The 57671-nt window shown below is 43.7% G+C and carries 44 protein-coding genes and 1 pseudogene (2 of these 45 running past the window's edge); 35 read left to right on the forward strand and 10 right to left on the reverse strand.

The annotated features are described in order from the left end of the window. On the forward strand, positions 1-206 hold the 3' portion of the coding sequence (locus BXY41_RS05460; RefSeq protein WP_104435517.1) for a hypothetical protein. The gene continues 148 nt to the left of window position 1, outside the view; 206 of the gene's 354 nt are visible here — the last part of the coding sequence; its start codon lies beyond the left edge, outside the window; the stop codon is at positions 204-206. 73 nt (positions 207-279) lie between these two features. Here the strand turns inward: BXY41_RS05460 and BXY41_RS05465 are convergent, their stop codons facing one another. Next, positions 280-1641, reverse strand: coding sequence for an MATE family efflux transporter (locus tag BXY41_RS05465; protein ID WP_104435519.1), 1362 nt, complete (start codon positions 1639-1641; stop codon positions 280-282). Between the two features lie 1148 nt (positions 1642-2789). On the opposite strand from BXY41_RS05465, the gene BXY41_RS05470 reads away from it, so the two are divergent. The 10 genes from BXY41_RS05470 to BXY41_RS05515 all read left to right on the forward strand — a co-directional run bounded on the left by BXY41_RS05470 (position 2790) and on the right by BXY41_RS05515 (position 15406). Then, positions 2790-4613, forward strand: coding sequence for a cache domain-containing sensor histidine kinase (locus tag BXY41_RS05470; protein ID WP_104435521.1), 1824 nt, complete (start codon positions 2790-2792; stop codon positions 4611-4613). Next, complete coding sequence (locus BXY41_RS05475) at positions 4588-6225, forward strand: response regulator transcription factor (RefSeq protein ID WP_104435523.1); 1638 nt, start codon at positions 4588-4590, stop codon at positions 6223-6225. The genes BXY41_RS05470 and BXY41_RS05475 overlap by 26 nt, the downstream gene beginning before the upstream one ends. Before the next feature lie 206 nt (positions 6226-6431). After that, on the forward strand, positions 6432-7829 hold the full coding sequence (locus BXY41_RS05480) for an ABC transporter substrate-binding protein (protein ID WP_104435525.1): 1398 nt from the start codon (positions 6432-6434) through the stop codon (positions 7827-7829). 79 nt (positions 7830-7908) lie between these two features. Continuing rightward, complete coding sequence (locus BXY41_RS05485; RefSeq protein ID WP_104435527.1) at positions 7909-8805, forward strand: carbohydrate ABC transporter permease; 897 nt, start codon at positions 7909-7911, stop codon at positions 8803-8805. Between the two features lie 231 nt (positions 8806-9036). Continuing rightward, a complete protein-coding gene (locus tag BXY41_RS05490) occupies positions 9037-9888 on the forward strand; it encodes a carbohydrate ABC transporter permease (protein ID WP_104435529.1) in 852 nt (283 codons plus the stop codon). A 10-nt stretch (positions 9889-9898) separates the two neighbouring features. Beyond that, positions 9899-11182, forward strand: a complete 1284-nt coding sequence (locus tag BXY41_RS05495; protein ID WP_104435531.1) for an FAD-dependent oxidoreductase — start codon at positions 9899-9901, stop codon at positions 11180-11182. Continuing rightward, entirely contained in the window at positions 11179-12930 is a 1752-nt protein-coding gene (locus BXY41_RS05500) for an FAD-dependent oxidoreductase (RefSeq protein ID WP_104435533.1), read from the forward strand. The genes BXY41_RS05495 and BXY41_RS05500 overlap by 4 nt, the downstream gene beginning before the upstream one ends. A 187-nt stretch (positions 12931-13117) precedes the next feature. Beyond that, complete coding sequence (locus BXY41_RS05505) at positions 13118-13597, forward strand: MarR family winged helix-turn-helix transcriptional regulator (protein WP_104435535.1); 480 nt, start codon at positions 13118-13120, stop codon at positions 13595-13597. Beyond that, positions 13572-14588 (forward strand): pirin family protein, encoded by a 1017-nt coding sequence (locus BXY41_RS05510; RefSeq protein WP_104435537.1) that lies wholly within the window; start codon positions 13572-13574, stop codon positions 14586-14588. The genes BXY41_RS05505 and BXY41_RS05510 overlap by 26 nt, the downstream gene beginning before the upstream one ends. 200 nt (positions 14589-14788) lie before the next feature. Next, on the forward strand, positions 14789-15406 hold the full coding sequence (locus BXY41_RS05515) for a helix-turn-helix domain-containing protein (protein WP_104435539.1): 618 nt from the start codon (positions 14789-14791) through the stop codon (positions 15404-15406). A gap of 65 nt (positions 15407-15471) precedes the next feature. Here BXY41_RS05515 and BXY41_RS05520 read toward each other — a convergent pair whose 3' ends face one another. Then, on the reverse strand, positions 15472-16269 hold the full coding sequence (locus BXY41_RS05520; RefSeq protein WP_104435541.1) for an ABC transporter permease: 798 nt from the start codon (positions 16267-16269) through the stop codon (positions 15472-15474). Next, complete coding sequence (locus BXY41_RS05525; RefSeq protein ID WP_104435543.1) at positions 16262-17029, reverse strand: ABC transporter ATP-binding protein; 768 nt, start codon at positions 17027-17029, stop codon at positions 16262-16264. The genes BXY41_RS05520 and BXY41_RS05525 overlap by 8 nt, the downstream gene beginning before the upstream one ends. Positions 17030-17296: 267 nt before the next feature. On the opposite strand from BXY41_RS05525, the gene rimP reads away from it, so the two are divergent. The 10 genes and pseudogenes from rimP (at position 17297) to BXY41_RS05575 (ending at position 27163) form a co-directional block, all read left to right on the forward strand. Further along, positions 17297-17764 (forward strand): ribosome maturation factor RimP, encoded by a 468-nt coding sequence (rimP, locus tag BXY41_RS05530; RefSeq protein ID WP_104435545.1) that lies wholly within the window; start codon positions 17297-17299, stop codon positions 17762-17764. 29 nt (positions 17765-17793) lie between these two features. Continuing rightward, positions 17794-18954, forward strand: a complete 1161-nt coding sequence (gene nusA / locus BXY41_RS05535; RefSeq protein WP_104435547.1) for a transcription termination factor NusA — start codon at positions 17794-17796, stop codon at positions 18952-18954. A gap of 21 nt (positions 18955-18975) precedes the next feature. After that, complete coding sequence (gene rnpM, locus BXY41_RS05540; protein WP_104435550.1) at positions 18976-19245, forward strand: RNase P modulator RnpM; 270 nt, start codon at positions 18976-18978, stop codon at positions 19243-19245. Further along, positions 19238-19570 (forward strand): annotated as a pseudogene (locus tag BXY41_RS05545) (L7Ae/L30e/S12e/Gadd45 family ribosomal protein); the annotation flags it as partial. The gene rnpM and the pseudogene BXY41_RS05545, both read left to right, overlap by 8 nt. 52 nt (positions 19571-19622) lie before the next feature. Then, on the forward strand, positions 19623-22775 hold the full coding sequence (gene infB, locus BXY41_RS05550) for a translation initiation factor IF-2 (RefSeq protein WP_104435555.1): 3153 nt from the start codon (positions 19623-19625) through the stop codon (positions 22773-22775). A gap of 86 nt (positions 22776-22861) precedes the next feature. Next, complete coding sequence (gene rbfA / locus BXY41_RS05555) at positions 22862-23224, forward strand: 30S ribosome-binding factor RbfA (protein WP_104435676.1); 363 nt, start codon at positions 22862-22864, stop codon at positions 23222-23224. A gap of 12 nt (positions 23225-23236) precedes the next feature. Then, complete coding sequence (locus BXY41_RS05560) at positions 23237-24187, forward strand: DHH family phosphoesterase (RefSeq protein ID WP_104435557.1); 951 nt, start codon at positions 23237-23239, stop codon at positions 24185-24187. 12 nt (positions 24188-24199) lie between these two features. After that, positions 24200-25105, forward strand: coding sequence for a tRNA pseudouridine(55) synthase TruB (gene truB / locus BXY41_RS05565; RefSeq protein WP_104435559.1), 906 nt, complete (start codon positions 24200-24202; stop codon positions 25103-25105). Then, positions 25105-26061, forward strand: coding sequence for a riboflavin biosynthesis protein RibF (ribF, locus tag BXY41_RS05570; protein ID WP_185140342.1), 957 nt, complete (start codon positions 25105-25107; stop codon positions 26059-26061). Before truB ends, ribF begins: the two co-directional genes overlap by 1 nt. Before the next feature lie 58 nt (positions 26062-26119). Further along, positions 26120-27163, forward strand: coding sequence for a C40 family peptidase (locus BXY41_RS05575; RefSeq protein ID WP_104435563.1), 1044 nt, complete (start codon positions 26120-26122; stop codon positions 27161-27163). 57 nt (positions 27164-27220) lie between these two features. On the opposite strand, the gene BXY41_RS05580 is transcribed toward BXY41_RS05575, so the two are convergent. The 6 genes from BXY41_RS05580 to pyrG form a co-directional block, all read right to left on the reverse strand. Beyond that, positions 27221-27931 carry an ABC transporter ATP-binding protein gene (locus BXY41_RS05580; protein WP_104435565.1) on the reverse strand — a complete coding sequence of 237 codons (711 nt, stop codon included), beginning with the start codon at positions 27929-27931 and terminating at the stop codon, positions 27221-27223. Beyond that, entirely contained in the window at positions 27918-28784 is an 867-nt protein-coding gene (locus tag BXY41_RS05585; protein ID WP_104435567.1) for an ABC transporter ATP-binding protein, read from the reverse strand. Before BXY41_RS05585 ends, BXY41_RS05580 begins: the two co-directional genes overlap by 14 nt. Next, a complete protein-coding gene (locus tag BXY41_RS05590; RefSeq protein ID WP_104435569.1) occupies positions 28784-29887 on the reverse strand; it encodes a branched-chain amino acid ABC transporter permease in 1104 nt (367 codons plus the stop codon). The genes BXY41_RS05585 and BXY41_RS05590 overlap by 1 nt, the downstream gene beginning before the upstream one ends. Positions 29888-29897: 10 nt before the next feature. Then, positions 29898-30779, reverse strand: a complete 882-nt coding sequence (locus tag BXY41_RS05595) for a branched-chain amino acid ABC transporter permease (RefSeq protein WP_104435571.1) — start codon at positions 30777-30779, stop codon at positions 29898-29900. Positions 30780-30905: 126 nt separating this feature from the next. After that, positions 30906-32084 (reverse strand): ABC transporter substrate-binding protein, encoded by a 1179-nt coding sequence (locus tag BXY41_RS05600; protein WP_104435573.1) that lies wholly within the window; start codon positions 32082-32084, stop codon positions 30906-30908. Between the two features lie 313 nt (positions 32085-32397). Then, on the reverse strand, positions 32398-33999 hold the full coding sequence (pyrG, locus tag BXY41_RS05605; RefSeq protein ID WP_104435575.1) for a CTP synthase: 1602 nt from the start codon (positions 33997-33999) through the stop codon (positions 32398-32400). A gap of 344 nt (positions 34000-34343) precedes the next feature. Here pyrG and BXY41_RS05610 point away from each other — a divergent pair, with 344 nt between their 5' ends. The 8 genes from BXY41_RS05610 (at position 34344) to BXY41_RS05645 (ending at position 47045) form a co-directional block, all read left to right on the forward strand. Then, positions 34344-35621, forward strand: a complete 1278-nt coding sequence (locus tag BXY41_RS05610; RefSeq protein ID WP_104435577.1) for a BMP family ABC transporter substrate-binding protein — start codon at positions 34344-34346, stop codon at positions 35619-35621. A gap of 107 nt (positions 35622-35728) precedes the next feature. Beyond that, positions 35729-37258: an ABC transporter ATP-binding protein gene (locus BXY41_RS05615; protein WP_104435579.1), complete on the forward strand. Its 1530-nt coding sequence runs from the start codon at positions 35729-35731 to the stop codon at positions 37256-37258. Next, entirely contained in the window at positions 37255-38358 is a 1104-nt protein-coding gene (locus BXY41_RS05620) for an ABC transporter permease (protein ID WP_104435581.1), read from the forward strand. The genes BXY41_RS05615 and BXY41_RS05620 overlap by 4 nt, the downstream gene beginning before the upstream one ends. A 15-nt stretch (positions 38359-38373) precedes the next feature. Next, positions 38374-39354, forward strand: coding sequence for an ABC transporter permease (locus tag BXY41_RS05625; protein WP_104435583.1), 981 nt, complete (start codon positions 38374-38376; stop codon positions 39352-39354). Positions 39355-39496: 142 nt separating this feature from the next. Further along, a complete protein-coding gene (gene ftsH, locus BXY41_RS05630) occupies positions 39497-41482 on the forward strand; it encodes an ATP-dependent zinc metalloprotease FtsH (RefSeq protein WP_146088554.1) in 1986 nt (661 codons plus the stop codon). Between the two features lie 184 nt (positions 41483-41666). Continuing rightward, positions 41667-43028: a Wadjet anti-phage system protein JetA family protein gene (locus BXY41_RS05635; protein WP_104435585.1), complete on the forward strand. Its 1362-nt coding sequence runs from the start codon at positions 41667-41669 to the stop codon at positions 43026-43028. Further along, the gene (locus BXY41_RS05640) at positions 43025-43675 is read left to right on the forward strand and encodes a DUF4194 domain-containing protein (protein ID WP_104435587.1); all 651 of its coding nucleotides are present in this window, start codon (positions 43025-43027) and stop codon (positions 43673-43675) included. The genes BXY41_RS05635 and BXY41_RS05640 overlap by 4 nt, the downstream gene beginning before the upstream one ends. Next, the gene (locus BXY41_RS05645) at positions 43656-47045 is read left to right on the forward strand and encodes an ATP-binding protein (RefSeq protein ID WP_104435589.1); all 3390 of its coding nucleotides are present in this window, start codon (positions 43656-43658) and stop codon (positions 47043-47045) included. The genes BXY41_RS05640 and BXY41_RS05645 overlap by 20 nt, the downstream gene beginning before the upstream one ends. A gap of 69 nt (positions 47046-47114) precedes the next feature. Here the strand turns inward: BXY41_RS05645 and BXY41_RS05650 are convergent, their stop codons facing one another. Continuing rightward, positions 47115-49088 carry a YARHG domain-containing protein gene (locus BXY41_RS05650; RefSeq protein WP_242980043.1) on the reverse strand — a complete coding sequence of 658 codons (1974 nt, stop codon included), beginning with the start codon at positions 49086-49088 and terminating at the stop codon, positions 47115-47117. Between the two features lie 282 nt (positions 49089-49370). On the opposite strand from BXY41_RS05650, the gene uvrA reads away from it, so the two are divergent. From uvrA to BXY41_RS05680, 6 genes are all read left to right on the forward strand, one after another. Further along, positions 49371-52199 (forward strand): excinuclease ABC subunit UvrA, encoded by a 2829-nt coding sequence (uvrA, locus tag BXY41_RS05655; protein ID WP_104435591.1) that lies wholly within the window; start codon positions 49371-49373, stop codon positions 52197-52199. A 287-nt stretch (positions 52200-52486) separates the two neighbouring features. After that, on the forward strand, positions 52487-54028 hold the full coding sequence (gene guaA / locus BXY41_RS05660; protein WP_104435593.1) for a glutamine-hydrolyzing GMP synthase: 1542 nt from the start codon (positions 52487-52489) through the stop codon (positions 54026-54028). Between the two features lie 308 nt (positions 54029-54336). Further along, positions 54337-55335 (forward strand): DNA cytosine methyltransferase, encoded by a 999-nt coding sequence (locus BXY41_RS05665; RefSeq protein ID WP_104435595.1) that lies wholly within the window; start codon positions 54337-54339, stop codon positions 55333-55335. Continuing rightward, complete coding sequence (locus tag BXY41_RS05670; protein WP_104435597.1) at positions 55278-56333, forward strand: HaeIII family restriction endonuclease; 1056 nt, start codon at positions 55278-55280, stop codon at positions 56331-56333. Before BXY41_RS05665 ends, BXY41_RS05670 begins: the two co-directional genes overlap by 58 nt. A 789-nt stretch (positions 56334-57122) precedes the next feature. Continuing rightward, the gene (locus tag BXY41_RS05675) at positions 57123-57566 is read left to right on the forward strand and encodes a hypothetical protein (protein WP_104435599.1); all 444 of its coding nucleotides are present in this window, start codon (positions 57123-57125) and stop codon (positions 57564-57566) included. 49 nt (positions 57567-57615) lie between these two features. Continuing rightward, on the forward strand, positions 57616-57671 hold the 5' portion of the coding sequence (locus BXY41_RS05680) for a TOTE conflict system archaeo-eukaryotic primase domain-containing protein (RefSeq protein WP_104435601.1). It continues 2950 nt past the right edge of the window; the window shows 56 of its 3006 coding nt (coding positions 1-56); it begins with the start codon at positions 57616-57618; its stop codon lies beyond the right edge, outside the window.

Here is a 57671-nt window from a genome sequence, read left to right on the forward strand (position 1 = left end):
CAATTTTGTTTGCTGCCGGAAGCATTGGACTCATTATGGGGGCAGTGTCAATTTTAAGAAAAGACCGGGAAAATGAAAAAGACTGGTTGGAGTGGAAAAAGAGATTTAAAATATTTTCTTACAGGGTAGCAATCAGCATTATGAGTATAATTATTTTGTTATATGGTTGCATAATAGATGAGCTATTGTTTATGTTAAATCATTAAATAATGGGATTAATAAGGCGCTTGCGGTATTTTATAAATGCTGCAAAGCGCCTTTTGTCAATTTATTAAATTATCAGTAGTTTATGTCAGATACCCATTTTACCCTTAATATGAGGATTGTGGTAATAAGTGCAGCCATATAATTGGAGAACAGGTTCCCCCAGAATACCGAATAAAAGCCCAGAACATGTTCGGTTGCCAATATAAATATGTAACGCAGAAGCCATACCCGCAGCAGGCTGATAAAGAGCGTGATCCGGGTTTTCCCCAGACCGATAAAAGCGCCCTGCTGAACCATACAGATACCAAAGCCAATTACGGAGTAGGTATAAATATGAAGTGCCTGATTTGCTACAGCCAGAACAGAGGCATCTCTGGTAAACAGTACCGTAAGTTTCGATGACAATGGGACCACCAGAGCGATTAAAAGTGCAGCAGTAATGGCACTTATGATACACCCATCAAAACAGGCTTTTTTCGCCTTCTCCGGCTGCTTGGCTCCGATATTCATGCTGACCATGGTAGTGACTGCAGAACCGAAAGAGGAGGGCAGTATGAAACATATGGAGGTTATGTTATTAGCAATTCCCTGCCCGTTTAATACAACAGCCCCGTATTTTTCCACTTCATTGTTGATCAGGAAGAAGCCCAGGTTGAGCATCAGACTGGAAAGCATGGCGGGAAAACCGATTCGCAGCAAGGTGTGAATGATAGACCAGTCAAACCGGAAGCCGGACAGGACAAAACGTTCTCCATTTTTTTTGATAAACAATTCAAAATACATCCATCCTGTAATTAAAAAGTTGGATGCCAGGGAAGCCATGACGGAACCTACAAGACCCCAGCGGAAAACTGCAATAAAGAGGGCGTTGAAAATAATTTTTAAAATCAGCATGATCACCATCCGGACAAATGTATCCTCCGGCTTGCCATTGGCATTTTTTATGGAGTTATAGATTGATTCCATAAAGGAAAACGGTGTCACACAGGCGTTCAATGCAAGATAAAGAAAGACATTGCGGGAAATTTCTTTATTTACATGGGCAGATATGGGAAATGCTAAGGCAACTAATATTGGTGCGAGGAAAAAGCCCAGTAAAAAAGTAAATACAATGATCTGAGTGGAAATCTTCCGGCTGTTTTTAAAGTCTCCGTTTCCATTGGACTGGCCGATAATGGCCATTCCAGCCACGCTCACTCCCTGGGCCAGGGCAGAGACCATGTTTACAATCGGGGTGCAGTAGGTGACGGCACTTGCCGCATTGGTTCCTACCAGATTGTTAAGAAACAAGCCATCGATAACTGGTATTGCGGATTGAATAAGACCCATCATCAGGGTGGGAATGGAAAGAAATAAAATGGTTCCAAAGACGGAGCCGTTGAGAATGAGATCCCGCCGCTGCTCGGTGCTTTGCTTTAAAAAGTTTGAATTCATGTCGGTTCACCTGATTTAGTAGATTTGCGGTAGAGTTTTCAGTCAGTACCGTACAAAATTAAAATATACTCTTGGGGGATAGGAAAGTCAAACAAAAACGAATACTTTTTTCTAAATGATAATTGAAAGTTGCCCCCAATCCGGGTTACATTTGCTCTTTTATCCATTTATGGCATCTAGTGAGGCATTCATAGTTCATTTTCAACCATATGCCTCATTTCTTAGATTTTTAAATCTTCTCTAACACGATTCGGGGTATTTTTAGCAACATATATTTATTTACTCCCTGTCGCATTCAAATTGCGTGGCGTAGATAAAATCTTTTTAATCCCTCTGCCCCGTTCCTTTGATTTTATAATCCTTTCTATATCATTTGAGGCATAGCATTAGATAGGTATCTGCCTATGCCCTCAATAAATATAACATAACTTAAGCTACATTTATAACATCTTTTTTCGAGTCAGCCTTTATTACAATGAAGATATTCCCTGATAAAACATATAATACAAGTTGATATGAAATCATAAAGATTTCACATCATTTTGCAACACTCCCCTTTTGTCAATTTATTAATTATCAGTAGTTTATGTCAGATACCCATACACATTTTACATTCCACCAGAATACCGAATGAAAGCCCATACATGTTCGGTTGCAATATAAATATGTAACGCAGAAGCCATACCCGCGGCAGGCTGATAAAGAGCGTGAGTCACGTTTTTCCCAGACCGATAAATGCTCCCTGCTGAACCATACAGATACCAAAGTCGATTACGGAGTAGGTATAAATATGAAGTGCCTGGTTCGTGACAGCCAGAACATGCCATCGATAACTGGTATTGCGGATTGGATATATACTCTTGGAAGATATAAGTCAAACGAAAACTTTTTTAAAGGGGCGTTTATGTGAGGTGGTTGTTCCTGGTAATTATATTGAATTTGTATTAAATGCACATATAATTATAAAACAATTGAAAAATTAATTACAATAATCACAATAAAATAAATAAAAGAAATTTGTACATATAAAAAATGCCTGTCTTTTCAGGGAAAGAAATCTTTGATATAATAAAAAATGCCATATATCCGGAAATACCACACCGGCTTCATGGTAATGCTTATTATAAAAACTGGAAAGAGGATAAGGGATGAAAAAATCTTCGAAATTATCAGTTCGTATGTTTCTTCTCCTTCTGCTGTGCGTAGTCATGCCTCTGGCAGGGCTTTGCTTTTATGTGCGTGCCAGTATGGAACATTTTATTCAGGAAAAACTGAGTGAAAAAGTCATTCAGAATATTTCCAGAGGAGAGCGAAATATCTGTGATAATTTACAGGATATAGCTGCGTTAACCAATGTCTTTGTATATGACGAGGAGCTGCAAAGGCGCATAACTGATTCAAATACCTCCGAATACGACAATACGAAGTACTTTGACCAGATGGTACATAAGCTGAGCATAGCCAGTGGATTTGATTTTGTTCAGGATATGAAGATTCTTTTGTTTGACAATTATGGCAGAGTCTACTCCAATTGGAGCATGAATTATCAGGATTACCAGTTTCTCCTGGATCAGGATTGGGTAAAAAAGAGCAGGGAGAACGATGGGCATATTGAATGGGCAATGTTTAATCCTGCCTATATCGTTGGTGAACAGAAAAACCAGACCTATATTTCTCTGGCCAAATCCCTTCTTAAGGACTATACCACGGGAAGTGTGATAGGAACTCTTATCATCAGCATTGACCAGAAAAAATTCAGTGACCTTTTGATGGAATACGCTTATGCGGGTGATATTGCCTATGTCTGCGTGGGAGAAGGAACCATTCTTTTGCAAAATGACATCAGCGGAGTTGTTCGTGATGAGGATTTAAGGAATCTATATCAGGAGACGGCGGAGAAAAAAAGCGGGAGTCTACGGTATCATACTGGTGGAGGAAATTTCCTGATTAGTTATTATACCATACCGAAGCCATGGGTGTTTAATGATCAGCAGATGAAGGTCTTTCATTTCACCAACTACCAGGAAGTGACCAATCAAATGCAAATGATTCAGTTTCGAATGAACATGATACTCCTGATTGTCTTATGTGCGCTGGTGCTCATCCTGTACATATCTATCAGGATGATGGTGAAACCCATTGTCAAGCTTAGCGGTCAGATGGAAAATTATACACTGAATATGGATTTGGAGGATATTGATATGGAGCGGTCCGATGAGATCGGCCGGTTAAACCGTTCCTTTCGGCAAATGTCTGTCAACATCAGCGGTTTGTTTGAACAGCTTAAAAATGAGCACGAGGTAAAGGAAAAGTACCGGTATGAATTCCTCCGTGCACAGCTGAATCCTCATTTTTTATTTAATACATTATCAACCATTCGTTGGATGGCAATTATAAGGGGCGCAGATAATATTGTGGACGGTATTGATGCTCTGGCTCATATCTTAAAATACAGCATGAGCAGGGAAAACTGTCTGGTAACAGTGTCAGAAGAGGTAGAAAATATCAAAAATTATCTTTATATCCAGAACTGCCGCTATGGAAACCACTGCAGGCTGGAAATAGATCTGGAGGATGATATTCTGAATTTAAAAACAGCTAAATTTATCCTTCAGCCTATTGTGGAGAATGCTATTATCCATGGATATGACAAGGATAGAGAAGAAATTCTGATACGTATTTACGGTTTTACAGAGGAGGGCAGCCTTAACATCTATGTGGAGGATGACGGAGTGGGTATTTCCCCCAATGTTATCAGGCAGTTTGAGGCATCCAGAAAGGATCGGATAAAGGAGAGCAAGCTTACAGGAATCGGGATTAAAAATGTAGATGAGTATATCCGGATTACATTTGGTAATCAGTATGGACTGACCATAGAAAACCTTAAAACCCGGGGGACGGTGGTATTGTTCACTCTTCCGGTAATCAGAGAGGAGGAAACAGGGCATGAAGAGAGTAATGATTGTGGATGATGAAGTTTTAGTGCGCCTGGGAATCCAGTCATTGATCCGATGGGAAAACTACGGATACCAGATTGTTTGTGATGCATCCGATGGGGAAGAAGCGCTTCAGAAGATCAGGCAGTATCAGCCGGATATCGTTCTCACAGATTTAAAGATGAGCCCAATGGATGGTTTTGAACTGATCTCAGAGTGCAGGGAAAAATATCCCAATATCCAGTTTATTGTCTTAAGCAGCTATAATGATTTTGACAATGTGAGAACTGCCATGAAAATAGGGGCATTTGATTATGTTTTTAAATTGACAGTAAAGCCGGAGGAACTGTTGAAAATTATGAACGAGGCCACCTCTCACGGGAAGGGAGCGGAGACGGCACAGGAGGTCTCTACCCTGTCGGAAAGGAATTTAGAAGTTATAAAAAGGGGACTGTTTAAAAGAATTATAAACTCAGAAACTTTTTTAAATAAAAACCTGGAAGAAATGATAAAACTACCCCTGACTATAAGTTTTGACCAACCCTTCTACGTTCTCTCTGTTACCATCGATGATTTTGATGTGGTAAGAAAAAAAGGAGATTTCATGGATTTGGAGCTTTTGATATTTACCATGGATAATATTCTTGGAGAGTTGTTCGGACGTCATCACCGGTATGAGGTGTTTCAATATGGAGAATACGATTTTGCTGTAGCTGTAAACCGGGAAGAAAAACAGAATTATGAGACCTTTTTTACGGAAATGGAAAAGGAGTTTGGTATCTTTGTCAACTGCTCCAGGCAGTATTACGGTCTTGAGGTGAGTGGTGCGTTAAGCAGAGAATGTCAGGGGATCCAGGAACTGAAAACTGCTATTACCCAGAACCGTGAAACGCTGAAGATGCGCTTTTTCTCAGAATCAGGAAAGCTCCACTTATATGAAGCGTGTAGCAGGGAAACAGTCGTTTTGCCTTCTGAGTATGATAACTCCGCCTTGGAAAGTTTGACAGCAGAACACGACTTTTATGGAATCAGAAAATTTATGGAGGGACTTTTTGGCTTTTTAAAAGAAAAAAATCGTTGGGAGCCGGAAGAAATTCGCTATCTGCTGAGAAAATCCTATGGAACCCTGTCTGCAGCCTTTGCCCGACGCAGAGTTGATATTGATATGTTTTTGGATAAAAATGGATTGAATATGGAAGCTTCTATCAGTGATTATACGTACCTGGAAAAAATCAGGCAATCTGTATTAGAACTTGTGGAACTTTATAAAAAAGAGTATGAATCAAATAGCGGCAGGATTTTGAGAAAAGAGGTTGCCGAAGCGAAGAGCTTTGTAAGAAAACATATGAAGGAAGAGTTGCAGGTGGCAGATATTGCGGCCCTGGTGAATATGAGTGGGAGTTATTTTTCTCATATATTTAAAAAGGAGGAAGGTATTAGTTTTTTGGAATATGTTTACCGGGTGCGAATGGAACATGCCAGATACTTACTGGAAAGCAGCGATTTAAAGGTGAACGAGATCGCGGACGAAGTTGGTATCGTTAATCCCAATTATTTTAGCACTCAGTTTAAAAAGAGTGTGGGACAATCCCCTCTGGAATACCGCCAGGCTCAATTAAATAAAACAGAAGAAAATAGCAGGATCTGAAAGAAAAACAGCAGGATTTTAGAGCATTGACAAAAATGAAAGATTAAGGAGCGGAAAATCGAAAGAATTGGGAGAAAGACAGCAGGCGGGGGGATATCTCTTACCTGCTGTTTTTGTTATAGTATAGACAGCTGTTACAGTTTGGTCGTGTCATTATTATTCAGTAATGGGGTCGAACTGCAATCAAATTATTGGAGGAAGGTATAATGAGAAAATGGAAGAAATTAGGGGCTTTGGGTATGGCATCTCTCATGGCAGTGTCAGTGATGACAGGTTGCCAGGGTAGTCAGAAAACGCAGCAGGCAGCCACATCTGCAGATACTGTAAAAACGGAGGGAGCGAAGACGGAGGGGGAAAAGACAGATAACCCGGCCCCCGTGGTTTTGCGGATGTGGGGAGGTGTTCCGGCAGAAGCTGGCCCTCAGGCAGTTTGTGATAACTTCAACCAGCTTTATAAGGACAAGGGGATACAGGTTGAGTATGAACGATTTGTAAATGATGATACAGGAAATTTAAAGCTGGAGACAAATCTTCTCTCAGGAGATGGAGTAGATCTTTATATGACCTACAGTACCGATGCTCTCACAAAGCGGGCGGAAGGAAACATGGCACTAGATCTTTCAAAGCTGATCGCCCGGGATAATTTCCAACTGACAAACTATTTTGGAACTTTGGCTGAGGCATATTACATTAATGGGAAACCCTATTCCATTCCAACAAAGCTTGATCAGTATGGAATTGTATTAAACCAGGACATGTTTGAAGCAGCGGGAATTGAAATTCCTACGGAATGGACGTTTGATGAATTCAGAGAGATTGCCAAAAAGCTTACTCATGGAGACGGACAGGATAAGGTATACGGAATGTTCTGGAATTCCCAACAGGATTTGACTTACCTTTTTACCTATCTGGCAGCCCAGACCAATGGCGGGGATCCTATGTATAAAAATGATAAGGAAACCAGCTTTGACGACCCAGTGGTAATTAAATCCGTTGAACTGATTAATAACATGATGAATGTAGATAAAACATCCCCTACACATACGGACTCTGTGACCCAGAAATTATCACAGGAAAGCATGTTTTTAACAGGAAAATCTGCCATGACGGTGGGCCCGTGGATTGTAAGAAGCATAAAAGACCAGGCCAGTTATCCTCATGAATTTAAGACAGCTTTTGCTCCATATCCGGTGGTAGAGAAAGGGCAGAGAAAGTACACACAAGGAGGTTATGGAGATCATTTATGCATTAATCCCAAGTCACAAAATATTGATGCAGCATGGGAGTTTGCTAAGTGGTATGCGACAAAAGGAATGCTTCCTGTGGTAGAAGGAGGACGGGTACCTGCTTCAAATACCTATAATGCTCTTGAAGTAACAGAGGCATTTGTTATGGGTGCTGAGAATTATCTGGATGCAGAAACCACACAGAAGATCCTTATAACACCAGCCGATAATTACGCAGTTCCTTCTATCACGAATCATATTGCCGAGGTAAAGAAAATAGCAGTCGAAGAATTGGAAGGGATCTTTATCGGAAAGCAGACGGTTGAAGATGGCATGAAAAAGGCCAAAGCAAGGGCAGATGAGCTTTTGCAAAAATAATCAGAGATAAGATTCCCGGAGCTGCCGAAAATGAGACGGCAGCTCCGGGAAAATAAAAAGAGAGGAGGGAATCATTGACATGAAAAAAATCAGGCTTAGCAAACAGTTAAAAATAGATTTGACAGGCTATGCTTTCATACTGCCCAATATTATCGGTGTATGTCTTTTTACCTTGTTTCCTATGATCTTTTCCCTGATTATCAGTTTTACGGACTGGGATTATACGAAAGGAATTGGAAACTGGAACTTTATTGGTCTTACGAATTTTGCTGAAATGTGGCAGGATGAATGGTTTACCAGTTCTCTGATTAACACCATAATTTTTGCGGTGGGAGTGGTGCCAGTGACGGTATTTCTGGCACTGATACTGGCGGTCATCATTGATAAATACTGTGTTGCCAGACTTCCCATGAGGCTGGCGCTTTTTATGCCTTATATTTCTAATATTGTGGCAGTAGCCATAGTATGGGTGATGATGTATTCTCCCTGGGGACCATTTACTCAGCTGGTAAAGCTCTTCGGCATGGAGAATCCTCCCCAGTGGCTGGGAGATACAACATGGGCCCTTCCGGCTCTGATGCTAATGACCGTATGGTCCGGAGTGGGTTATTCAAATATGATCTATACGTCGGCACTTCAAGGGCTTCCGCAGGATGTTTATGAGGCTGCGGACATTGACGGAGCGAATGAAATCCAAAAGTTTTTCAGACTTACGATTCCGTTTCTGTCACCAACCACCTTTTTCTTAATTATTACTACATTTATCACTTCCTTCCAGGTGTTTGCTCCGATCCAGATTATGACAAGGGGCGGCCCAGGAACGGCTACCAATGTGTTGGTGTACTATATTTACACCTCAGCCTTTACCTTCTATAAAATGGGATATGCCTCCGCCATGTCATGGATCTTATTTTTAATTCTTTTTGGCATAACAATGTTTCAATGGGCAGGGCAGAAAAAATGGGTCAGTTATTAAAGGCAGGAAATACCCTGCGGGTATCCCTGTATGCCCAAAGGGCGTGGGCAATAAAGAGGAAACACCCTGCGGGTATCCCTGTATGCCCAAAAAGCGTGGGCAATTAAGAGGAAACACCCTGCGGGTATCCCTTTATGCCCAAAAAGCGTGGGCAATTAAGAGGAAACACCCTGCGGGTATCCCTTTATGCCCAAAAAGCGTGGGCAATTAAGAGGAAAGTAGGCGGATGAAATGAAGAATTATAAACGGATTATCTTAAAGGTTCTGTTTACCGCAGTCATAGGGGTTCTGGCTTTCTCCATGATAACACCGTTTTTGTGGATGATTTCGGCATCAATGAAGCTTCCTATGGATGTAATGAAGCTGCCGATCGAATGGATACCAAAGTATTTTTACCCGGATAACTATAAGAAAGTGTGGAATGTAGGTGGGCTGGCAGCAAGGGATTATCATTTCGGTCTTGCATACTGGAATTCCATAAAGATCGCAGCGATTAATTTAACGGGATCTGTGCTTACCAGTACACTGGCAGGGTATGCTTTTGCCAAAATAAAGTTCAGAGGGCGAAATGCTCTGTTTCTGATTTACCTTGCTACCATGATGATCCCCAGCCAGGTAACGCTAATCCCCAAGTTTGTTATGTTTAACAAAATGGGGCTGACCGGAACCCACTTAACCCTGATTTTGCCGGGACTGATTACTATAACAGGCACATTTCTTATGCGTCAGTATTTTATGCAGATTCCGGATGAACTGAGGGAGTCTGCAAGGGTGGATGGTGCCCATGAATTTCTCATCTGGCTAAAGATTATGGTGCCAATTGCCAAGCCTAACATGGCATCTCTGGCTATGGTGGTGTTCCTTTGGAACTGGAACAGTTATTTAGAACCGCTGGTGTTTTTAAGCGACTGGAGGTTGTATACAATTCCCATTGCCCTGACAAATTTTATTGAAGAAAGCGTGACGGAATATAATTTGGTCATGGCAGCAGCAGCCTCTGCCCTGGTTCCGGCTTTCCTCGTATTTTTACTTGGGCAGAAATTTCTTGTCAAGGGTCTGGTGGCCGGCGCGGTGAAAGGTTAAGGTTGATAATATGAAATACATAATAGAAAACGAGAGAAAAATACCAGTAGTACGTGAAGTGGATGTGTTGGTACTGGGCGGTGGTCCGGCCGGAATTGGCGCGGCGGTTGCAGCAGCAAGGGAAGGCGCGGTAACTATGGTGGCAGAACAGACGGGAGATGTAGGAGGAATTGCGACAACGGGTCTTATGAGTCATTGGACGGGAAAAACAGAAGGGGGACTTTATGAAGAAATTCTAAGTCGTTCCGCAGAATTAACAGGAGAAGGACGGCAGATCATTAATCCGGAGCGTTTAAAAACAATTTTCCTGCGCATGCTTACGGAGGCAGGAGTTTACCTCCGGCTGTACTCCTTTGCCAGCGATGTCATTATGAATGATCATGTGATTCAGGGAGTCGTTCTGGAAAGCAAATCCGGCAGGGAGGCTGTACTTGCAAAGATTGTCATTGATGCTACTGGTGATGGAGATATTGCTGCCAAGGCAGGCGCACCTTATTTTAAAGGCAGAGAAAGCGACGGGCTTATGCAGCCGGCTACGATTATGTTTAAGGTGGCTGGCGTAGATGAGGAAAGAGCCGTTTTTCCAGGTGGGTTTGAAGAAAGCTTTTCCCTCCCTGACGGGGATTTACAGGAGCTTGGGAAAAAACATCTGCCAGGTCCTGCGGGACATGTGCTTTTATACAGAACAACGCTCCCAGGAATTGTGACCTGTAATATGACCAACTGCACCGGGGTCGACGGAACAAATGTGGAGGATCTTACGAAAGCAACTCTGGTCTGCAGAGAGCAGATGGATGATATTGTTGTTTTTCTAAAAAGATATGTCCCTGGTTTTGAAAATTGCTATATTATCAGTTCAGCTTCTCTGATGGGAATTCGGGAAACCAGGCATTTTAAGGGGGAGGAGACTATAACAGAGCAGGATATTTTAGAGGCCAGGGTATTTGATAACTGGGTGGTAACAAAGGCAAACTTTAATTTTGATGTACATAATTTAACTGGAAATGGACTTGATGAAACCGGCTGTCAAAAGCATTTTCCACAGATAAACGGATATACCATTCCTTACGGTTGCTTTGTGCCTTTGATAATTGACAATCTATATCTGGCGGGAAGAAATATTTCAGGAACCCATATGGCTCATTCCAATTATCGCGTTATGCCCATTTGCGTCAACATGGGGCAGGCGGTAGGCATTGCCGCATCCATGTGTGCTGCCTCCAAAGTGGTTCCCAGATTTCTTGAAGTAAAAAAAGTACAAAACCGTCTAATGGAACTGGGGGTGAGTCCGTGATAGTCTGCCAATATGATTTTGTAGTAGTGGGAGGCGGCATGTCTGGTGTCTGTGCAGCCATAGCCGCCGCCAGAAGAGGCGTGAAAACGGCTTTGGTTCATAACAGGCCAGTGTTAGGGGGAAATGCCAGTTCTGAAATACGGATGCATATCTGTGGGGCAGATCATCATATGTCGGCTCCTAATGCAAGAGAAACCGGAATTCTGGAAGAAATACTTTTAGAAAACAAGCTCAGAAACCCGGAAATGGTATACCCTATTTTTGATTCGGTTCTATGGGAAAAGGTTCATTATCAAAAAAATCTCACTCTTTATTTAAATACCCATATGACTGAGGTTCTATGTGATGGTGACAGGATTGAAGCAATATGCGCTTTGCAAATGACAACGGAAAAATCCTTCTGCATTCATGGCAGCTTGTTTTTAGATGCAACTGGAGATGGCGTTCTGGGAGCCAAAGCCGGAGCGGAATATCGGATCGGCAGAGAGAGCTGTTCTCAATATGGAGAGTCCCTGGCACCGGAAAAAGAAGATCCTTATACCATGGGAAATTCTCTCATGTTCAAAGCCAGAGACATGGGGCATGAGGTGCCCTTTATAAAGCCCTTCTGGGCTAATACCTATACAGAAGAGCAGCTTAGGCTTCGGGACCACAGTGACATTACTTCCGGTTATTGGTGGATTGAGTTGGGAGGCGGAGAGCATGATGTGATTTCCCAAGGGGAAGAACTTCGTGATGAACTGCTTAAAGCCGTGTTTGGTGTGTGGGATCATATTAAAAACGGCGGGGAACACGGAGCGGAAAAAATGGAATTAGAATGGGTGGGATTTCTGCCTGGAAAAAGGGAAAGCCGACGGCTTATGGGCGATTATGTTCTGACAGAAAAAGATTGTCTGGAAAGCACCCGGTTTGATGATGCCGTAGCCTATGGAGGGTGGCCCATGGATATCCATACGGTGGAAGGCTTTTTGAATGAGAGCGACGTACCTACAGTATGGAACCAGGTTAACGGCATGTATTCCATTCCTTACCGGTGCCTGTATTCAAGAAATATCCGGAATCTGTTTTTGGGAGGCAGGGCTATCAGTTGTTCCCATGTGGCATTTTCCTCTACAAGGGTGATGGGAACCTGTGCGGTAGTAGGCCAGGCGGTTGGTACAGCTGCTTCCATGGCAGTAACAAGAAATCTGGAGCCAGGAAAGCTCCTGGATTATGTGGAAGAACTACAGCAGGAACTTCTAAAAGATGACTGCTATATTCCCTGTGTTATTAACAAAGATCCTGCTGACTATGCCAGACAGGCGGTGGTGACAGCAGACAGCCACATTCCGGGATGCGATCCGGAAAAAGTGATAAACGGAGTGGCAAGAACGGTGGAGGAAGAGACAAACTGCTGGCGTGCACCCATAGAGAGCCGTCCATCTATTCTTCTTTCTCTTCCTGAGAAAATGCCCATCCGGGAGATTCGTCTGACTCTGGATTCTAATTTAAGCAAAGAAATCACTCCGTCCATAAATCAGAGTGTTCTGTCCAGGCAGAAGTCCGGGCCGCCACAGGAACTGTTAAAGGAATACGAAGTGAATATTCTTCTAAATGGAAAGGTTGTGAAGCATATGGCAGCCCAGTCTTATGGACAGAGGCTCCAATGTCTTTTCCCTGGCAGTATAGACGGAGATGCTGTACAAATCAACGCGATTTCCACATACGGCAGCAGAGACGCAACAATTTTTGAAGTGAGAATTTATTAATTAAAAAAAGCTGTGCCTTCTTCAGGGAAAAAGATTCCAGGAGAAGGCTTTTTTTTGTACGGTAGTAGAAATATCCCCCTGCTATTTATGCCGTTTTACAGCCTTGAGGACTCCGTTCTGGATAATAACAAAAATAAGTATAAGAAACACCATTGACAATATCACTAATTAGTGATATATTAAAACTATGAAAAAGAACACAATATCTTATGGAAAAGAAAACGATACCAATTTAAAAGCATTTATTGGACTCAGCAGAACAACCCAGGCACTTCACAGAAGAGCGGGTGCCATTTTTAGCCAGGGAGGCCTTACATCAGCGCAGTTTGCTGTGCTTGAGGCATTGTACCACAAAGGCGATTTGACAATTAACGAGATTATCGACAGTATACTTTCTACCTCCGGTAATATGACGGTGGTAATTAACAACTTAGAAAAAGATGCCATGATAGAAAGACATCCCAATCCAAATGATAAAAGGTCCTGTATTATTGCAATCACGCAAAAGGGGATAGAAAAAATTGAAGAGATCTTCCCCAGGCATGTGGAAGATTTAGCAGAGAGTTTTACAGGACTGAATGAAGAGGAAAAGGAAATGTTAGTGCATCTGTTAAAAAAAATAAACACAAGGAGTGAATCAAATGAGCAAAAAAATAAAGGCAATTGAAAAAATAGGATTTCAATGGGGAATGGACAGTCCGTTTCTGGCATGTATGCATCACAAGGATCAGTTCCCGGCAGGGAATGAAGTGCAGGGACCTGCGGTTTCGTTAGCAGGAAGAAATATGGGCAATGATTTTTCCGGAAAAGACGGCTTTAGTATGTATCATGGAGAAAAGGTTCCGGGATTTCCAGTTCACCCTCACCGTGGTTTTGAGACTGTTACCGTCGTACTGGAAGGAATTGTTGACCACTTTGATTCCAAGGGGGCAGAAGGACGTTATGGTAACGGAGACGTTCAGTGGCTGACTACCGGAGCAGGATGCCAGCATGTGGAGATGTTCCCGCTGATTCATCAGGATCAGGAAAATCCCCTGGAGCTGTTTCAGATCTGGCTGAATTTACCGGCGAAGAGTAAATTTGCAGACCCGGACTATAAGATGCTCTGGGCAGAAGAGATTCCAGTGATCAGGCATACCAGTGAAAAGGGAAAGACAGCAACCATCCGTTTAATTGCTGGTAAATACGAAGACAAAAAGAGCCTGGAGCCGACGAAAAATTCATGGGCGGCAAAGGAAGAAAATCATGTGGGAATCCAGCTTGTCATACTGGAGCCTGAGGCAGAGTTTCAAATCGCTGCAGGTTCTAAGACCTTAAACCGTAACCTGTATTTTTATAAGGGGAGCAGTTCCATCACCATTGACGGCAGGGATATTGATCCTTCTACCCGCATCAAGCTTTCAGGAGAAGATGAAATTACTGTGGTGAATGGAGATACAACCAGTTACCTTTTACTCCTGGAAGGGGAACCAATTAATGAACCAGTCGCACAATTTGGACCCTTTGTTATGAATTCCGAACAGGAAATACGAAAGGCATATGAGGATTATCAGAGAACACAGTTCGGAGGCTGGCCATGGCATGATGATGAGCCGGTTCATGAAAGGGAGATGGGAAGATTTGCCCGTTATCCAGACGGTAGTGTGGTTAAAAAGTAATGATTATCAGATAGATAGAAGGAGCGTTTACGGTATATGATTCATATACTGCGGACGCTCCTTTAATCAGATTTAAAAGTTAAAATCTAATTTTTTGTAACGATTGGTTGCGTAAAAGAACTTGCCAGTTAATGGCTATTCTATATTATATCTGCTAAAATGAAACTATCAAATTAATTGCGTAGTAAAAAGGAGATATCATGAAATTATCTGAGAAAATCCAGTATTTACGAAAAGAGAATAGCTTTACACAAGAACAATTAGCGGAGCAATGTAATGTGAGCCGGCAGGCAATTACTAAGTGGGAATCAGATATTTCCATACCGGAAACGGAAAAAATAGTTCTTTTAAGCAGATTATTTAAGGTTTCCATTGATGCTTTGCTGAGAGATGAGATTGATATTGATGGGGTAAAAGAAGTTTCTTACTGTGGAAAGAGTCTGGAAATAGAACTTAATAGTGGATTATACGAAGGCGCTTTAATTAAGGAAAGTATTACTGACGAAAACATTCTTGACCTGATGGAAATAAAAAAAGTAGAGTTATGGAAGACTGGAGGAAAAACAAAATACTGGACTGTATTGTTTTTTTCTTCAAAACTCAAAAATTTCCCCGAAGAAATTTCAAAAGTAATGAAATCAGGTGATACATCAGACGAAAATTGGTTTGTAGATTTCAAGTCTGACGGAATTAAGTATATCGTTTTCAAGAACCTGATATTAAATTACAGAATTGGAAATCAGGAAGAAAAACGGTTAGTATGTGAACGCTGCAGGGAATTGGGAATTCCGGATAATCAAATGCAATGGTCTGAATGAATTAAGGAGTATTTGCCAAATGAAAATCTCCATTTTGTAAATACTCCTTTTTGATAACATTACAATTAAAACTTAATCTTCTTCTCCAGCAACGAAATTCCCTGATACAAAATTGCAGAAACAATACAAAGAATCACAATACTCATCACAACCAGATCCATCTTAAACACCTGGCTGCCATAAATAATCAGATATCCCAGCCCCTTATTCGCTGCCAGGAATTCTCCAATTATTACCCCAACCAGACAAAGCCCGATATTCACCTTCATATTACTGATAATCAGAGGAACAGATCCCGGAAGCAGCACCTTTAACAGCACATCCTTTTTATTCCCTCCCAGGGAATAAATCAGCTTAATCTTATCCGGATCCGTCTGTGAAAATCCAGTATGGAGTGTCATGATGCACCCAAACACAGCAACAGAGATGGAAGCAACAATAATCGTCTTGATATTATTCCCCAGCCATACAATCAATATAGGAGCGAGCGCTGATTTTGGAAGACTGTTTAACATCACCAGATACGGCTCCAGAACTTCCGATATGCTGCGGCTGGACCAGAGGAGAACGGCAATCAGGAATCCGCACACAACCACCAGCACAAAGCTGACCAGTGTTTCCATGACGGTGACTCCGATGTGCATGAAGATACTTTTATCCTTTACCATTTCAAGAAAGCAGATGGTAACTCTGGAGGGGGAGCTGAAGATAAAGTCATTGATGATGCCCAGTCTGGCACACAGCTCCCATACAGAGAGCAGAAGAACCAGCAGCATGAAGCGCCATACTCTTACGTTTCTGCGGTGCAGTTTCTCTTTTTCAATAAATGCCTGCTGAGCTAACGTAGGGTGTGTCTCAATCATGATTTTGCAGCTCCTTCCATACCTGATTAAAATAAACGGAGAATTCCGGCATATTTCTGCGGTCCAGAGGCCGGATGTTCTCACTGCCGAAGGAGATGGGAACAACAGCCTTGATCCTGCCAGGTCTCTTTGTCAGGACGATTACCCGGTCTGCCACACTGATGGCTTCAGAAAGGTCATGGGTAATCAGAATAGCAGTTTTATGAGTACTTTTTATGATTGTACTGATATCGTCGCAGACGGAGAGTCTGGTCTGATAGTCTAAAGCGGAGAATGGTTCATCTAATAATAGAAGGTCCGGCTCCAGTGCCAGGGTGCGGACCAGAGCAGCACGCTGGCGCATACCGCCGGACAATTCGGACGGTCTTGCATTTTCAAAACTGCCAAGACCGTAAGTATGAAGCATGTTATGAAGCTTCTCTCTGGAACTGCTGTTTCGTTTCTTCTGAATTTCCAGTCCAAGCTCAGCATTTCCCATTATGGTGCGCCATTCAAAGAGATGGTCACGCTGCAGCATGTAGCCTATATTAACGCCTGATTCAGACTTCGGTACGCCGTCGATTAAAATGTCGCCCTCATCGGGAATCAGCAGTCCGCATAAAAGTGATAACAGGGTCGATTTCCCGCAGCCGGAGGGACCGACTACAGCAAGGAATTCCCCGTTGTCAGCAGTAAAGGATATATTGGAAAGGGCCAGTGTCTCACCCTCAAGGGAATGATAGGAGTAACTGAGCCCGGAAACTTCCAGTTTTGGTTTCATGGGTCCTCCTTATTTGACAGAACTAACTCTGATATAGTGTTATAATATGTACAAATAAAGGGATTGTGAAGAAAACTTTGTCCTCTCTCGTAATCGAAACAATTTAAGAAATTCGAATAATATACGGAAATATCAGAAAAAAACCAGAAAAACCCTTGCAATGCCAGGAAAAGGGTGTTATACTATTCAAGATAACAAGCATGTTTGACTGATAGAGAGTGGGCGGAAGTCCACTCTTTCCATTTTGTTTGGAAAGGTGGGAAGAAAATGGCTAAAAGAGAAGAGTATGAGGCAAAGACAGAAAGCTTTTTAATGCCCCTTATGAAAGAGAACAATTTCGAACTGGTTGACGTGGAATATGTAAAAGAAGCGGGAAACTGGTATTTACGGGCTTATATTGATAAAGAAGGCGGAATTACAGTTGATGACTGTGAAATTATAAGCAGAAAGCTGGGAGACTGGCTGGATGAAAAAGATTTTATTGCAGACAGCTACATTCTGGAGGTCAGTTCCCCGGGACTTGGCAGACCCTTAAAGAAAGATAAGGATTTTAACAGAAGCATCGGAGAAGATGTGGATATTAAGCTGTATAAGCCTTTGAACAAACAAAAGGACTTTACTGGTACGCTGATATCCTTTGACAAGGACACTGTAACCATTGCCCAGGAAGATGGAGCAGAGCTTACGCTCAACAGACCGGAGATCGCACTGATCCGGCTGGCATTTGATTTCTAAACAGTAAGAGATATTAGGAGGATAAAAAAATGAATAAGGAACTGTTAGAAGCACTGAATATTCTGGAAAAGGAGAACAGTATCAGCAAGGAGACCCTGTTGGAAGCAATAGAGAATTCCCTCCTTACTGCTTGCAAGAACCACTTCGGAAAAGCGGATAATATTAAAGTCAGCATCAACCGCGATACCTGTGATTTTAACGTTTCTGCAGAAAAAGAAGTGGTGGAGACAGTTGAAGATCCTCTGCTGCAGATCAGCCTGGCAGATGCAAAGATGACAGATCCCAAATACGATCTCGGAGATGTGATTCATTGTCCTATAGACTCGAAAAAGTTTGGAAGAATTGCCACACAGAATGCGAAGAACGTGATTCTGCAGAAGATCCGCGAAGAAGGCAGAAAATCACTGTTTAACGACTGGTACTGTCAGGAGCGGGAAGTCGTTACTGGTATTGTACAGAGATATCTGGGAAGAAACGTCAGTATCAACTTAGGCAAGGTAGACGCCATTTTAAATGAAACGGAGATGGTAAAGGGAGAAGTATTCAAGGCGACAGAGCGAATCAAGGTTTTTGTTCTGGAGGTGAAGGATACACCCAAAGGACCAAGAATTTCTGTATCAAGAACTCATCCGGATCTGGTAAAACGTCTGTTTGAGTCTGAAGTAACGGAAGTAAAGGACGGAACGGTAGAGATTAAGGCAATCGCAAGAGAAGCTGGTTCCAGAACCAAGATCGCCGTAAAATCCAATGACACCAACGTTGATCCGGTAGGTGCCTGCGTTGGTTTAAACGGAGCAAGAGTGAATTCCATTGTAAACGAGTTAAGGGGAGAAAAAATCGATATTATTAACTGGGATGACAATCCAGCTTACTTAATTGAGAATGCACTCAGCCCTGCAAAGGTAATCTGCGTTGTGGCTGACGAAGTATCCAAAGAGGCACAGGTGATTGTACCGGATTATCAGCTGTCACTGGCAATTGGTAAAGAAGGTCAGAATGCAAGACTTGCGGCAAGACTTACTGGCTACAAGATTGATATTAAGAGTGAAACACAGGCAAGAGAACTTGGTCTTTTTGAAGAACTTGGTCTGGAATATCAGGACAGTGCAAACAACGGCAGCAGCTCCTTCGAGGAAGCGTTGCAGGGTGAATTTCAGGAAGAAGAGTCCGAAGACAGCTACCAGGAATAATAATTAGGATGTGATGGAGACGTGAGTACAAAAAAGGTACCGCTCAGACAGTGTATCGGCTGCGGTGAGATGAAAAATAAAAAAGAGATGATACGTGTTTTAAAAACTTCGGAAGACAGCTTTGTTCTTGATGGAACCGGGCGTAAGAATGGACGGGGAGCTTATTTATGTCCTTCTATGGAATGCTTCAAAAAAGCGGTAAAAAGCAAGGGCTTGGAGCGTTCCTTTAAAATGTCGATTCCAAAAGAAGTTTACGAAGCGTTGGAAAGGGAGATGGAGCAGTTTGGTTAACAGACAGAAAATTCTGAATCTGATCGGGCTTGCAACGAAAGCCGGGAAGATTTCAAGCGGAGAGTTCATGACTGAGAAATCCGTTAAGGCAGGAAAAGCATCGTTAGTGATCGTTTCTGAGGAAGCCTCAGACAATACAAGGAAGATGTTTACCAATACGTGTACTTACTATAAGGTACCAATTTATTTCTTTGGAAGAAAGGAAGAACTGGGTCACGCTATGGGTAAGGAGATGAGGGCGTCTCTTGCTGTCGTGGATAATGGGTTTGCTAAGGCAATCGAGAAACTAATGAATACAAATGCAGGTAGTGAGTGTGAGAATGAGCCTTCACATCTACCAGTATGTGCTGCAGAATGTGCACAGAATGGAGGAAAGCATGAGAGTTTATGATCTGGCAAAAGAACTGGGAAAAGACACGAGTAAGGAGATACTGGATATATTGGAAAAACATAATATAAATTTAAAAAGCTCTTCAAACATCACCGATGAACAGGCATCAATTGTAAAAAAAGAAGTAGGCGCAGGAAGAGGAACTTCACCTGCACGTACGGAAACACCAGGCGGTGATGATTCCGAAGCACCAAAGAAAAAAATAGCGGCTGTATTCAGACCGCAGAATGCACAGATGAAACCACAGGGCCAGGGTACATCAAGACCTGCACAGAAGCCTGCACAGAATATGGGACAGAGAGATGACATGCAGAAAAAGACGGAACAGACATCAGAGAGTACAGTAAGAGAACATAGTACAGTAACACGTGAAGACAGACCACAGGGAAGCTATCAGGGAAATCGCGAAGACAGACCACAGGGCGGCTACCAGGGAAACCGTGAAGACAGACCACAGGGTGGCTACCAGGGAAACAGACCTCAGGGTCAGGGCGGCTACCAGGGAAACCGTGAAGGAAGACCTCAGGGTCAGGGCGGCTATCAGGGAAACAGACCTCAGGGTCAGGGCGGCTACCAGGGAAACCGTGAAGGAAGACCTCAGGGTCAGGGCGGTTACCAGGGAAACAGACCTCAGGGTCAGGGCGGCTACCAGGGAAATCGTGACGGAAGACCACAGGGTCAGGGCGGTTACCAGGGAAACAGACCTCAGGGCCAGGGCGGCTACCAGGGAAACCGGGAAGGAAGACCAGAAGGTCAGGGCGGTTACCAGGGAAGCAGACCTCAGGGCCAGGGCGGCTACCAGGGAAATCGTGATGGAAGACCTCAGGGCCAGGGCGGTTACCAGGGAAACAGACCCCAGGGTCAGGGCGGCTACCAGGGAAATCGTGATGGAAGACCTCAGGGCCAGGGCGGCTACCAGGGAAATCGTGACGGAAGACCCCAGGGTCAGGGCGGTTACCAGGGAAACAGACCCCAGGGTCAGGGCGGTTACCAGGGAAACAGACCTCAGGGTCAGGGCGGTTACGGATACGGAAGACCCCAGGGTCAGGGCGGTTACCAGGGAAACAGACCTCAGGGTCAGGGCGGTTACGGATACGGAAGACCCCAGGGTCAGGGCGGTTATCAGAATGACAAGGACGGCGATAACACCCGTGGAGGAAGACCACAGGGAGCACGTACCAGCAGAGACGGAGCACCAAAGTCTTTTGATACCCCAATCCAGGCAAAGCCTACCAGCAACAGAGCTACAAAGAATAACTACAAGAATGACAGGTTTGATAAGAGAGATAAAGAAGATGCAAGCAAGGGAAGAACAGCTGCCAAGGGCGGAAAAGCAGGAAAAGCTCCGATTCTGCCTCCGGTTCATGTAGAGCCTAAGGTTGAGGAAATCAAGACCATTATCGTACCTGAGATTTTAACCATAAAAGAACTGGCAGAGAAGATGAAGCTTCAGCCATCTGCCATCGTTAAGAAGCTGTTTTTAAAGGGCAAGATCGTTACCCTCAATACAGAGATTGACTTTGAGCAGGCAGAAGAGATCGCAATGGAATACGAAGTACTCTGCGAAAAAGAAGTGAAGATCGATGTTATTGAAGAGCTTCTGAAAGAGGAAGAAGAAAACGTAGAAGATATGGCAGCAAGACCACCGGTTGTCTGCGTTATGGGCCATGTAGACCACGGTAAAACTTCTCTTCTTGATGCAATCCGTCAGACCAGCGTTACCTCCAGAGAGGCAGGCGGTATTACCCAGCACATCGGTGCTTATACAGTTGATATCAGCGGACAGAAGATCACATTCCTCGACACACCCGGCCATGAAGCGTTTACAGCCATGCGTATGAGAGGTGCCCAGTCTACCGATATTGCTATCCTGGTTGTAGCAGCAGACGATGGAGTAATGCCTCAGACAATCGAGGCCATCAACCATGCAAAAGCAGCAGAAGTTGAGATCATTGTTGCCATCAATAAGATTGATAAGCCAAGTGCAAACATTGACAAAGTGAAACAGGAGTTATCTGAGTACGAACTGATTCCAGAAGATTGGGGCGGCAGTACGATATTTGTTCCTGTATCTGCACATACTAAAGAAGGAATCAAAGAACTTCTGGAGATGATTCTTCTGACTGCAGAAGTAAAAGAATTAAAAGCCAATGCTAACCGCCGTGCAAGAGGTCTCATTATTGAGGCAGAACTTGATAAGGGCAAGGGACCGGTTGCTACCGTTCTGGTACAGAAGGGAACCCTTCGCGTAGGCGATACGGTTACTGCAGGTTCCTGCTACGGTAAAGTCCGCGCCATGATGGATGATAAGGGACGGAGAGTAAAAGAAGCAGGCCCATCTACTCCGGTAGAGATTTTAGGCTTAAATGACGTTCCTGGTGCAGGTGATGTCCTGATCAGCACAGAGAATGAGAAAGAAGCAAGAAACTTTGCAGAAACATTTATCTCTGAAGGAAAGAACCGTCTGTTAGAAGATACAAAAGCGAAGCTTTCACTGGATGATCTGTTCACCCAGATTAAAGCTGGTAATGTAAAAGAACTTCCTATCATTGTAAAAGCAGATGTTCAGGGTTCTGTAGAAGCAGTAAAACAGAGTCTTGTGAAGCTGTCCAATGAAGAAGTTATGGTTAAGGTGATTCATGGCGGTGTTGGTGCCATCAATGAATCCGACGTTTCTCTGGCGTCTGCATCCAATGCGATTATCATCGGTTTCAATGTAAGACCTGATGTAACTGCAAAATCAATCGCAGACAGAGAGAAAGTAGATTTAAGACTCTACAAGGTAATTTATCAGGCCATTGAAGACGTGGAATCCGCTATGAAGGGTATGTTAGATCCGATCTTTGAAGAGAAGATCATCGGTCATGCCGTTGTGCGCCAGACCTTTAAGGCTTCCGGCGTTGGTACCATTGCAGGTTCTTACGTAATGGACGGTAAATTCCAGAGAGGCTGCAGCGTACGCATCACCCGTCAGGGAGAGAAGATCTATGATGGTCCTCTTGCATCCTTAAAGAGATTTAAAGATGATGTAAAAGAAGTTGCTACCGGTTATGAGTGCGGTCTTGTATTTGAGAAATTTAATGATATTATGGAAGATGACATGATTGAAGCATATGCCATGGTGGAGGTTCCACGCTAGGAACCCTCCCATGAACGTTCAAAAGATGAGCCCGTTAAAACGGGCTGGTCTTTTTGAATATGCGGGCAGACAGCGAAAGGAATAAGATGCGTAAAAACAGTATAAAAAATACCAGAATTAATATGGAAGTACAGAAGGAATTAAGCCAGATCATCCGTCTGGAAATCAAGGACCCAAGAATTCATCCAATGACGACTGTTGTTTCGGTTGAAGTAACTCCTGATTTAAAATTCTGTAAGGCTTATATCAGCATTCTGGGCGACGAAGAAGCAGGAAAAGCAACCATCGAAGGACTGAAAAGTGCAGAAGGCTACATTCGCCGGGAGCTTGCCCGGAGAGTCAATCTGCGAAATACACCCGAGATCAAATTTATACTGGACCAGTCCATTGAATATGGAGTGAATATGTCCAGACTCATTGACGAGGTTACGAAAGACATCAAAGAGTAAGGAGGTGCCATTGTGAGTTTCCTTGAAACAATTCTCAAAGATGTGAAAGATGTGGCGATTCTTGGCCATGTAAGGCCGGATGGGGACTGTATCGGTTCCTGTCTGGCTGTCTATAATTATCTGGAAGAAAATTATCCGGATATTCATGCAGTGGTTTATTTAGAAGAACCATCTGTGAAATTTTCATATTTAAAAAATATTGACCGCATTGTCAGTGACTTTGGCAGAGACGAAAGCTATGACCTTTGTATCTGCTTAGACAGCAGTGACACGCTTCGTTTTGGCGAGGCGGTTAAGTACTTAAACACAGCGAAAAAAAGCCTGTGTGTAGACCACCATATAACCAATATTGGTTATGGGACAGAGAATGTAGTAAAAGGCGATGCAAGCTCCACCTGTGAAGTTTTATATGGTCTCCTTGATGAAAGCAGGATCAGCAAAGCAGTGGCAGAGTGTATCTATACCGGAATCATTCATGATACCGGTGTTTTCAAGTATGACTGTACATCAGCCAAAACCATGGAAATTGCGGGAAAGATGATGGGAAAAGGAATTAATTTTTCCAGCATTATCGATGACAGCTTTTACAGAAAGACTTATATCCAGAATCAGATTTTAGGGAGAGCTTTATTAGAGAGCATCACCTTTCATGACGGCAGGTGCATTTTCAGTGCCATCAGCAAAAAAGAAATGGATTTTTATGAAGTCGGCAGCGCCGATATGGATGGAATCATTGACCAGCTAAGAATTACAGAAGGCGTGGAGTGTGCCATTTTTATCTATGAAACAGCATGCAGGGAATATAAGGTAAGCCTTCGTTCCACCACAGAGCTTGATGTAAGTAAAATTGCCGTTTATTTCGGCGGGGGCGGACATAAAAAAGCAGCCGGCTGTACTATGACAGGAAGTGTTCACGACGTGATCAACAATCTGTCAGATCAGATAGCAAAGCAGCTTAATTAGGAGATACAGGCAATGGCAGACGGTATTATTAATGTGTATAAAGAAAAAGGCTTTACCTCTCATGACGTCGTGGCGAAAATGAGAGGTATTTTAAAACAGAAAAAAATTGGCCACACAGGAACCCTGGACCCGGACGCAGAAGGAGTACTTCCTGTCTGTCTTGGTAAAGCAACCAAACTGTGTGACATGTTAACAGATAAAACGAAAACCTATGAGGCAGTGCTCCTTCTTGGTATGGAGACGGATACCCAGGATACTACAGGAACTGTATTAAATACGTATCCCGTAGAGGCAGGGGAAGAAGAGGTAAAGGCTGCAGTTATGAGCTTTCTGGGTCATTATGACCAGGTTCCCCCCATGTATTCTGCATTAAAGGTAGATGGAAAGAAGCTTTATGAACTGGCAAGAGCGGGGAAAGAGGTAGAACGGAAAGCAAGACCTGTGGAAATTCTGGATATCCGGATCCAACGGATGGATCTACCCAGAGTGACCATTACAGTCAGCTGTTCCAAAGGAACCTATATCCGCACACTCTGCTATGATATCGGTAAAAAACTGGGATGCGGCGGATGCATGGAATCCCTTTTAAGAACCAGAGTGTCAGATTTTGTGTTAGAGGACAGTCTTACACTTACCCAGATCGAACAGTTACGGGATGACGGAAGCCTGGGAGAGCACATTCTGGCAGTGGACAAGGTTTTTTCATCCTATCCCCAGCTGGTGATGAAAGAGGAGTTTGACAAACTGGTCCATAACGGCAATCCTTTTATGCGTAACCAGGCAGAAGGAGAATACCAGATCTCTGATGGTCCTGTCCGGGTTTATGACAGCACCATGGAGTTTATCGGAGTCTATGAACCAAATGAGGAAGGAAGTCTTTTAAAGCCTCAGAAGGTTTTTCTGGGAGGAAGCAGATGATGGAATATATCACTGGGACCAGAGTGTTTCAGATCGAAGAGCCGGCCGTGGTGACTCTGGGCAAATTTGACGGACGTCACAGAGGCCATAAAAAATTATTGCAGCAAATGCTGGAAATTAAGAAAGAAACGGGATACAGGACGGCAGTATTTACGTTTGACATGTCTCCCGGCACTCTTGTAAACGGAGTACTTCAGAAGGTAATTACCACCAATCTGGAGCGGAAAAACAATCTGGAGAGAGCAGGAATTGACTATCTGGTGGAATACCCCTTTACCAAAGAAACAGCCAGAATGGAGCCAGAAGAATTTGTAAAACAGATTCTTGTGGGACAGATGAATGCCAGAACCATTGTTGTGGGGACAGACTGCTCCTTTGGATATAAGGGTGCAGGAGATGCGGCACTGTTAGAGCAGTTAAAAAGCAAATATGGCTATGAACTGATTGTGATTCCAAAAGAGCAGGACGAGCACCGGGATATCAGCAGCACTTACGTCAGAGAGCAGCTGGATCTTGGAAATATGGAAAAAGCCAATGAGCTGCTGGGAGAACCTTATGCCATTCATGGTGAGGTGGTGCACGGCAACCATATCGGCGGAGCCATCCTTGGGTTTCCAACTGCCAACATCCTTCCTCCTCCGGAAAAACATCTGCCTGTATTTGGTGTTTATGTGTCCCGTGTTTACGTAGATGGAACTTATTACGGGGGGATTACCAATATTGGTAGAAAACCTACAGTAGAGGGGATTTCTCCAGTAGGTGCAGAAACTTACATTTTTGGTATAAATCAGGATATTTATGGAAAGACTATAGAGGTACAGCTTTTACACTTCATCCGTCCGGAACGGAAATTTGAGGGGCTTGAGCAGTTAAAAGAACAGATAGGAAAAGACAGGGAACTGGGATTAGAATATTTGAAGAACCTGCCTGAAACAGAAATCACTCAGTTGCAGTAGGAAAAGGGCATTTTCACCGCCCGTTTCACAATTAAAAAACTTGCGAAGGAAAGTGCATATGACTGACAAAGCATGGAAAGTACTTGGCTTTGCCATCGCCTGCGGGTGTACCGTATGGATGGGAACAGCAGATGTACAGGCCGCAAGAACAGAGACTGACGTCAGAACCGGATCGCCTGTAGCAGGCGTGGAGGTTTATATGGATCAATATCAGCAATCCAGAGAGCAGAAGTCAACGGGAGACACGGCCGGTCTTACGCAGGAAAAAGTGAGGTATGGAACCTTCAACACTATTTTTAACAACCTTGGAGTAGCAGTTGTGGAGGATTCCTTGAACATCAGGAAAGAACCAAAGAACGATGCGGAAATCGTAGGGAAATTAAGAAGCCATGCAGGCAGCAGTGTGCTGTCGGAAGAGAATGGCTGGTATAAAATAAAATCAGGGCAGGTAACCGGTTATGTATACGGAAAATACTTAGCCACTGGGCAGGAGGCCAGAGCAATCGCATATTACGATATGCAGCTGATGCTCCGGGTAGACATTGAGACCCTTCGTGTCCGCAAACAGCCTGATATGAATTCGGAAATTGTTGGAAGAATTCATGAAGGCGAAACGTACCGTTACATTTCCCGTAACGGAGGCTGGGCCAAAATTCAATACAACGGACAAATTGCGTATGCTTATGCGCCGGAGAACGCAACCATTGCCTATACCATTCCGGAGGCAGAGAAAAATGGGGATCTGCGAACCCAGGTCGTAAGCTATGCGGTGAAATTCGTTGGAAATCCATACCGCTGGGGCGGAACAAACCCCAACACAGGCGCTGACTGCTCTGGCTTCATTCAATATGTGATGGAGCATGCGGCAGGCGTCCAGCTGGATCGTACCTCCAGGCAGCAGGCTGCCGAGGGACAGGCGATTCCGTCTTCCAGCATGGAACCGGGTGACCTCTTATTTTATGCCAGCGGCAGGGAAATCGATCACGTTGCCATGTATATCGGGCAGGGAAAGATTGTTCATGCGGCCAACCGAAGAAGCGGGATTAAAATTTCCTCCTGGAATTACAGAAAACCGGTTACCATACGACGGGTAATCGATTAATTAAAAAAACGCAGACAGATGTATGACAATCAGTCATATTCCTGTCTGCATTTTTTGTTAATCTTTCTTTTTTCCCAGATAAGCGGCTTTTACGGATTCATCTGCAAGAAGCTCTTTACCAGGTCCTGACATGGTGATCCGTCCGGTTTCCAGTACATATCCTATATCAGCGGTATGAAGCGCCATGTTGGCGTTCTGCTCGATTAAGAGGACTGTCACACCCTTTTTATTGATCTCTTTAATGATTGAGAAGATATCCTTTACAATCAGTGGTGCAAGACCAAGAGACGGTTCATCCATCATGAGGATTCTCGGGTGGCTCATAAGTGCTCTGGCAACTGCCAGCATCTGCTGTTCCCCTCCGGAGAGAGTTCCGGAAAGCTGCCAGCTTCGTTCCTTAAGCCGTGGGAATAAATCATAGACCCAGTTAATATCCTCATCCAGATTGTCATTTCTTAAATAGGCCCCGATTTTAATATTCTCGATTACTGTCATATCCGGAAATACCCGGCGCCCCTCAGGAACCAGTGCGATTCCCTTTGCCACAATGTCTGGTGTATCCATACCGATTAATTCCTGTCCGTCCAGCGTGATGCTGCTTCCGGCAGAGGGCTTTGCAAGACCTACGATGGAGCGGAGAGTGGTACTTTTTCCAGCTCCGTTTGCTCCGATTAAGGTCACAATGCTTTTGTCCGGTACTTCAAAGGAGATTCCTTTCACGGCTTCGATTCCGCCGTAGTTTACTCTTAAGTTATCAATCTTCAGCATCGTCGCTCACCCCCAGATATGCTTCAATTACCCGTTCATTATTCTGGATTTCATCCGGCGTACCCTGTGCAATCAGTTTACCAAAATCCAGAACGTAGATGCGGTCGGAGATCTGCATAACCAGATCCATATGGTGTTCAATCATTAATACAGTCAGGTGGTAGGAATCCCGGATCTGTTTGATAAAATCAGTCAGCTCCTGGGTCTCCTGGGGATTCATGCCTGCAGCCGGTTCATCAAGAAGGAGAAATTTCGGCTCCGTAGCAAGGGCTCTGGCAATTTCCAGACGTCTTTGAAGGCCGTAAGGAAGAGAAGAGGCAATTTCATCTTTTAAATTGAGTAAGTTCTGCTCTTCTAAAAGAGCGGAGGTTTCTTCCCGCATTCTGGCTTCTTCCCTGCTGTTTAAACGCAGAGTCGCAGAGAATACGTTCTGTTTTGCCCTCATATGCTTTGCAATCAGTACGTTGTCAAAAACAGTCAGCTGACCAAACAGCCTGATATTCTGAAAGGTACGGGCAATTCCTTTTTTTGTTATAATATCCGGTGTGTTGCGTACAATGGAGAGCGGTCTGGGTTTTACTTCTCCCAGATACATTTTCTGCATCTTACCCTTGGGAGTGTTGGAGAGAATGGTTTCGCCCATAAAGTCCACCTGTCCGAAGGTGGGTTCATAAATACCGGTCACACAGTTAAATGCAGTGGTTTTTCCAGCACCATTCGGGCCGATTAAAGCAACGATTTCCCCCTCATTTACGTCGAGAGTTAAGCCGTTTACCGCCACAACACCGCCGAACTGCATGGTAACGTCCTGCATATGAAGTACATTTGCACGGTTTTTTGCTGTCGCTGACATTATGCGTTTTCTCCCTTCTGTGCTTTATTTTTCTTTTTTAGTCTGCCAGGGATTCCTTTTATCAGCCGGAACAATCCATTCCAGGAAAATTCGTTGCTTCCCATAATACCTCTGCGGTAGAAGAGTACCACTGCCATAAGAAGAATGGAGAAGATAACCATACGAAAACCGGAACGGAACAGTGGAATCTGAACGCCTGCAATGTAAAGTGGATTGTCAAAGAATCTCAGCCATTCCCTGCCTGCAGTAACCAGGAAAGATCCGATTACGCTGCCGGTAACGCTGCCGATACCGCCCAGAACCACGATCAGCAGAATATCATAGGTCAGGTTAATGGAAAAGGTCTTGGATTCAATGGAACGCATGAAGATGGCCAGAAGACCTCCGCCTACACCAGTGAAAAAAGAGGAGATAATAAATGCCAGCTCTTTATAACGAAACAGATTCAGTCCCATGGCCTGTGCTGCCACCTCATCTTCCCGGAGAGCCTTAAACGCCCGGCCGTAAGAGGAATTGATTAAAAGTACCATTAACAGGATACAAAGGGCACAAAGTCCGAATGCCACAAACAGGTTTGGGAAACCAGGAATGCTTTTTAATCCGTAAGAACCGTTTGTTACCTTGTTTAACTGGGGGGCAGCGATTACCGCACGGATAATCTCGGAAAATCCCAGAGTTGCAATTGCCAGATAATCGCTTTTTAAGCGGAGAACCGGAATGCCGATCAGGGCCGCAACTCCTGCGGCAAACAGTCCTGCAATAATCAGTGCAAGCCAGTAAGGGCACTGAAGGTTTGCCAGGAAAGGAGCAATGCCGTCTACATAGTAAACGCTGGCTCTGGTTTCCGCAGGGATGGTAAGAATGGCAACTGTATAAGCTCCGATTGCCATAAAACCTGCCTGGCCAAGAGAGAACAGACCGGTAAATCCAGTAAGTAAGTTCATGGAAACGGCTACCACTGCATAAATGGCACTTCGTTCCAGTATAGAGATCTGATAGCTGTACTGGGCGCTGTTAGCCTGTAAAAAGCCCAGGATGCCGATGATGAACAGCAAAGCGATCAGGGTATAGAGTTTGTTTTTGGAAAATGCTTTCTTTTTCATAGATGACACCTCACACTTTATCGGTTGTCTTCTCACCGAACAGGCCGGTAGGCTTGATCAGGAGAATCATGATTAACAGAACAAAGGTAAATGCGTCGCTGAACGTGGAATAACCCATGGCAACCAGAGCTGTTTCCCCAAGTCCCAGGATAAATCCGCCGATTACAGCGCCGGGAATGCTTCCAATACCTCCGAAAACTGCTGCTACGAAACATTTCAGACCAGGTAAAGAGCCGGAGAATGGAAAAACGGTCATACGGTCTGTAAAATACAGGATTGAGCCTACAGCAGCTAAAAGAGAACCGATGGCAAATGTAAAGGTGATAACGCGGTTGATCTTGATTCCCATTAAGGAAGCAGTATCGTAATCCTTGGAAACGGCACGCATTGCCATTCCGATTTTTGTTTTATTAATGAGAACGATCAGGGCGTATACAATGATTAAAGTAAGTACTGGTGTGAGAAATGTTACGAAAGATGCGGAAAGGCCGCCGATTTTAAAGATCTTCTTTAAAAACGGAATTTCCGGATAGCCCTTTGGCAGTGCCGTAAATAAGTAAGTAGCCAGGTTCTGCAGCAGGTAGGAAACACCGATTGCAGAAATCATAACGGACATTCTTGGTGCGGTACGTAAAGGACGGTATGCCACCCGCTCAATGGAAACACCTAAAAAGACGGTGATGAGTAAGACGATGGGAATGGCGATATACCATGGAAACGTTGCCATTGCGAAAATCATAAAATAGCCTGCCATCATAAAGATGTCACCGTGTGCGAAATTGATGAGCCGCAGGATGCCGTAAACCAGTGTGTAACCAATGGCAATCAGTGCGTAAGCACCGCCTAAGGAGATACCGGTCAGGCACTGCTGTAAGAAGGTTGAAAGACTCATGTGGCAAAATGCCTCCTATCTGTTTAGTATGGAATATGCATAAAATCAGCCTCCAAATGGAACGAGTGGGGAAAGAAATACGTCCCCACTCATCCGTTCGTGACTGCTTTGTCGCGGTATGTGCGTTTATTTTACTGTAGTTGTTGTTAAGAATTTAAACTTGCCGTCTTCAACGGTCTTGATAAATGCCATATCTTTCTTTGCGTCGCCGTTTTCATCGAAGGAAATGTTTCCAGTGACACCGTCTATGGTAACACCTTTTAATGCATCGCGGATTGCGGTGCCATCTGTGGAGCCTGCAGTTTCAATTGCTTTAAGTGCGCAAAGGTAAGCGTCATAACCAAGAGCTGATACGGCAGGAATGATTTCGTCCTGTTTCTGCTCCTTTAAGTATGTCTTGAATCCGGAGATGAAAGAAGCAGCTTCATCGTTAGCCGGTTCTGCCTCATCAAAGAAAGTGGAAAGTACGATGCCATTTGCAGAATCGCCTGCATTTTCAATGATGGTTGAGTTCTCCCATGTATCACCTGCGGCAATGGTTGCGGTAATACCAAGCTCGCGGGCCTGCTTAATAATAAGCGGAGCCGATGTAATGGAAGATGGTGCAAAGATGATGTCAGGGTTCTGTGCCTTGATATTGGTTAAAATTGCCTTGAAATCTGTCTGGTTGGTCTGGAACTGTTCTTCACTTACAATGGTTCCGCCAAGTTTTGTAAATGCTGTTTTAAAGAAAGAACCAAGTCCGGAGGAATAGTCGTCACCAAGCTGGGTGATAATGGCCGCTTTCTTCGCTCCGTTGTCATTGGCGTAGTTTGCCATAACAGTTCCCTGGAACGGATCTAAGAAGCATACACGGAAATAGAAATCGTTGCCCTGAGTAACCTGAGGATTGGTACAGGAAGCTCCGATTGCAGGAATCTTTGCATCTGCGAAAATCTGTCCGGCTGCAATGGATACACCGGAACCATAACTGCCCAGTACAACGGATACTTTTTCGCTGACAAGCTTCTGCGCTGCGTTTACGGCTTCTGTCTTATCAGATTTATTATCAACCTCCACTAATTTAACCTTATATTCCTCTCCGCCGATCTTTACAGTTGGATGAGTCTGGTTTGCATAACGCATACCTAATACTTCCTGCATACCGCCGCCGCCGTTCTCTCCGGTGGTTGGTTCAAAAACTCCGATCTTGATTATCTTCTCACCGTTATCCTTTGCAGACTGGGGACTGGAACTGCATCCGGCGATTACACTGGCGCTTAAGCATGCAGCCATAGTCAGTGCAAATACTTTTTTCAATTTCATAATTTTATCCTCCTTTTTGTGTATCTCATGCGAGAACAAGTGTCCTCCGTGTAGACACACGTTGCATTATATTATAGCAGAAGATGAGAAAAGTGCAAGAAAAAAATGAAAGAAAATAATAATATAAAGTAAATTCTTATTTTCAGAATGAAAATGAAGCATTGTTTTTGAAGAGGGGCTTAAAACCGTTGGTGGATTTATGGAAATATTGGAGCATGCTGGTCCTGATGGGAAACGCTATTTCATAATGAGTAAAAAAAGAGCCCGCCTCTCAGTGAGAGAGTGCGGACCCCATATTAAAAATGAATACATTCTACCTATGATTAACAGCAGCGCGGATGAATTCCCTGAACAGGGGGTGAGGCCTGTTGGGTCTGGACTTCAGTTCCGGGTGTCCCTGGGTTGCGATAAACCAGGGGTGTTCCGGAATTTCTATCATTTCCACGATACGTCCATCTGGTGAGATACCGGATAATTTCATACCTGCTTTAATTAAATCATCACGGTAATCGTTATTTACCTCATATCTGTGTCTGTGACGTTCATGAATCAGCTCCTCTCCATAAACTTCAAAGGACTTGGATGACTTGTCCAGGACGCATGGATAGGATCCAAGGCGGAGAGTTCCGCCGATATCTTCAATCCCGTTCTGGTCAGGCATTAAATGAATGACCGGATGAGTGGTGGTTTCATCAAGCTCTACGGAATGGGCGTCACTGAAACCGACTACGTGGCGGGCGAACTCCACGATTGCCATCTGCATACCGAGGCAGAGACCTAGGAACGGAATGTTGTTTTCTCTTGCATAACGGATTGTGGATATCTTGCCTTCGATTCCGCGGCTTCCAAAACCTCCGGGAACCAGAATTCCGTCTACGTCACCGAAGTATTCGGAAGCGTTCTCGTCGGTAACAAGCTCTGAATCCACCCACTTAATATGAACGTCTGCGCGGCTTTCGACTCCGCCGTGCTTTAAAGCTTCCACTACGGAAATATAAGCGTCGTGAAGCTGGATGTATTTTCCTACAAGAGCTACGGTCACTTCATGCTCTGGATGCTTCCAGTTGTCGATCATCGCAGCCCAATCCTTTAAATCGGGTTCCGGGCATGGTAAATGTAAGCTCTCGCATGCAACCTGAGCCAGGTGTTCTTCTTCCATTACAAGAGGGAGTTCATATAATACTTCCACGTCCAGGTTTTGTATTACGTGTGTCTTGGGAACATTACAGAATTGTGCGATTTTGCTGCGGATTCCGTCATCAAGGGGCAGTTCGGAACGGCATACGATGATGTCGGGCTGGATACCCATTCCCTGTAAATCTTTTACACTGGCCTGGGTTGGTTTTGTTTTCAGTTCGCCGGAAACTTTCAGATATGGAACCAGGGTCACGTGGATTAAAATCGCATTTTCGTGGCCTACTTCGTGTTGGAATTGTCGGATCGCCTCTAAGAAAGGCTGGCTTTCGATGTCACCTACCGTTCCGCCTACTTCTATAATAGCTATCTCAGTATCGGAGGAATTGTGGTTGCGGTGAAAACGGCTCTTTATTTCGTCGGTAATGTGAGGGATAACCTGTACGGTGCCTCCCCCGAAATCCCCGCGCCGTTCACGGGTCAGTACGTTCCAATAAACTTTACCAGTGGTAACATTGGAATTCTTTGTTAAGCTTTCGTCGATAAAACGCTCATAATGACCAAGGTCAAGGTCTGTCTCTGCGCCGTCCTCTGTAACGAAGACTTCTCCATGCTGAACCGGATTCATAGTACCTGGATCAATGTTGATGTAAGGATCGAATTTTTGCATTGTTACTTTGTAGCCTCTGGCTTTCAACAATCGTCCAAGCGATGCTGCGGTAATACCTTTGCCAAGTCCGGAAACAACGCCTCCGGTGACAAATACGTATTTCACTGACATAACAGTGTAACCTCCTTCTGTGATGGTATGGGGATAATTTCAAAAAAAGTATTATACGTCTTTTTTAATAAAAAATCTAGTGGTAAATTAAAAAAACTAAGATAATTAAGTGGAAACATTTACTATGAATATTATGTCCTGAAATGGTCAAAGAAATCATCTCAGAGGTTAATAAAAATTTGTCCAGATATTAATGTTCCTTATTGACAAGCGAAAAAATAATGATATACTAATAAATGTATTTTTACATTAAATAAGGGTATGACAATTGCGTCAGGTGAGCCATTGGTCCTTCCTGACGCATTTTTTCATGGTCCCAGCTGATGTTTAAGGAGGAAAAGTCTATGAAATTGAGGAAAATGATCGGCCTTGCACTTGTAAGTGTAATGGCACTGTCCCTGTCAGCGTGCGGAAGCTCCGCTCCGAAAGCAACTACTGCAGCAGAGAAAACAGAGACACAGGCTTCAGAAGCTGCCAAGACAGAGTCAAAAGCTGAAACCACAGAAGCTGCTGCCAAAGGTGGAATTGCCAAAGAAGATTTAAAAGTTGGATTTATCTATGTTGGTGATGAGAATGAGGGTTATACGGCAGCTCATTACAAGGGAGCCATGGAAATGAAAAAGGCTCTTGGTTTATCAGACGATCAGATCATTATTAAATGGAATGTACCGGAAGATGAGACCTGTAAGGACGCAGCCATGGATCTTGCTGATCAGGGCTGTAACATCATTTTCGCCAACAGTTTCGGACATGAATCCTATATGCTGGAAGCTGCAAAAGAGTATCCAGACGTACAGTTCTGTCATGCAACCGGTTATCAGGCTGCAACAAGCGGACTGAGCAACATGCACAACTACTTTACAAATGTTTACGAATCACGTTATGTATCCGGTGTTGTTGCAGGTCTTAAGTTAAACAAGATGGTAGAAGACGGCAAAGTAAATAAGGATGCAGTAAAAGTTGGTTATGTAGGCGCTTATCCTTACGCAGAGGTAATCAGTGGCTATACTTCTTTCTTCTTAGGTGTTCGTTCCGTATGTCCGGAAGCAACCATGGAAGTTAAGTATACAAACAGCTGGGCAAGCTTCGATCTTGAGAAGGAAGCAGCAGATGCCCTTATCTCAGACGGCTGCGTATTAATCAGCCAGCATGCTGATACAACCGGTGCTCCTACTGCATGTGAGGCAGCAGGCGTTCCCATCGTTGGATATAACATTTCCATGATCGCAACTGCTCCTAAGACAGCACTTACTTCTGCATCCATTGACTGGGGCCCATATGTAACCTACGCAGTACAGAGTGTCATTGACGGCAAGGCCATTGAGACTGACTGGTGCCAGGGATACAAAGAGGGAGCAAACTCCATTACAGAACTGAACAAAGATGCTGTAGCTCCTGGAACAGAGGAGAAGGTAAAAGAAGTGGAAGATGCCATCAAGGCAGGAACTCTTCATGTATTTGATACCTCTACCTTCACTGTAGGCGGTAAGAAACTGGAGACCTATAAAAAAGACGGAAGCGATGTTGAGTATATTGAAGATGGTTATTTCCATGAATCTGAGCACGGATCCGCACCGGCATTTGATATTTTAATTGATGGCATTACTACCATCGATAAATAAGATTTCGCCGGAAATGAACAGAAAGCGGCGCCAGACTATCTGGCCCGCTTTTTGGGTTGTATGAGACAATGGAAAAATGAGGAAAAAATGAAACGGAGGTTAGCCGGGTGAACGAAAATAATGCCATTGAACTTAAAAATATCACAAAACGGTTTGGCCAGGTAGTTGCCAATGACAAAGTCTGCCTGTCATTAAAAAAAGGAGAGATTCTCTCAATTCTGGGTGAGAACGGAAGCGGAAAGACCACTCTCATGAATATGATTTCGGGTATTTACTATCCGGATGAGGGACAGATATTGATTCATGGGAAAGAGGTCACCATACGGTCGCCGAAAGACTCCTTTGATCTGGGAATTGGTATGATTCATCAGCATTTCAAACTGGTGGATGTGCTTACTGCAGCAGATAACATCATTCTGGGACTGCCTGGAAAAGAGATTCTGGACCGGAAAGCAGTGAATGACAAGATCAATGAACTGACCGGAAAATATGGATTTGATCTGGATCCAGACCAGAAAATCTACCGAATGTCCGTATCCCAGAAGCAGACAGTTGAAATCGTAAAGATGCTTTACCGCGGAGTTGATATTTTAATTCTTGATGAGCCGACCGCCGTTTTAACCCCTCAGGAAGCTGACCGTCTGTTTGCCGTTTTGCGCAATATGAAAAAAGCAGGTCATTCCATTATTATCATTACACATAAACTCAACGAGGTTCTTTCCCTGTCAGACCGGGTGGCTGTTTTAAGAAAAGGACAATACATCGGCACAATTGAGACGAAAGATGCAACAGAAGAATCCTTAACCGAGATGATGGTTGGAAAAAAAGTGAGCTTAAACATCGAACGTCCAGACCCTGTAAACCCCAAAGAACGTCTCAATGTAAAGGGACTGACCTGTATCAGCAGGGAAGGGGTAAAGACGTTAAACAATGCCTCCTTTACTGCTAACAGCGGTGAAATCCTTGGAATCGCAGGCGTGGCAGGAAGCGGACAGAGAGAGCTTTTAGAAGCAATTGCAGGCCTGGTTCCTTCCGCAGAAGGTTCCATTTCCTATTATCCACCGGAGGGCGGGGAAAAGGAACTGACTTCCATGTCAGCTGCAGAAATTGCCAGAATCGGAGTCCGTTTATCCTTTGTTCCTGAGGACCGGCTGGGAATGGGACTTGTAGGAGCCATGGATATGACAGATAATATGATGCTTCGAAGCTACCGGAAGGGCAGACCGTTTTTTGCTGACAGAAAAGCACCAAAGGGTCTTGCCGAGCGTCTGATTGCCGAGCTTGAGATTGCTACTCCCGGAACGTCTGTACCCGTGCGGAAGCTTTCCGGTGGTAACGTTCAGAAGGTTTTGGTAGGAAGAGAAATCTCTCTGGCTCCGGCAGTTATGCTGGTTGCTTACCCCGTACGCGGACTTGATATTCACTCCTCTTACACCATTTATCATCTTCTCAATGAGCAGAAAAAGCAGGGAACTGCGGTTGTCTGTGTAGGAGAGGATCTTGACGTATTGATGGAGCTTTGTGACAGAATTCTGGTTATGTGCGGCGGAGAAATCAGCGGCATTGTAGACGGAAGGACTGCCACAAAAGAAGAAATCGGAAAACTGATGATGAAGACAGGAGGAACACAAGCATGAGTAAAGGAAGGGAACCGGTTTTTCAGATGACAAAGCGGGAAGCCATAGAACCATGGAAGGCCTGGCTGATCCGTCTGATTGCCGTGGCACTGTCTCTGGTTGTCTGCGCAGGTGTTATTATCGCTCTGACAGGACTGAATCCGGTGGAGGTTTATAAAGGAATTTTTGATGGAGCAGTGGGAACGAAGCGACGTGCATGGATGACAATTCGTGATACGCTGGTACTTCTTTGTATTGCAGTTGGTATTACACCTGCATTTAAGATGAGGTTCTGGAATATCGGAGCAGAAGGACAGATACTCATCGGAGGCGTGACTTCTGCAGCTATGATGATTTATTTGGGAAATACCCTTCCTCCTGTGATTTTATTTCCTTTAATGTTAGCAGGAAGCGCTCTGGCAGCCCTTGTGTGGGCAATCATTCCGGCATTTTTTAAGGCTTACTGGAATACCAACGAAACACTTTTCACCCTGATGATGAATTACGTTGCCATGCAGGTTGTCACCTTTGGAATCATTTTCTGGGAAAATCCCAAAGGCTCCAACTCTGTAGGAACCATAAATTCCGCGACAAAGGGAGGCTGGCTTCCCAAGCTGTTCGGTCTGGAATACGGCTGGAATCTGGTGATTGTACTGGCTCTGACTGTGGCGATGTTTATTTATTTAAGATACAGCAAACAGGGGTATGAAATAGCGGTAGTGGGCGAAAGCGGCAACACTGCCAGATATGCCGGAATTAATGTAAAGAAGGTAATCTTGAGAACCATGGCGATTTCCGGTGCAGTCTGCGGAATTGCTGGCTTTATCATTGTAAGCGGAGCCAGCCATACGATTTCCACCAGTACAGCAGGAGGCAGAGGCTTTACCGCCATTATCGTTTCTTGGATGAGTAAGTTTAATACCTTTGCCATGATTTTAGTATCCTTTTTCCTGGTTTTCATGCAAAAGGGTGCAGGTCAGATTGCTTCCCAGTTCAATTTAAACGAAAATGCCGCCGATGTAATTACCGGTATCATTCTCTTCTTCATCCTGGGCTGTGAATTTTTCATTGATTATAAAGTAAGAATAAGAAGCGCAAAACAGGCTGGGTCAGAAGAATAGGAAGGAGAAACGTTCATGGGATTTTTGGTAATATTTATTCAAAAAGTCATTGGTCAGGGAATCGGAATCCTTTATGGAGCCCTGGGAGAAATTCTGACGGAAAAATCCGGTAACTTAAATCTTGGAATTCCGGGCATGATGTATATGGGAGGAATTGCCGGACTGATCGGCGCCTTCCTTTATGAGAATAACACGGCACAGCCAAACGGTCTGGTTGGCGTTATTATATCATTTTTATGTGCATTTTTATGCGCGGCACTGGGCGGTCTGATTTACAGTATTTTAACCATTACCCTTCGTGCAAATCAGAACGTAACCGGTCTTGCACTGACCACGTTTGGTGTTGGCTTCGGTAACTTTTTCGGCGGTTCCTTATCAAAGCTTGCTGGCGGAGTTGGACAGATTTCCGTTGCAGCGACCGGAGCAGCATTTAAGACACCGGTACCGGGACTTTCCAAACTGGGTGTGATCGGTCAGGCGTTTTTCTCTTATGGCTTTTTAACCTATCTTGCCATTATTTTAGCGATTTTACTTTCCTTTTTCTTAAACAAAACCAGAAAAGGACTGAATTTAAGAGCAGTAGGCGAAAGCCCATCTACTGCAGATGCAGCAGGAATTCATGTAACGGCCTACCGGTATCTTGCTACCTGTATCGGAGGCGGTTTAAGCGGACTTGGCGGACTTTACTTCGTAATGGAATATTCCGGTGGTACCTGGACAAATAATGGATTCGGAGACAGAGGCTGGCTTGCCATTGCTCTGGTTATTTTCGCTCTCTGGAAACCGGTAAATGCGATCTGGGGTTCCCTTCTGTTTGGCGGTCTTTACATCCTTTATTTATACATTCCGGGACTCAGCCGCAGCACACAGGAAATCTTTAAAGCACTTCCTTATATAGTGACCATTGTGGTGTTGATTATAACAAGCCTTAGAAAGGAAAGAGAGCATCAGCCGCCTGCAAGTCTGGGGCGGGCTTATTTCCGGGAAGAACGTTAAAAAATTTGAAAATGTGAATTCCATCCAGTCCGCGTGTTTATAAGTATTTAATAATTCTTTTCTTGATTTATGGGGAGAATGACAATATAATGATAGAGGTATAGAATGGGTAGAAACTATCCGGATTGGAGAATTTACACAGATGGATAACAAGAATCAGAATAACAAAATGCCTAAGAATGCCCAGGCCATCGTTATCTGGGTTACAGCGTTTCTGATTGCGGTAGCAGGCATCTCGTATCTGCATAATGCCATAACGACGAGGACGAATAAAGAATTAAGCTACGATACCTTTATGAATATGGTAGATCAAAAACAGGTGGAATCGGTTGTAGTCGAGGATACCAGAATCACCATTACTCCCAAGAAGACCTGGGAGGAATATAAACCGGGTGTCAGCTATTATACGGTAAGAATGGACAACGATTTAAACCTGGCAGAGCGTCTTCGTACTGCTGGAGTGGAAACCGTAAGGACGCGCCGGGATGGAAACTTTTTCATCCAGACCATTGTCAGCTATCTTCTTTTATTTGCAGCAATGGGCTTCTTACTGAACTTTATGATGCGTCGTGTAGGCGGCGGCGGACTGATGGGCGTTGGAAAGAGCAATGCCAAGGTCTACGTACAGAAAGAAACAGGAATCACCTTTAAAGATGTGGCAGGTGAAGATGAAGCCAAGGAATCCTTAACGGAGATCGTTGATTTCCTTCATAATCCCGGAAAATATACAAAGATCGGTGCCAAGCTTCCTAAGGGAGCCCTTTTAGTAGGTCCTCCCGGAACAGGAAAGACGCTTCTTGCCAAGGCAGTTGCAGGTGAGGCTCATGTTCCTTTCTATTCTCTTTCCGGTTCAGATTTTGTAGAGATGTTTGTGGGTGTTGGTGCTTCCCGTGTCCGTGACTTATTTAAGCAGGCTCAGGAATCCGCTCCCTGTATTATATTTATTGATGAGGTAGATGCCATCGGTAAGAGCCGTGACTCCAGATTTGGCGGCGGCAACGATGAAAGAGAGCAGACGTTAAACCAGCTCCTTTCCGAGATGGATGGTTTTGATTCTTCCAAGGGTCTTCTGGTTCTGGCAGCTACCAACCGCCCGGAGATCCTGGATCCCGCACTCCTCCGTCCCGGTCGTTTTGACCGCCGGATTATCGTAGATAAGCCGGATTTAAAAGGCCGTGTGGACATCTTAAAGGTTCATGCGAAAGACGTACTTTTAGATGAAACAGTAGATTTGGATGCCATTGCACTTGCAACTTCCGGTGCTGTTGGTTCCGATCTTGCCAACATGATTAATGAAGGTGCCATTCTGGCAGTAAAGAACGGGCGTCATGCAGTATCCCAGAAGGATCTGTTTGAGGCAGTTGAAGTTGTCCTGGTTGGTAAGGAAAAGAAAGACAGGGTTCTTAATAAGGAAGAGAGACGGATCGTATCCTATCATGAAGTTGGCCATGCCTTAGTCAGCGCACTTCAAAAGGATGCAGAACCGGTGCAGAAGATCACCATTGTTCCAAGAACCATGGGAGCGCTGGGATATGTAATGCATGTGCCGGAGGAAGAGAAGTTCTTAAACTCCAAGAAAGAGCTTCACGCCATGCTGGTTGGTTACTTAGCCGGACGTGCGGCAGAGGAAATCGTATTTGATTCCATTACCACTGGAGCAGCCAATGATATCGAGCAGGCCACCAAGGTTGCCCGTGCCATGATTACCCAGTATGGTATGTCAGATAAATTCGGACTGATCGGTCTTGCTACGAAAGAAGATCAGTATTTAAGCGGAAGAATGGTTATGAACTGCGCAGAAGCAACTTCCTCCCAGATCGATGAAGAAGTCATGAAGATGTTAAAAGAGGCTTATGAAGAAGCTAAGAATCTTCTGATGGAGAACCGGGACATCATGGATCAGATTGCAGAATTCTTAATCGAGAGAGAGACCATTACAGGTAAAGAATTTATGAAGATCTTCCGTGAAGCAAAAGGAATTCCGGAACCGGTGAAAACAGACGAAGAGTCAGGAGATGACGAGTCATCTGAGGAGCCAAAAGACGGATTGACCGATTGGGTGAAAGAGGAAGTTAAGGCGAAAACAGAAGAATTTCGTGGTGACACAGAGGACAAAACAGAGTTATGATGGTTTGACCGTTTCACAAACTGATTGTAACAAATGGAGATTTTTGGTATAATAAAGGCAATAGCCTTGAATCAGATACAATAAGGAACGAAGAATCAAACGGCTGTCATGTAGGATGATAGCCGTTTCTTTCTGTCTGTTTTTATAGGAATAACAAAGTGATGGGAGATGAGTCAAAACAACCATGATACTGATGAATGAGATACCGGACCGTTTCTGGGGACTGTTCCGTTCCATAAACCGGTCGACCTACATAGAAGCCCTTTTAAGAATTAACGAAGAATATGAATACAGCAACTACTTTTTAAGCCGTGAGGTGTGTCTGCAGGTTTTAGAGGAGTATTTTGTCCAGAAACGTCTGGTGATCTGGCAGGATGAGCTGGAAGATGAGGCAGATGAATTACTGCCCCCTGCTTCCAGAGTATTAAACTGGCTTTTGAGGGCAGGCTGGCTTCGCAAGGTGGATGATTATGCCTCCATGACGGTGAATATCGTAATTCCTGATTATGCCGCTGTCATGATTGAGGCATTTTTTAAACTTTCCAGTGACGAAGAGGATGAAACACAGATTTATATTCAGAACATTTACGCCATTCTTTTCTCTTTGAAACATGATCCCAGGGCGGGAATCAGCCTTTTAAATACGGCTTATGTTAATACAAAGCGGCTCAATAAGTCTTTGCAGGATATGCTGCATAACATGGATAAGTTCTTTGCAAGTCTTTTGGAGCAGAAAGCGTACGGGGAGCTGTTAAAAGAGCATCTGGAAGGCTATGTGGAAGAGATCGTAAAAAAGAAGTACCACATTTTGAAGACGTCGGATAACTTTTATCTTTATAAAAATGATATTAAACGGTGGATTGGCAGTTTGCGGGACGATATTGGGTGGATGGAAGAAATGAGCCGGCGAAGCGCTAACCGGGTGACTGCTGCAGATGTGGCTGAAAAGCTGGATCAGATAGAACGGGGGTTTGATCACATCGAACACCGGATTTCCAATATGGACAAGGAGCATTCCCGCTACATCCGTGCTACGGTAACAAGGCTAAATTATCTTCTCAATCAGGAGGATAACATGAAAGGTCTTGTGATCCGGTTGTTAAATCATTTATCTCTTGTGGATGATCCGGAGGAAGCCATTGAAAAAGCGGGGAATTGTATGAACTTATCCCAGATGGCAATTCTTTCTGACAAATCCATTTATAAAAAGAGAAAGAGCAGAACGGAGTTTAAGGAAACACTGGTGCCGGATGAGGAACCTACGGAGCTGACTGCAGAGGAGATTCTGAATTTAAACCGGGTGAAGAATCGTTACAGCAGGAAGGAAATTGAAAGCTATATTGAATCCCGCATGGTAGATGGACGCATGGAGGTCAGGGAAGATACCATCCGCACACCGGAGGAATTTGAAAAGCTGATTCTGGCTTATGATTATTCCATAAGGAGAAAAAGCCTTTATAAAGTGGAGGATATGGATCCGGAGCTGGTCGATAATGGGAAGTACCGTTATCCCCGGCTGGTATTTGTAAGGAGGAATGAAGTATGACAAATGAAGAATATACTGGCTCTATCAGCCAGATTCCATATTATGACGGACTTTTGCAGGGAGAGAAGGCGGAATTAAGAGATGCCATACGGCTGCTGTTAAAACAGACCTTTATTCTGGAACACCGGTATGACAAGCGTTCCGGCCGTTTTATTTATAACCAGGAGTTTAAGGTCTGCAACAAGCACCTGGAGTTTATCCGGGCGTATCTGGCAGTCAGCGGTATTAATGTGCTGGAGAACAGCCAGCTGGGTCTCATCTATATACAGGGTGAGGACACCATGGGAGAAAAGCTGCCAAAGCTTGCTACCCTTTACATACTGGTGCTGAAGTTAATTTACGATGAGCAGATGGCGGCAGTTTCCACCAGCATCAATGTTTATACCACCATAAGCGAGATCCACGACAAGCTTGGCAATTACAGGCTTTTCAAAAAGCAGCCTTCTGTTACGGAGATCCGCCGTGCCATCGCTCTGCTGAAAAAATATCAGATTCTGGAGCCCCTTGATGTACTGGAAGATTTAGATGGGGACAACCGCATGATTATTTACCCCAGTATTAATGTGGTTTTATTTGGCGATGACGTAAGGTCTCTGCTGGAATCATTTGAAGAAGAAGGAGACAGCGATGACGAATCAGAATTTTGAGGCATTGTCCAGGATACTTTTAAATAACTGGCATTACATTACCCGTAAGACACTGTCTTTTCATGAAGAAATCAATTTTTTTACAGGACATTCCGGCAGCGGTAAGTCAACGGTCATTGATGCCATGCAGATCCTGCTTTATGCTAATACAGACGGAAGAGGATTCTTTAATAAAGCGGCTGCTGACGATTCGGACCGGAATCTGATCGAATATCTGCGGGGAATGGTCAATATCGGAGAAAATAATGAATTTGCCTATTTAAGGAACCAGAATTTCTCTACCACCATTGCTCTGGAGCTAAAGCGCACAGACAACGGGGAATGCCAGTGTGTGGGAATTATCTTTGATGTGGAAACAGCCACCAATGATATATCAAGGAAGTTTTTCTGGCACAAAGGCCCGTTGTGGGAAAATGAATACCGCACCGGAACAAGAACCATGACAATTGATGAAGTGACCTCTTACCTTCAGGTTCATTATGAGAAGGATGAGTATTTTACCACCTCTCATAACGAACGGTTCCGCAGACAGCTGTATGATGTCTATCTGGGGGGACTGGATTCGGAGAAGTTTCCTCTGCTCTTTAAGCGGGCGATTCCGTTCCGCATGAATATCCGGCTGGAGGATTTCGTAAAGGAATATATCTGCATGGAACAGGATATTCACATTGAGGACATGCAGGAAAGCGTCATGCAGTATGGGCGGATGAGAAAGAAGATCGAGGATACCTTTGTGGAGATTGGGTATTTAAAGGAAATGAGATCGCTCTACGATTCTGTGCTGGAAAAGGATGAGGAGATCCGGTCAAACACCTATTATTTCCGCAAAATGGAGATACTGGATTATCAGACCCGGATTCAGGCGCTGAAGGATAAGATCCGTTTATCAGGGGAGGAGTATAACCGTCAGGAAGAGCGGAAAGAAGGACTGGATGTTCAGATTAATGATCTGACAAAGCAGGGAGAAGAGCTACTCCGCCAGATTTCTTCCACCGGATATGAGGACTTAAAGAATCAGCTGGAGTCAGCCAGGGAGCTGGTGAACCATTTAAATAAAAGTGTGGTAAAATGGCAGCAGACGGCAGACCGCCTGAATGCATGGATTGATGAGGAATCCACCTCCAACCAGACCATATGGGACATTGAGGAATTTGAGAAAAATACCATTGATGAGGAGAAACTTGCCAGGTTAAAGAAATCCATCGCCCAAATGCAGGAAGAGACGGAAGATACGAAAAAAGAGGCAGAAAGCCTTTTGAGAGAAATCAAGAAACGGGAGCGTCAGACCAGTGAGGAACTTGCCCAGTTAAAAGCAGGTAGCAAGGCTTATCCAAAGCATGTGGAGCGGGCGAAAACATTTCTCCAGCAGCGTCTTCTTCAAAAGACAGGCAAGGCAGTGGAGGTTCACGTTCTTGCGGATCTTTTGGATATCCGGGATGAGAAATGGAGAAATGCGGCAGAGGGATATTTAGGCAATCACAAGCTGTCTTTGGTGGTTGCTCCAGCCCATGCAAAAGCAGCCATGGAAGTCTATGAGGAACTGGATCAGAGTGAAGCTTTTCATGTGGCAGTTCTGGATACTGAGAGGGCAGGAGAGAGCACCCATGAGGTTCTTACCAATTCTCTTGTGGAAGAAGTGATTGTAAGAGAGTCTTATTTGCAGCCTTATCTGGATTTGCTTCTTGGAAAAGTGATCAAATGCGAAAGTCTGGAAGAATTACGCAGCTGCCGGATCGGTATTACACCGGAATGTATGCTGTACCACACCTTCCGCTTACAGCACATAAATCCCGATCATTACACCAGATTTGCCTATATCGGTAAGGACAGTGTACGCCGCAGAATCCGTCTGCTGGAAAAGAATCTGGAAGCCATGGAGGCAGAGAAGAAGCCGCAGGAACTGATTATAGGGGAATGCAGCCGCATTCTTTCTCTGGAAGCTTTAACAGAGGGAACAGAGGTTTATGCAGAGTGGCAGCAGGAAATCGCTTCTTTCAAAGAAAAAGAGAAAGAAATCCGAAAGCTGGAGCAGAAACTGGAAAAGCTGAAAGCCCAGAATGTGGAGGAATGGGAAAAGGAGCGGGAAGCCATTTTAGGTCTTTGCGAGGGAAAACGTGCCGAGTTAAGGGTGTTAGACCGTCTCATGGGAGACCTTCAGAGAAAGGCAGAAGAGTTCCAGCGTGAAGCGGTTCAGTTAGAAGAAGAACTGGTGGCGAAGGAACGGGTATTGGAAGTTGACCAGGAGTTGGAGGGTGTATTAAAAACATCTCTGGAGGGCAATGAAACCCCACGATATGACCGTTTGAAGGATCGATACTTTGCCCTTTTAAAGAGGGCTGAGGAAGCCCGTGAAGAGGCGTACCGCCTTCTTGTCTCTGCAAGAGGTGAGTATGTGCGTAAGTATCCTAACCGGAACTTTTCACTGACTGCTGAGGATAATCAGGAATATGACCGTCTTCTGGAGATCATGGAGTGCGCAAATCTGGAAGAATATAAAGACATGGCAGCAGAACAGGCAAAGTCCGCAGTCCTTCATTTTAAAGACGACTTTATGTTTAAGATCCGAAGCGCCATTCGGGATGCACTGCAGAGAAGGGATGAGTTAAACCGGATTATCAACAGACTGGATTTCGGAAAGGACAAGTATCAGTTTGTTATCGGAAAGAACAAGGGACCGGATGGCAGGTACTATGACATGTTCATGGATGATTCTCTGGAAATCAATCCTTCCCAGCTGACGGATTCTCTGGATAATCAAATGAATCTTTTCACCATGGAACATGAAAATCAGTACGGGGAATTAATCAATGATCTGATTAATATCTTCATTCCGCCGGAAAATGCAACTCCGGAGCAGATGGAGGAAGCAAAGCGGAATATGGATAAATATGCGGATTACCGTACCTATCTGACCTTTGACATGCAGCAGCTGATTCAGAATGAGGATGAAGTCATAAAGATCCGTTTAAGCAAGATGATTAAGAAGAATTCCGGCGGAGAGGGGCAGAATCCCCTTTACGTGGCGCTTCTTGCCAGCTTTGCCCAGGCATACCGGATTAATGTGCCTCAGAAGATTCAGAGAACCCCAACCATCCGTCTTGTAGTTCTTGACGAGGCATTTTCCAAGATGGATGGGGAAAAGGTGGCAAGCTGTATCGAGCTGATCCGCGGCCTTGGTTTCCAGGCTATTATCAGCGCTACCAATGATAAGATTCAGAACTATGTGGAAAATGTAGACAAGACTTTTGTTTTCGCAAACCCCAACAAGAAATCCATCTCCATACAGGAATTTGAACGGGAGAGTTTTCCCCAGCTGATGAGGGAACTTGATGAGGAAGATGAGGATGCAGGTGGCGTGGCTGGAGAATAGTCATTCGCCTGATCAGATAACGAAAAAAACACCTTGCCCGGCTTTTTTTGCCGATGCAAGGTGTTTTTCTTATCCCCAGGCAGGGACTGCCAGATAATAGGCTGTATCAGGATTTGCATCCCAGGCGGCTTCCTTTACCCATCCCCAGGCTCCGGCCTCGTTCATAACCAGGATATAGGAGTGTCCGTCCTTTACTGCCCAGCCGATGGGGCAGACTGTTTCTCCAGGACTGACAGAGAAAGCGGGGGTATCTCCTTCCATAAAAGATGTGACAGGAAACGTATGGGATACCACATAATAATTCTCCGGATTCTGATGGAGAAACGCATTGGTGATCATATCATAATTCTTATTGAAATAAACATTCTGGGGTACTTCCTTTAATTTCCCGTCTTCATAAGACCAAATAAGATCTACGAAGTAACACCCAAACTGGAGAGTGGATCCCATAAATGGAGTATCTGCAGATACTTTTAAAATTCCGTCTCCCTCCGCTGTTAATCCTCCCTCACGGAAAAGAGATCCTTTTCCTCCGCAGACCGGACCTGCCAGATCTCCAATCAACTCCAGACTGCCGTTTTGGTAACGAAAGAAGCTGTATGAGAAAAGAGAATCGGATTCCTGGGATATATCCAGGTGAAGCTCGATTTGCTGATCCTTTTTATTAAGGTCCAATGCCGTCAGACTGATGTTGCCCCTTACATTTTCCGGAATCGAGGTCTGGCTCTTGCCATTAATAGAAAGTTTGAGGCTTTTCTCATAAGAATCTTTCGGGTCTTCGGTGCTGCTCCAGCGAATGGTTTCGCAGACACCATCACCATCTAAATCCAGCAGATAATCTTTGTCTGGCTTCAAGGTAACACCTTCATCAGTGATATCTTTGTCAGGCAGCTGGCTTTCCGCTGTCTTAATCAGCTCCAGATTTTTCTTTTCGATCTCATTTAGAACATCCTCTTTAAAATCAGCGGGAGACGTTTCTGCGTGATACCATGATTTACTGTTGAAATAATCCTGTAGATCTGCTGCATCAAATTTTCTTCCATGGCGGGCATAAATTTCGTTTCTTGCCAGTCTCAGCACAGATGGATCAGCTTCCAGCAAGTCTCCGCCTGTGAGATAGCCTGTGCTGCTTTCCGGAAATATATAATCTGGCTGTGCCGTGGCATTTACGGTTTCATCTTCTGATTTTTGCGCAGCTGCCATGAGCTGTTTCCCGTAATCATTGAGTTTATCTCCGATCTGCTTATAAGGGATCAGCGTTTCCTGTTGGGGAGAAGAGCTGATTTTTCCTCCATTCCACTGAGAAGATAATAAAATTCCTTCCTTTACAAGTGCAAACTGGCTAAGGTCGGAAGACATGATCTGGGTCAGAAGGGACGAGTTGGTACTGCCGTCGGCAGATGCCTGACCTGCCGCAGCCTGGGCAAGTACCAGCTTTAATCCCTCCGGATCATCGGAAAGAGCGGAAAGAGTGACCCTCTTTCCATTTTGCACATCATAGGAACTTAAAAAGGTAAATGTATCATTGCGGTTAGTTCCCCTGATGTCGGTGCCGTTCTGCTTCAGACTCAAAATTCTTCCGTCATTTCGCAGTACCTGATAATCAAAGGTATAAAGGTAATTTTTCTGTGGATTACCGGCTTCTGCTGGTGGGATTTCCATGGTATCACTGATAAAATTGTTTCGCCTGGTGTTCTGGTCATTCTCTCTAACGCTTCGGTTAATGAGATACTGGGAAGTGAGGTTATCAGAAATGATTACTTCCGGTACCCGGCTGTTCCAACGGTAAATCAGGGCACCGCGGTCAGTATATTTCTCACTGGTAACCGCAGTCCAGGTTTTTACTGTTACCGGACTGACGTTATTTTTCGTATTTGATTCTCCTGCTTCCGTACTGCTTTCTTCCTGTGCCTCTGTATCCTGTTTTGTGATGGATTCAGATGGTGGGGAAGGGGTCTCCTCCAACCGGGAATTCATCTTACATCCGGAGGCGGTTATGGAAAGAGTAAGGAATATAACTGGCAGTAATGGATGTGGTTTCATATATCTTCATTCCTCTCTTGTGGTTTATAATAATTATACCATGCTTTTTTTTCGAAAGACAGTTTTACCAAAATTTTCTTCCGGACGAGAAAAGCAGGATGGATTCTAAGAAATGCATTCAGGATTAAAATATTTATCGAACAAATGTTTGCAATGCGGTTCATATTGTGCTATAATGGGGAAAACCGGTTGCTGAGTAACTATGGGTGCGGACTTCATAACATAAGTCCGCATTCGATTGTTGTGAGATTAATAAATTTCAGGATATAACAGGAGTACAGTATGGCAAAACAGTATATTAAGATAAGAGGTGCCAATGAGCACAACCTAAAGAACGTGAGTCTGGACATTCCCAGGAATGAGCTGGTTGTATTAACCGGTCTCAGCGGTTCCGGGAAGTCTTCCCTGGCCTTTGATACCATTTATGCTGAAGGTCAGAGGCGGTATATGGAGTCTCTTTCCTCCTATGCACGGCAGTTCCTTGGCCAGATGGAGAAGCCGGACGTGGAGAGCATTGAAGGTCTGTCACCAGCCATTTCCATTGACCAGAAGTCGACCAACCGGAACCCTCGTTCCACAGTCGGTACCGTTACGGAAATTTATGATTATATGAGGCTTCTTTATGCCAGAATCGGTATCCCCCACTGTCCCAAGTGCGGAAGAGAGATTCGCAAGCAGACCATTGACCAGATGGTGGATCAGATTATGGAGCTGCCTGAGCGCACCAAGATTCAGCTGCTGGCTCCGGTTGTCCGCGGACGAAAGGGTGAACACGCCAAGGTTCTGGAGAGTGCACGCAAGAGCGGATACGTAAGAGTCCGTGTTGACGGCAGTCTCTACGAGCTTTCCGAAGAGATCAAGCTGGACAAGAACATCAAGCACAGTATCGATGTGGTTGTAGACCGTCTGGCCATCCGTGATGGAATCGCAAAGCGTCTTACCGATTCCATTGAGACCGTAATGGAGCTGGCAGGCGGGTTGATGACCGTTGATGTTATTGACGGAGAGCCCATTCATTTCAGCCAGAGCTTTTCCTGTCCGGACTGCGGAATCAGCATTGATGAAGTGGAGCCAAGAAGTTTCTCCTTTAATAACCCCTTTGGAGCCTGTCCGGACTGTTTCGGTCTGGGATACAAGATGGAGTTTGATGAGGATTTAATGATTCCTGATAAGAGTCTAAGCATTGATCAGGGTGCCATCACAGTGCTGGGCTGGCAGTCCTGTACGGATAAGGGAAGCTATACCCGTGCAGTCTTAGATGCTCTTGCCAGAGAATATAAGTTTAGTCTTGATACACCTTTTGAGGACTACCCACAGGAAGTTCATGACATTCTGATTCATGGAACCAAGGGAAAAGAGGTCAAGGTCTACTACAAGGGACAGCGTGGAGAAGGAGTCTACGATGTAGCATTTGAAGGACTGGTACAGAATGTTGCCAGAAGATATCGGGAGACCTATTCTGAATCCTCCAAGGCTGAATATGAGACATTTATGAGAATTACGCCCTGCCCTTCCTGCGGCGGCAAGCGATTAAAGAAGGAATCCCTGGCTGTAACAGTAGGGAATGAGAATATATATGACGCAACCAACATGTCCATCGTCCGTTTCCGTAATTTTATGGACGAGCTGCAGCTGACTGACATGCAGCATGCAATTGGAGATCAGATCTTAAAGGAGATCAGGGCAAGAATTTCCTTCCTTATTGATGTTGGTCTGGATTACCTGTCACTGACCCGTGCTACAGGAACTCTATCTGGTGGGGAAGCTCAGAGAATCAGACTGGCTACCCAGATCGGTTCCGGTCTGGTGGGTGTGGCATACATTTTAGATGAGCCAAGTATAGGTCTTCATCAAAGAGACAATGACAAGCTGTTGAAGACGCTTTTACATCTGAGAGATCTGGGTAACAGTGTAATTGTGGTGGAGCACGACGAAGATACCATGATGGCCGCTGACTATATTGTGGATATCGGACCGGGAGCTGGAGAGCATGGCGGTAATGTAGTCGCTGTCGGCAATGCAAAGCAGATCATGAAGAATAAGGACTCTGTTACCGGCGCTTATTTAAGTGGTAGAATTAAAATTCCGGTTCCCAATGAAAGAAGACAGCCTACAGGTTATCTTACGGTAAAGGGAGCCAGAGAGAACAATTTAAAGAATATTGATGTGACATTCCCACTGGGTGTAATGACATGCGTTACTGGAGTTTCTGGTTCTGGTAAGAGTTCTCTGGTGAATGAAATTCTTTATAAGGCATTGGCTAAGAAGTTAAACCGCGCCAGGACGATTCCTGGGAAGCATAAGGAGATTATTGGAACAGAACAGCTGGATAAGATTATTGCGATTGACCAGTCACCCATTGGAAGAACGCCGAGATCCAATCCAGCCACTTATACAGGTGTGTTTGATCTGATCCGTGATTTATTCTCTTCCACGGCAGATGCCAAGGCAAAGGGGTATTCCAAGGGTAGATTCAGTTTTAACGTGAAAGGCGGACGATGCGAAGCCTGCAGCGGTGATGGTATTATTAAGATCGAGATGCATTTCCTTCCTGATGTTTATGTACCATGTGAGGTTTGTAGTGGAAAGCGGTATAACCGCGAGACATTGGATGTGAAGTATAAGGGAAAGAGCATCTATGATGTTTTAAACATGACCGTAGAGGAAGCTCTGAAGTTTTTTGAAAATGTTCCTACGATTGCAAGGAAGATCTCTACGCTTAATGACGTGGGATTATCCTATATCCGGCTGGGACAGCCATCGACGGAGCTGTCAGGTGGTGAAGCACAGAGAATCAAGCTGGCTACTGAGCTGAGCAAGCGGGGAACTGGCAAGACTATTTATATTCTGGACGAGCCGACCACCGGACTTCACTTTGCTGATGTACACAAGCTGATTGAGATTCTCAGAAAGCTGTCTGAGGGCGGTAATACAGTGGTTGTTATTGAGCATAACTTAGACGTTATAAAGACAGCCGATTATCTGATTGATATTGGTCCGGAAGGCGGAGATAAGGGCGGAACAGTTATCGCTCAGGGAACGCCGGAAGAGGTCGTGAAGTGTCCGGAGTCTTATACCGGTTACTATGTAAAGAAGTATTTAGAGCAGTAGAAGAAGATTTATGAACGGAAGATCCCGGAGATTTTCCTGCCTGATTTCTCTTGCTGTCGTCTGTATGTGAGGATGTATGTGCAGGGGGCAGTTTGGGGGACGGGAATTTCCGGCATTTTCCGTTTTTTCTGTCTGATTGGTGAATAAAACAAGCTGACAGGAACCATTGGTTGTAGGATTCGACATCTTTTTCGCGAAACTTAGAAAATGCTTGTCAAGCCATTGGAAGTAGAATATAATATTATCCAAAGTGCTATTTGTTGAAGCTTAAATTAGGAGGAATACCCGTGAAGAGAGAAATGATTATCGTTCTGGATTTCGGCGGACAGTACAATCAGCTGATTGCCAGAAGAGTCAGAGAATGCAACGTTTACTGTGAGGTCCATCCCCACACACTGCCCCTGGACAAGATTAAGGAAATGAACCCCAAAGGAATCATTTTCACAGGCGGTCCAAACAGTGCCTACAAGGAAGAATCCCCTCGCTGTGAGAAAGAAATCTTTGAAATGGGAATCCCGATCCTTGGAATCTGCTATGGCTCCCAGTTAATTGCTCATATGCTTGGCGGTAAGGTTGCCACAGCTCCTGTCAGCGAGTATGGTAAGACGGAAGTTACCACGGTAGTTGGCAGCAAAATATTAGAGGATGTTAGTCCAAAGACCATCTGCTGGATGAGTCATACGGATTATATAGAGACAGCACCGGAAGGATTTACTGTTACCGCTCATACTCCGGTATGCCCGGTTGCAGGTATGGAATGTGAAGAGAAGGGGCTTTACGCTGTTCAGTTCCACCCTGAGGTTATGCACACACAGGAAGGAACCAAGATGCTTTCCAACTTCGTTTACAATGTGTGTAAATGTACTGGTGACTGGAAGATGGATTCTTTTGTGGAGACTTCTATTCAGTCCATTAAAGAGAAGGTTGGAGACGGAAAGGTTCTTTGTGCGCTGTCCGGCGGTGTAGATTCTTCTGTGGCAGCGGTTATGCTTGCAAAGGCGGTTGGGAAACAGCTTACCTGCGTATTCGTTGATCACGGTCTGCTTCGTAAGAACGAAGGTGACGAGGTTGAGGCGGTATTCGGACCTGCTGGCCCATATGATTTAAACTTTATCCGGGTGAATGCTCAGGAACGTTTCTATGAGAAACTGAACGGGGTGGAAGATCCGGAGACAAAGCGGAAGATTATTGGCGAAGAATTTATCCGTGTGTTTGAGGATGAAGCGAAGAAGATTGGCGTAGTGGATTATTTTGTGCAGGGAACCATTTATCCGGATGTGATTGAGTCAGGTCTTGGTAAGTCAGCTGTGATCAAGTCCCATCATAATGTGGGCGGACTTCCTGAGCATGTGGATTTCAAAGAGATTATTGAGCCACTTCGTCTGTTGTTTAAGGACGAGGTTCGTAAAGCTGGTCTGGAACTTGGAATTCCGGAATATCTGGTTTATCGTCAGCCATTCCCGGGTCCAGGGCTTGGTGTAAGGATTATTGGTGCAGTTACACCGGAAAAGGTAAGGATTGTACAGGAAGCAGATGCGATTTATAGAGAAGAGATTGCTAAGGCAGGCGTGGATAAGGGACTGGGACAGTACTTTGCTGCACTTACTAATATGCGTTCGGTTGGATGCATGGGCGATGAGAGAACCTATGATTATGCAATTGCTTTGAGAGCAGTATTGACTTCTGATTTCATGACTGCGGAATCTGCAGAGCTTCCTTGGGAGGTTCTGGGGGTTGTGACCAGAAGGATTGTGAATGAAGTGAAGGGCGTGAACCGGGTGTTGTATGACTGTACGGGGAAACCGCCGGCTACGATTGAGTTTGAGTAATTAATAAGAGCCCCCAAACCCGGTATTTTACGTGGATTTGCGGGCTCTCTTTGTGTACTATGTAATCAAAGGAAAATATATTTTAGAAAGATAAGCTGTTGTATAAAAAATAGTTAGTTTCTAGAGCAAAAAGAGAAATTAAGTAATAGAAAATTATTTTTAATGTTGGAGCTAGGACATTTTGTATGTTATAATTTAACATAACTGTTTCGATACTTTTATTAATAACACAATATAAATTGATTTAACTATGATTAGTATAGGATTGGTCAAATTAAAATTAATTAATAACTATAAGGAGATTTATGATGAGAGAATTTACGGCAGTTAGTTTGTTCTGTGGGGCGGGAGGTCTTGATATGGGATTTGATCGAGCTGGATTTCGCACTATATGGGCTAATGATTATAATGCGGATGCTTGTAGAACTCATCAGAATTGGAGCAATGCTGAAGTAATTTGTGGTGATATCTCAAAAATAGAATTAGATACTATTCCAATTTCTGATGTTATTCTTGGAGGTTTTCCTTGCCAAGGCTTTAGTTTAAGTGGACCTAGAAAAATTGATGATTCAAGAAATATTTTATACAAACATTATGTTAAAATAGTTGCTGATAAGCAACCCAAAATATTCGTTGGAGAGAATGTTAAAGGTCTTTTAACAATGGGGAATGGTCAGATAATTGAGGCTATAATCGAAGAGTTTTCATCATGTGGTTATAATGTTTTTTATCAATTAGTGAATGCTAAAAATTTTGGTGTGCCACAGGATAGAGAAAGAGTTATAATTTATGGATTTAGAAAAGACCTTCTTGTTGAAAACTTTGAATTACCGATACCAGAATTACCTATTGTGACATTAAAAGATGCATTAAATGGATTAGCAGAGCCAAAGGAAGATGAAGTATGTAATGCTCCATATTCATCCAGATATATGTCCCGAAATAGAAAGCGTAATTGGAACCAAGTTTCTTACACTATACCTGCTATGGCTAAACAGGTTGCTCTTTATCCTGGTTCGCCTGATATGCATAAACTGGATAAAGATTTATGGGAATTTGGTAAAAATGGAATTACTAGAAGACTCAGTTGGCGCGAAGCAGCAGCTATACAAACATTTCCTAAGGACCTGGAGTTTTATGGAGACTTAACAAGTAAATATAAACAGATTGGTAATGCTGTTCCTGTTACTTTAGGGGAATATGTAGCTAATGAGTTAAAAAAAGTATTGAAAGAGAGGGATGGAGTTTTATGGGGACAGGGATTCAGACCTCAAACGGAAAAGCATTTGAATATGCATGTATCATAGCATTATGTGAACATCTTTCTGATGGACAGGAAATTGTTATAAAACAGTCCCCTCAGATGATTACAGCCCAAAGACTTTATGACGATATTTCGGATGATATGAAGGATCATCTTGATGATGCTGCTAGAGCTTCAGTAAGAATTATAAAGAGATTAGAACCTCAATTATGCGAGGTGGATGGAAATGAACCACTTTATCTATCGCTTCAAGCTGATGCTGCCGGAATTAAAGGGGATGTGAGAGATGTATTGTGTTTAAGGAAACAAAATGGGTGGGAAATTGGTTTATCATGTAAGCACAACCACCATGCAGTAAAGCATAGTAGATTATCGGATACAATAGATTTTGGTAAAGAGTGGCTTGGCATTCCGTGTTCAAAAACTTATTTTAATAAAGTTGTTCCATTATTTACCCAATTACGTGTTATACGGGATGCGAGCAAAACAAAAGGGGAACCTATATTATGGAATAATATGTCTGATAAAGCTGAAAAATATTATATTCCTATTTTAGAAGCATTTATAGAAGAGTTGAAACGGATAGCGACTGAAAATGTAAACATACCAGAAAAGTTAATTCGTTATTTACTTGGTAGATATGACTTCTATAAAGTTATAACAGATGATAAAAATCGAACAACTCGAGTTGAGGCTGTTAATATTGCTGGCACATTAAATAAGCAATCAGGTCATCTAAAAGCTATTACAAAAATACCTTTGTTAAAAATGCCAATGCAGTTTTATCACATTGGATTTAAGCCAGGTTCTAATAATACAATTGAAGTCGTTTGTGATGAAGGGTGGCAGATATCAATGAGAATACATAGTGCTAGCTCTAAAATAGAACCATCGTTAAAGTTTGATGTGAATCTTATTTCATTACCATCATCTGTTTACACGCAAGTAGAACCTTGGGATAATGATTTAAATCAAAACAGAAGTCAAAGGCTTGGAACGTATGCAAAAAAAATACTTAAAATAGACAATACTGTAGAATGAATATAATTTCATTGGACTCAGACCATTGGCTTTTACTGTTTCAATTAGGGTGTATATATCAATACTTGCCTCGGTCCTTTGGGGCTGGCAAAGAACAGCCAGTTCATTTGCCAATTGTAGAGGGACGAATACTATTTTTGACCATTTATTTTTATATAATAAAATTGGTCGAAAGTTGTATTTGATCATTCTGTGTAGGTAAACCAGCAGGCACAACATTGATTTAAATGACGGGGGGCTGATGGTGTTGCTGCCTTATATAGACCTGCTGCAAAAAGCAAAAGTGAATGGTCTTAAAAGCCGTATAAGTACGTCTTGCTTGAGCTATTTATGCATTATCCAAGTGTGCATATGTGTATGCTAACTACCGGTCAGGGTTAGACAACCTTGTAGAATCAAGGAAATACGGCTCTTTACTTTACCTGGAAGCCATATTAAGGCGTGGAAATAGCAATTCATCAAATGATGGCTTGTTATTTTTACGTTTTTTTGTTTCAAATTTGAGCGAATGAAATATATTACGGAATATAGAGATTTGCTCTATCTTTATTCTAAAGTGAAAACCTTAGCCTTGGTAATGTCTGTCATTTCTAGGGCTGACTATATTGAAGCTTATTTAAAAAAGAATTTAACAACAAAAAAATTTACTAAATTAGCTAGTGATTACTTATTTAATCTAGAAAAAACTTATTATATCTAGACAATGCTAGTATATTGTTGCATTTTTACAATGTTCATGTTATATTATTGTAAATAATACAAGTTATGAAATTCAGAGGAGGATTTTTTATGAGTTTAGGTATTAATATACCTATTGTGTCACAGGGGTTTGATTCAGCACAGGATATTGTAGAAAGACATAATAAGAAACTGTCTGAAACAAAGGAGTATGTATATTTTAGCACATCTAATAGGATAGATCCTAAAAAAGCAGAAGATGTAGATTATATTTTGCTCTCAAATCAATATGGTCTTCGGTATCTATGCCAAGTTGTAGATTATATTTTTTATGTCGATAAAGGAATTCCAGTGGATTCTGTAGTTTATAGCCCTAAAAAATATGCTGATGTGCCTGTAAAACATTGGTTTAAGATTTGCTCAATAGAAATAATGGAATCAGAAGAGGTTAGAAAATTTATTCCTCTAAATCAAGCTGTGATACAGAAATATGGAAATGTGGAATCTTATATTGAAAATACAAAACGCTTACAGATTTTTTATTTTAAAAAATAGATAATACAAACAATAACTTTTAGATGGATAAATTAAAGGAGGTATTCCAATGGAAGATAAAGATAAATTAATACAAAAATTGCAACAAAAAGTATATATTCTCGA

Source organism: Lacrimispora xylanisolvens (assembly GCF_002934545.1).
Lineage (GTDB): Bacteria > Bacillota > Clostridia > Lachnospirales > Lachnospiraceae > Lacrimispora > Lacrimispora xylanisolvens.

What these genes read in the sequence shown, in the direction of transcription:
- BXY41_RS05465 (WP_104435519.1), bottom strand. Translation starts at nt 1,641, where the DNA reads ATGAATTCAAACTTTTTAAAGCAAAGCACCGAGCAGCGGCGGGATCTC.
- BXY41_RS05470 (WP_104435521.1), top strand. Translation starts at nt 2,790, where the DNA reads ATGAAAAAATCTTCGAAATTATCAGTTCGTATGTTTCTTCTCCTTCTG.
- BXY41_RS05475 (WP_104435523.1), top strand. Translation starts at nt 4,588, where the DNA reads ATGAAGAGAGTAATGATTGTGGATGATGAAGTTTTAGTGCGCCTGGGA.
- BXY41_RS05480 (WP_104435525.1), top strand. Translation starts at nt 6,432, where the DNA reads ATGAGAAAATGGAAGAAATTAGGGGCTTTGGGTATGGCATCTCTCATG.
- BXY41_RS05485 (WP_104435527.1), top strand. Translation starts at nt 7,909, where the DNA reads ATGAAAAAAATCAGGCTTAGCAAACAGTTAAAAATAGATTTGACAGGC.
- BXY41_RS05490 (WP_104435529.1), top strand. Translation starts at nt 9,037, where the DNA reads ATGAAGAATTATAAACGGATTATCTTAAAGGTTCTGTTTACCGCAGTC.
- BXY41_RS05495 (WP_104435531.1), top strand. Translation starts at nt 9,899, where the DNA reads ATGAAATACATAATAGAAAACGAGAGAAAAATACCAGTAGTACGTGAA.
- BXY41_RS05505 (WP_104435535.1), top strand. Translation starts at nt 13,118, where the DNA reads ATGAAAAAGAACACAATATCTTATGGAAAAGAAAACGATACCAATTTA.
- BXY41_RS05510 (WP_104435537.1), top strand. Translation starts at nt 13,572, where the DNA reads ATGAGCAAAAAAATAAAGGCAATTGAAAAAATAGGATTTCAATGGGGA.
- BXY41_RS05515 (WP_104435539.1), top strand. Translation starts at nt 14,789, where the DNA reads ATGAAATTATCTGAGAAAATCCAGTATTTACGAAAAGAGAATAGCTTT.
- BXY41_RS05520 (WP_104435541.1), bottom strand. Translation starts at nt 16,269, where the DNA reads ATGATTGAGACACACCCTACGTTAGCTCAGCAGGCATTTATTGAAAAA.
- BXY41_RS05525 (WP_104435543.1), bottom strand. Translation starts at nt 17,029, where the DNA reads ATGAAACCAAAACTGGAAGTTTCCGGGCTCAGTTACTCCTATCATTCC.
- rimP (WP_104435545.1), top strand. Translation starts at nt 17,297, where the DNA reads ATGGCTAAAAGAGAAGAGTATGAGGCAAAGACAGAAAGCTTTTTAATG.
- nusA (WP_104435547.1), top strand. Translation starts at nt 17,794, where the DNA reads ATGAATAAGGAACTGTTAGAAGCACTGAATATTCTGGAAAAGGAGAAC.
- infB (WP_104435555.1), top strand. Translation starts at nt 19,623, where the DNA reads ATGAGAGTTTATGATCTGGCAAAAGAACTGGGAAAAGACACGAGTAAG.
- rbfA (WP_104435676.1), top strand. Translation starts at nt 22,862, where the DNA reads ATGCGTAAAAACAGTATAAAAAATACCAGAATTAATATGGAAGTACAG.
- truB (WP_104435559.1), top strand. Translation starts at nt 24,200, where the DNA reads ATGGCAGACGGTATTATTAATGTGTATAAAGAAAAAGGCTTTACCTCT.
- ribF (WP_185140342.1), top strand. Translation starts at nt 25,105, where the DNA reads ATGGAATATATCACTGGGACCAGAGTGTTTCAGATCGAAGAGCCGGCC.
- BXY41_RS05575 (WP_104435563.1), top strand. Translation starts at nt 26,120, where the DNA reads ATGACTGACAAAGCATGGAAAGTACTTGGCTTTGCCATCGCCTGCGGG.
- BXY41_RS05580 (WP_104435565.1), bottom strand. Translation starts at nt 27,931, where the DNA reads ATGCTGAAGATTGATAACTTAAGAGTAAACTACGGCGGAATCGAAGCC.
- BXY41_RS05585 (WP_104435567.1), bottom strand. Translation starts at nt 28,784, where the DNA reads ATGTCAGCGACAGCAAAAAACCGTGCAAATGTACTTCATATGCAGGAC.
- BXY41_RS05590 (WP_104435569.1), bottom strand. Translation starts at nt 29,887, where the DNA reads ATGAAAAAGAAAGCATTTTCCAAAAACAAACTCTATACCCTGATCGCT.
- BXY41_RS05595 (WP_104435571.1), bottom strand. Translation starts at nt 30,779, where the DNA reads ATGAGTCTTTCAACCTTCTTACAGCAGTGCCTGACCGGTATCTCCTTA.
- BXY41_RS05600 (WP_104435573.1), bottom strand. Translation starts at nt 32,084, where the DNA reads ATGAAATTGAAAAAAGTATTTGCACTGACTATGGCTGCATGCTTAAGC.
- pyrG (WP_104435575.1), bottom strand. Translation starts at nt 33,999, where the DNA reads ATGTCAGTGAAATACGTATTTGTCACCGGAGGCGTTGTTTCCGGACTT.
- BXY41_RS05610 (WP_104435577.1), top strand. Translation starts at nt 34,344, where the DNA reads ATGAAATTGAGGAAAATGATCGGCCTTGCACTTGTAAGTGTAATGGCA.
- BXY41_RS05620 (WP_104435581.1), top strand. Translation starts at nt 37,255, where the DNA reads ATGAGTAAAGGAAGGGAACCGGTTTTTCAGATGACAAAGCGGGAAGCC.
- BXY41_RS05625 (WP_104435583.1), top strand. Translation starts at nt 38,374, where the DNA reads ATGGGATTTTTGGTAATATTTATTCAAAAAGTCATTGGTCAGGGAATC.
- ftsH (WP_146088554.1), top strand. Translation starts at nt 39,497, where the DNA reads ATGGATAACAAGAATCAGAATAACAAAATGCCTAAGAATGCCCAGGCC.
- BXY41_RS05635 (WP_104435585.1), top strand. Translation starts at nt 41,667, where the DNA reads ATGATACTGATGAATGAGATACCGGACCGTTTCTGGGGACTGTTCCGT.
- BXY41_RS05640 (WP_104435587.1), top strand. Translation starts at nt 43,025, where the DNA reads ATGACAAATGAAGAATATACTGGCTCTATCAGCCAGATTCCATATTAT.
- BXY41_RS05645 (WP_104435589.1), top strand. Translation starts at nt 43,656, where the DNA reads ATGACGAATCAGAATTTTGAGGCATTGTCCAGGATACTTTTAAATAAC.
- BXY41_RS05650 (WP_242980043.1), bottom strand. Translation starts at nt 49,088, where the DNA reads ATGAAACCACATCCATTACTGCCAGTTATATTCCTTACTCTTTCCATA.
- uvrA (WP_104435591.1), top strand. Translation starts at nt 49,371, where the DNA reads ATGGCAAAACAGTATATTAAGATAAGAGGTGCCAATGAGCACAACCTA.
- BXY41_RS05665 (WP_104435595.1), top strand. Translation starts at nt 54,337, where the DNA reads ATGAGAGAATTTACGGCAGTTAGTTTGTTCTGTGGGGCGGGAGGTCTT.
- BXY41_RS05670 (WP_104435597.1), top strand. Translation starts at nt 55,278, where the DNA reads ATGGGGACAGGGATTCAGACCTCAAACGGAAAAGCATTTGAATATGCA.
- BXY41_RS05675 (WP_104435599.1), top strand. Translation starts at nt 57,123, where the DNA reads ATGAGTTTAGGTATTAATATACCTATTGTGTCACAGGGGTTTGATTCA.